48 protein-coding genes and 4 pseudogenes (2 of these 52 running past the window's edge) are annotated in these 57314 nt (G+C 72.6%); 32 read left to right on the top strand and 20 right to left on the bottom strand.

From position 1 onward, the window contains the following. A protein-coding gene (locus tag ACFZCP_RS20350; RefSeq protein ID WP_391428489.1) for a GNAT family N-acetyltransferase crosses the window boundary here: on the bottom strand, positions 1-839 show its 5' portion. The gene continues 286 nt to the left of window position 1, outside the view; only the first 839 of its 1125 coding nucleotides appear in the window; its start codon is at positions 837-839; the stop codon falls past the left edge of the window. A 476-nt stretch (positions 840-1315) separates the two neighbouring features. After that, positions 1316-2185, bottom strand: coding sequence for a helix-turn-helix domain-containing protein (locus tag ACFZCP_RS20345; protein ID WP_391428487.1), 870 nt, complete (start codon positions 2183-2185; stop codon positions 1316-1318). A 188-nt stretch (positions 2186-2373) separates the two neighbouring features. Between ACFZCP_RS20345 and ACFZCP_RS20340 the strand changes: the two genes are divergently transcribed. The 8 genes from ACFZCP_RS20340 to ACFZCP_RS20305 all read left to right on the top strand — a co-directional run bounded on the left by ACFZCP_RS20340 (position 2374) and on the right by ACFZCP_RS20305 (position 10706). Then, a complete protein-coding gene (locus tag ACFZCP_RS20340) occupies positions 2374-3129 on the top strand; it encodes an SDR family oxidoreductase (protein ID WP_391428954.1) in 756 nt (251 codons plus the stop codon). 56 nt (positions 3130-3185) lie between these two features. Next, complete coding sequence (locus ACFZCP_RS20335) at positions 3186-3401, top strand: tautomerase family protein (RefSeq protein ID WP_362700159.1); 216 nt, start codon at positions 3186-3188, stop codon at positions 3399-3401. A 76-nt stretch (positions 3402-3477) separates the two neighbouring features. Further along, entirely contained in the window at positions 3478-3906 is a 429-nt protein-coding gene (locus tag ACFZCP_RS20330; RefSeq protein ID WP_391428484.1) for a hotdog fold thioesterase, read from the top strand. A gap of 210 nt (positions 3907-4116) precedes the next feature. Beyond that, the gene (locus tag ACFZCP_RS20325; RefSeq protein WP_391428481.1) at positions 4117-6759 is read left to right on the top strand and encodes a TIM-barrel domain-containing protein; all 2643 of its coding nucleotides are present in this window, start codon (positions 4117-4119) and stop codon (positions 6757-6759) included. A 117-nt stretch (positions 6760-6876) separates the two neighbouring features. Continuing rightward, complete coding sequence (locus tag ACFZCP_RS20320; protein ID WP_391428479.1) at positions 6877-8085, top strand: carbohydrate-binding protein; 1209 nt, start codon at positions 6877-6879, stop codon at positions 8083-8085. Between the two features lie 118 nt (positions 8086-8203). Further along, positions 8204-8980: a polysaccharide lyase family 7 protein gene (locus tag ACFZCP_RS20315; RefSeq protein WP_391428477.1), complete on the top strand. Its 777-nt coding sequence runs from the start codon at positions 8204-8206 to the stop codon at positions 8978-8980. Between the two features lie 93 nt (positions 8981-9073). Continuing rightward, on the top strand, positions 9074-9529 hold the full coding sequence (locus ACFZCP_RS20310) for a hypothetical protein (protein ID WP_391428475.1): 456 nt from the start codon (positions 9074-9076) through the stop codon (positions 9527-9529). A 175-nt stretch (positions 9530-9704) separates the two neighbouring features. Further along, positions 9705-10706, top strand: coding sequence for a hypothetical protein (locus tag ACFZCP_RS20305; RefSeq protein ID WP_391428473.1), 1002 nt, complete (start codon positions 9705-9707; stop codon positions 10704-10706). Between the two features lie 61 nt (positions 10707-10767). Here ACFZCP_RS20305 and ACFZCP_RS20300 read toward each other — a convergent pair whose 3' ends face one another. Further along, positions 10768-14142 (bottom strand): pyruvate carboxylase, encoded by a 3375-nt coding sequence (locus ACFZCP_RS20300; RefSeq protein ID WP_391428471.1) that lies wholly within the window; start codon positions 14140-14142, stop codon positions 10768-10770. A gap of 76 nt (positions 14143-14218) precedes the next feature. After that, positions 14219-15175, bottom strand: coding sequence for a hypothetical protein (locus ACFZCP_RS20295; RefSeq protein ID WP_391428468.1), 957 nt, complete (start codon positions 15173-15175; stop codon positions 14219-14221). A 780-nt stretch (positions 15176-15955) separates the two neighbouring features. Here ACFZCP_RS20295 and ACFZCP_RS20290 point away from each other — a divergent pair. From ACFZCP_RS20290 to ACFZCP_RS20265, 6 genes and pseudogenes are all read left to right on the top strand, one after another. Then, the gene (locus ACFZCP_RS20290) at positions 15956-16300 is read left to right on the top strand and encodes a hypothetical protein (protein ID WP_391428981.1); all 345 of its coding nucleotides are present in this window, start codon (positions 15956-15958) and stop codon (positions 16298-16300) included. Continuing rightward, positions 16288-16464 (top strand): annotated as a pseudogene (locus ACFZCP_RS20285) (roadblock/LC7 domain-containing protein); the annotation flags it as partial. The gene ACFZCP_RS20290 and the pseudogene ACFZCP_RS20285, both read left to right, overlap by 13 nt. Continuing rightward, positions 16461-16808 carry a DUF742 domain-containing protein gene (locus ACFZCP_RS20280; protein WP_391428466.1) on the top strand — a complete coding sequence of 116 codons (348 nt, stop codon included), beginning with the start codon at positions 16461-16463 and terminating at the stop codon, positions 16806-16808. The pseudogene ACFZCP_RS20285 and the gene ACFZCP_RS20280, both read left to right, overlap by 4 nt. Beyond that, positions 16789-17024, top strand: a pseudogene (locus ACFZCP_RS20275) (ATP/GTP-binding protein); the annotation flags it as partial. The gene ACFZCP_RS20280 and the pseudogene ACFZCP_RS20275, both read left to right, overlap by 20 nt. Before the next feature lie 29 nt (positions 17025-17053). Then, positions 17054-18260, top strand: a pseudogene (locus tag ACFZCP_RS20270) (cytochrome P450). 389 nt (positions 18261-18649) lie between these two features. After that, positions 18650-19639 carry an aldo/keto reductase gene (locus tag ACFZCP_RS20265; protein WP_391428464.1) on the top strand — a complete coding sequence of 330 codons (990 nt, stop codon included), beginning with the start codon at positions 18650-18652 and terminating at the stop codon, positions 19637-19639. A gap of 98 nt (positions 19640-19737) precedes the next feature. Here the strand turns inward: ACFZCP_RS20265 and ACFZCP_RS20260 are convergent, their stop codons facing one another. Next, positions 19738-20778 carry an MFS transporter gene (locus ACFZCP_RS20260; protein ID WP_391428461.1) on the bottom strand — a complete coding sequence of 347 codons (1041 nt, stop codon included), beginning with the start codon at positions 20776-20778 and terminating at the stop codon, positions 19738-19740. Between the two features lie 143 nt (positions 20779-20921). Here ACFZCP_RS20260 and ACFZCP_RS20255 point away from each other — a divergent pair, with 143 nt between their 5' ends. The 3 genes from ACFZCP_RS20255 (at position 20922) to ACFZCP_RS20245 (ending at position 23692) form a co-directional block, all read left to right on the top strand. Beyond that, positions 20922-21215, top strand: a complete 294-nt coding sequence (locus tag ACFZCP_RS20255; RefSeq protein ID WP_391428459.1) for a hypothetical protein — start codon at positions 20922-20924, stop codon at positions 21213-21215. A 2-nt stretch (positions 21216-21217) separates the two neighbouring features. Then, positions 21218-22399 carry a SpoIIE family protein phosphatase gene (locus ACFZCP_RS20250; protein WP_391428456.1) on the top strand — a complete coding sequence of 394 codons (1182 nt, stop codon included), beginning with the start codon at positions 21218-21220 and terminating at the stop codon, positions 22397-22399. Positions 22400-22621: 222 nt separating this feature from the next. Further along, complete coding sequence (locus tag ACFZCP_RS20245) at positions 22622-23692, top strand: glycerophosphodiester phosphodiesterase family protein (protein ID WP_391428454.1); 1071 nt, start codon at positions 22622-22624, stop codon at positions 23690-23692. A gap of 67 nt (positions 23693-23759) precedes the next feature. On the opposite strand, the gene ACFZCP_RS20240 is transcribed toward ACFZCP_RS20245, so the two are convergent. The 5 genes from ACFZCP_RS20240 to ACFZCP_RS20220 all read right to left on the bottom strand — a co-directional run bounded on the left by ACFZCP_RS20240 (position 23760) and on the right by ACFZCP_RS20220 (position 27011). Next, positions 23760-24260 carry a hypothetical protein gene (locus ACFZCP_RS20240; RefSeq protein ID WP_391428452.1) on the bottom strand — a complete coding sequence of 167 codons (501 nt, stop codon included), beginning with the start codon at positions 24258-24260 and terminating at the stop codon, positions 23760-23762. Positions 24261-24447: 187 nt separating this feature from the next. Further along, on the bottom strand, positions 24448-24924 hold the full coding sequence (locus tag ACFZCP_RS20235; RefSeq protein ID WP_391428450.1) for an SRPBCC domain-containing protein: 477 nt from the start codon (positions 24922-24924) through the stop codon (positions 24448-24450). A gap of 100 nt (positions 24925-25024) precedes the next feature. After that, positions 25025-25840 carry an SAM-dependent methyltransferase gene (locus tag ACFZCP_RS20230; RefSeq protein WP_391428448.1) on the bottom strand — a complete coding sequence of 272 codons (816 nt, stop codon included), beginning with the start codon at positions 25838-25840 and terminating at the stop codon, positions 25025-25027. Between the two features lie 56 nt (positions 25841-25896). Continuing rightward, positions 25897-26133: a DUF397 domain-containing protein gene (locus tag ACFZCP_RS20225; protein WP_391428446.1), complete on the bottom strand. Its 237-nt coding sequence runs from the start codon at positions 26131-26133 to the stop codon at positions 25897-25899. A gap of 2 nt (positions 26134-26135) precedes the next feature. Then, on the bottom strand, positions 26136-27011 hold the full coding sequence (locus ACFZCP_RS20220) for a Scr1 family TA system antitoxin-like transcriptional regulator (protein ID WP_391428444.1): 876 nt from the start codon (positions 27009-27011) through the stop codon (positions 26136-26138). 322 nt (positions 27012-27333) lie between these two features. Here ACFZCP_RS20220 and ACFZCP_RS20215 point away from each other — a divergent pair, with 322 nt between their 5' ends. Both ACFZCP_RS20215 and ACFZCP_RS20210 read left to right on the top strand, forming a co-directional pair. After that, complete coding sequence (locus ACFZCP_RS20215) at positions 27334-28140, top strand: ATP-binding protein (RefSeq protein ID WP_391428442.1); 807 nt, start codon at positions 27334-27336, stop codon at positions 28138-28140. A gap of 416 nt (positions 28141-28556) precedes the next feature. Next, positions 28557-29213, top strand: coding sequence for a GNAT family N-acetyltransferase (locus tag ACFZCP_RS20210; protein ID WP_391428440.1), 657 nt, complete (start codon positions 28557-28559; stop codon positions 29211-29213). Between the two features lie 186 nt (positions 29214-29399). On the opposite strand, the gene ACFZCP_RS20205 is transcribed toward ACFZCP_RS20210, so the two are convergent. Genes ACFZCP_RS20205 through ACFZCP_RS20195 form a run of 3 tightly spaced genes read right to left on the bottom strand, consistent with a single transcriptional unit; the run spans position 29400 to position 32055 of the window. Then, the gene (locus ACFZCP_RS20205) at positions 29400-29747 is read right to left on the bottom strand and encodes an acylphosphatase (protein WP_391428437.1); all 348 of its coding nucleotides are present in this window, start codon (positions 29745-29747) and stop codon (positions 29400-29402) included. Continuing rightward, entirely contained in the window at positions 29744-30712 is a 969-nt protein-coding gene (locus ACFZCP_RS20200) for a fatty acid desaturase (protein ID WP_391428435.1), read from the bottom strand. The genes ACFZCP_RS20205 and ACFZCP_RS20200 overlap by 4 nt, the downstream gene beginning before the upstream one ends. After that, entirely contained in the window at positions 30682-32055 is a 1374-nt protein-coding gene (locus tag ACFZCP_RS20195; RefSeq protein ID WP_391428433.1) for a beta-ketoacyl-ACP synthase II, read from the bottom strand. Before ACFZCP_RS20195 ends, ACFZCP_RS20200 begins: the two co-directional genes overlap by 31 nt. 288 nt (positions 32056-32343) lie before the next feature. Between ACFZCP_RS20195 and ACFZCP_RS20190 the strand changes: the two genes are divergently transcribed. From ACFZCP_RS20190 to ACFZCP_RS20180, 3 genes are all read left to right on the top strand, one after another. Further along, entirely contained in the window at positions 32344-32883 is a 540-nt protein-coding gene (locus ACFZCP_RS20190; RefSeq protein ID WP_391428431.1) for a helix-turn-helix domain-containing protein, read from the top strand. A 17-nt stretch (positions 32884-32900) separates the two neighbouring features. Further along, complete coding sequence (locus tag ACFZCP_RS20185; RefSeq protein ID WP_391428952.1) at positions 32901-34199, top strand: MFS transporter; 1299 nt, start codon at positions 32901-32903, stop codon at positions 34197-34199. Positions 34200-34516: 317 nt separating this feature from the next. Further along, on the top strand, positions 34517-35641 hold the full coding sequence (locus tag ACFZCP_RS20180; RefSeq protein WP_391428429.1) for a protein kinase family protein: 1125 nt from the start codon (positions 34517-34519) through the stop codon (positions 35639-35641). Positions 35642-35680: 39 nt separating this feature from the next. Here the strand turns inward: ACFZCP_RS20180 and ACFZCP_RS20175 are convergent, their stop codons facing one another. The 3 genes from ACFZCP_RS20175 to ACFZCP_RS20165 form a co-directional block, all read right to left on the bottom strand. After that, a complete protein-coding gene (locus ACFZCP_RS20175; RefSeq protein ID WP_391428427.1) occupies positions 35681-35935 on the bottom strand; it encodes a hypothetical protein in 255 nt (84 codons plus the stop codon). A 34-nt stretch (positions 35936-35969) separates the two neighbouring features. Continuing rightward, a complete protein-coding gene (locus ACFZCP_RS20170) occupies positions 35970-38348 on the bottom strand; it encodes a hypothetical protein (protein WP_391428425.1) in 2379 nt (792 codons plus the stop codon). Between the two features lie 452 nt (positions 38349-38800). After that, positions 38801-39259, bottom strand: coding sequence for an NAD(P)H-dependent oxidoreductase (locus tag ACFZCP_RS20165; protein ID WP_391428423.1), 459 nt, complete (start codon positions 39257-39259; stop codon positions 38801-38803). Between the two features lie 128 nt (positions 39260-39387). On the opposite strand from ACFZCP_RS20165, the gene ACFZCP_RS20160 reads away from it, so the two are divergent. Further along, positions 39388-40029 (top strand): methyltransferase domain-containing protein, encoded by a 642-nt coding sequence (locus ACFZCP_RS20160; RefSeq protein WP_391428420.1) that lies wholly within the window; start codon positions 39388-39390, stop codon positions 40027-40029. 237 nt (positions 40030-40266) lie between these two features. Then, entirely contained in the window at positions 40267-40983 is a 717-nt protein-coding gene (locus ACFZCP_RS20155) for a lipoprotein (RefSeq protein WP_391428418.1), read from the top strand. Between the two features lie 167 nt (positions 40984-41150). Here ACFZCP_RS20155 and ACFZCP_RS20150 read toward each other — a convergent pair whose 3' ends face one another. Continuing rightward, positions 41151-43256 carry a DUF1996 domain-containing protein gene (locus ACFZCP_RS20150; protein WP_391428950.1) on the bottom strand — a complete coding sequence of 702 codons (2106 nt, stop codon included), beginning with the start codon at positions 43254-43256 and terminating at the stop codon, positions 41151-41153. Positions 43257-43672: 416 nt separating this feature from the next. Here ACFZCP_RS20150 and ACFZCP_RS20145 point away from each other — a divergent pair, with 416 nt between their 5' ends. From ACFZCP_RS20145 to ACFZCP_RS20135, 3 genes are all read left to right on the top strand, one after another. After that, a complete protein-coding gene (locus ACFZCP_RS20145; protein ID WP_391428416.1) occupies positions 43673-45757 on the top strand; it encodes an NlpC/P60 family protein in 2085 nt (694 codons plus the stop codon). Positions 45758-46210: 453 nt separating this feature from the next. Then, entirely contained in the window at positions 46211-47575 is a 1365-nt protein-coding gene (locus tag ACFZCP_RS20140) for an FAD-dependent oxidoreductase (protein ID WP_362690078.1), read from the top strand. Positions 47576-47682: 107 nt separating this feature from the next. Beyond that, positions 47683-48648 (top strand): DUF1152 domain-containing protein, encoded by a 966-nt coding sequence (locus tag ACFZCP_RS20135; protein WP_391428413.1) that lies wholly within the window; start codon positions 47683-47685, stop codon positions 48646-48648. A 323-nt stretch (positions 48649-48971) separates the two neighbouring features. On the opposite strand, the gene ACFZCP_RS20130 is transcribed toward ACFZCP_RS20135, so the two are convergent. The 3 genes from ACFZCP_RS20130 to ACFZCP_RS20120 all read right to left on the bottom strand — a co-directional run bounded on the left by ACFZCP_RS20130 (position 48972) and on the right by ACFZCP_RS20120 (position 51165). Then, positions 48972-49418 (bottom strand): cupin domain-containing protein, encoded by a 447-nt coding sequence (locus ACFZCP_RS20130; RefSeq protein WP_391428411.1) that lies wholly within the window; start codon positions 49416-49418, stop codon positions 48972-48974. Positions 49419-49774: 356 nt separating this feature from the next. Beyond that, the gene (locus tag ACFZCP_RS20125; protein WP_391428409.1) at positions 49775-50791 is read right to left on the bottom strand and encodes a hypothetical protein; all 1017 of its coding nucleotides are present in this window, start codon (positions 50789-50791) and stop codon (positions 49775-49777) included. Continuing rightward, on the bottom strand, positions 50788-51165 hold the full coding sequence (locus ACFZCP_RS20120) for a helix-turn-helix transcriptional regulator (RefSeq protein ID WP_391428948.1): 378 nt from the start codon (positions 51163-51165) through the stop codon (positions 50788-50790). Before ACFZCP_RS20120 ends, ACFZCP_RS20125 begins: the two co-directional genes overlap by 4 nt. 605 nt (positions 51166-51770) lie before the next feature. Between ACFZCP_RS20120 and ACFZCP_RS20115 the strand changes: the two genes are divergently transcribed. The 5 genes and pseudogenes from ACFZCP_RS20115 to ACFZCP_RS20095 all read left to right on the top strand — a co-directional run. Next, positions 51771-52997, top strand: a complete 1227-nt coding sequence (locus tag ACFZCP_RS20115; RefSeq protein ID WP_391428407.1) for a hypothetical protein — start codon at positions 51771-51773, stop codon at positions 52995-52997. A 178-nt stretch (positions 52998-53175) separates the two neighbouring features. Next, on the top strand, positions 53176-53466 hold the full coding sequence (locus ACFZCP_RS20110; protein ID WP_362690092.1) for a YkvA family protein: 291 nt from the start codon (positions 53176-53178) through the stop codon (positions 53464-53466). A gap of 6 nt (positions 53467-53472) precedes the next feature. Continuing rightward, positions 53473-53991: a 2-phosphosulfolactate phosphatase gene (locus tag ACFZCP_RS20105; protein WP_391428946.1), complete on the top strand. Its 519-nt coding sequence runs from the start codon at positions 53473-53475 to the stop codon at positions 53989-53991. Between the two features lie 701 nt (positions 53992-54692). Next, a pseudogene (locus ACFZCP_RS20100) lies at positions 54693-54758 on the top strand (hypothetical protein); the annotation flags it as partial. Between the two features lie 1366 nt (positions 54759-56124). After that, positions 56125-57314: the start of a SpoIIE family protein phosphatase gene (locus tag ACFZCP_RS20095; RefSeq protein WP_391428404.1), read on the top strand. 1327 nt of this gene lie beyond the right edge of the window; 1190 of the gene's 2517 nt are visible here — the first part of the coding sequence; it begins with the start codon at positions 56125-56127; the stop codon falls past the right edge of the window.

Below are 57314 nucleotides of genomic sequence, written 5' to 3'. Positions count from 1 at the left end.
CGGGCGGCAGCCTCGGCCGTCCTCAGATGCATCATCAACCCCGGTGAGTAGTACTGGAGGTCGGGGTCGTACGCGGTGAACCAGGCGGCCAGGACCGTGCTGGAGCGGGGGCCGAAGTGGGCCGCCACGGGACGGTCGCCGGCGTAGAGCACGGACAGCACGCCGGTGAAGTGCTCCTCGCGGACATGGAAGAGGTGGTCCACCAGGTCGACGATCCAGTCCCGCGAGAACCGGTCCATCCGTCCCGTCCTGCGGTACTGGGCGGACTTCCACCGCATGAGCGTGTGCAGGATCCCGGGATCGCGCTCGTCGAACTCGAAGCGCACCTCGCCGATGTCCCTGCCCAGGCGGCGCTCCTTCTTCAGCGTCGTCTTGGCCAGCCCCGGGTAGGCACCGCGCAGCCAGTCGGCATATCCGCCGTCGCCGGGCTTCACGTCGATCACCGGCGAGGCGAAGGTGCCGGTGACGTGGGGGGCGAACGGCCGCTGCTCCTCGACGAGATGGTCGAACTCGAAGATGCTGAGCCCGCAGGCGCGCAGCAGCTCTCCGGCGTCCCAGGTGACGCCGGGCCGGTGCACGAGCGCCTGGCAGTCGGAGAGCCCGAGTCCGACGGCCCGTCCCGTGCCGAGGGGGCTGCGCTCGTAGGGGAAGAAGCCGACGGGCTCTCCGCCCTCCCGCAGGATCGCGACCCGGACGCCGCCACGGTGACGGCCGACTCCGATGGTGAACTCCGGTGCCAGAAAGGGGTTGGCGTACTCGGGTGATTCGTCCATCGCCCGGTGCCAGGCTCCGCGCAGGGCGGAGGTCAGATCACCGGGTCTGTGGATGGTGATCTCCACCTCAGGCCGACCGCCCTTCCGCCGGCCGCGCGCAGGTTCTCTCGCGTGCGGCACCAGCCGGTGCGGCGTGTGGACCGTGGCTCATGGATCGCATGGGCGATCACTCCCCCCATGACGCGCCGTGCGCGTCCTGCCCTTGCTGCCGATGTCTGCCCATCCCCGCCGTGCGCCGGTACCCAAACGTCCCGAAACCGTACGCACATCGTCCAAGGGTGCCTCAGGCGACGGATGCTCCGCCATGGGTCTGCGGACATCGGTGATGAGTCAGGACGGATGGAGTAAAGTTCACGCCCCCCGCGCGCCGGTCGGCGCGCCGGACACGCCCCCTTCGGCCGGGAAGGGCGCGCAGACGCTGCTCCGCGGGGTCGGGGCACAGCAGACGCCCCTCGGGCGCGTCGGCGCACAGCAGATGCAGGTCAGTCGCGTCGGGGCACGGCGGACGTTGCGCGGCCCCGGGCGCGTGTCAAGGGCGTGGCTCAGCCCGGTCGGCGCCCCAGTTGCTCGGCCCCGGGCGCCATGTCCTGCGTGCCGATCACCGACAGCAGTTCCAGCTGGGCGGCGCCCTCGGTGCCGGGCGGGGCGCTGAACCACAGCAGCCGCTGGCGGCCGTCCTCGCTGAACAGGTTGTGGCAGTCCACCTCGATGACACCGAGCGCGGGATGGACGATCCGCTTGTGGTCGGTACGGCGCAGGGCCACGTCCCGCTGTTCCCAGAGCGCCTCGAACTCCTCGCTGCGGCGGCGTAGTGCGGCGACGAGCCGGCCGACCTCGGGGTCCCGGGCGCGCCGGGCGGCGACCGCCCTCAGGTCGGCGACGAAGACCCGGGAGTGGTGCGGGTGGTCCTCGACCGGGTGGATCGCGCGGGCGCCGGGATCGGTGAACCAGCGGTGGACGAAGCTCGCCTCGGGTCCGCGGACGGCCGGGGGCGGGCCGAGGAGCGCCCGGGCGAGGGGGTTCTGCACGAGGGTCTCGTGCAGGTCGTTGATGACCTGGGCGGGGGTGGTGGTGAGCCGGTCCAGCAGGCCGACCAGGGCGGGCTGGGCCTGTGCCGCGGTGCCGTGGGCGGTCGGCGCGGGGCGGTCCGCCAAGTGGAAGAGGTGATCGCGCTCGTCGCCGCTCAGCCGCAGCGCGCGGGCGAGCGCGGCCAGCACCTGTGCGGAGGGCTGGGCCCCGCGACCGCGCTCCAGCTCGGTGTAGTAGTCGGCGGAGAGCCCGGCCAGCTGGGCGACCTCCTCGCGTCTGAGTCCCGGCACCCGGCGACGGGGCCCGACGGGCAGGCCGACGTCTGGGGGGCGGATCCGGTCGCGGCGGGACTTCAGGAAGGCGGCGAGCTCCGATTGGTTCACCTCTCCATGGTCACTCCGGCGACGGCGCGGAACCAGGGGTTGCCGACCCCAGGGTGAGCACAGCCGTGGCTGGCGGCGGACCGGCCGCCCAGGCTGGAGACATCCACCGGGCGACACGCCCCGCTGCCACGGGAGATCTCATGTCCACCGACACGTCCGCAACCATGTCCACCGACACGTCCGCTGCCATGTCCACCGAAGCACCGACCCCCTCGGCACCCCGCGTCGCCGTCGTCACCGGCGGCTCCCGCGGCATCGGCCGGGCGACGGTCGAGCGGCTCACCGCCGAGGGATACGCCGTGGTGGTCGGGTACGCGGGCAACCGCGGCCTGGCCGAGGCCGCCCCCGAGGAGGCCGTCCGGGCCGGCGGCCGCGCGGTCGCCGTCCGCGCCGACGTCGCCGACGAGGCGCAGGTGGCCGCGTTGTTCGAGACCGCCGCCGACGAGTTCGGCGGAGTCGACGTCGTGGTGCACACGGCCGGGCGGATGTACCTCGCGCCGATCGCCGATCTGGATCTGGCGGAGCTGGACGCGATGCACCGCACCAACATCCGCGGCACCTTCGTGGTGGCCCGGCAGGCGGCCCGGACGCTGCGCCGCGGTGGCGCGTTCGTCACCTTCTCCACGTCCGTGGTGGGCCTGTCCTTCCCCGCCTACGGCGCCTACAGCGCCGGCAAGGGCGCGGTCGAGGCGCTGACCATGATCCTCGCCCGCGAGCTGCGCGGGCGGGACGTCACCGTGAACTGCGTCGCCCCCGGGCCGACGGCCACCGACATGTTCCTGGACGGCAAGGACGAGGAGACCGTCGCCAGGCTGGCCGCCCAGCCCCCTCTGGAGCGCCTCGGCACGCCCGCCGACATCGCCGAGGTGGTGGCCTTCCTCGCCTCCCCGGCCGGCCACTGGGTCAACGGCCAGATCGTCCGCGCCAACGGCGGCATCGTCTGACCGGCCCTCACCATCCGCCAATCCCTCTGACGCATCGTCAACCCAGGAGAATCATCATGCCGTTCGCGAACTTCAAGGTCCCTGCCGGAAGCCTGGACGAGAAGCTGAAGGAGCTGATCGTCACTCGTACCACCGATCTGTACGCCGAGATCTACGGCGAACGCGCCCGCGCCACCACGCTGGTCCTCGTCGAGGAGGTCGCCGACGGCGGCTGGGGCATCGGCGGCGGTGTGCTGACCCTGGCCATGATCCAGCAGCCGTCCGAGGAGTGACTGGCGCCGGCCGCCCCGCACCACCACAGTGGATCACCGTCCGGAGCACCACGGCATTCATGAAAGGTGGTACGTCATGTCCTCCTCCGAGCCCGTCGTCCCGATTCCCGCCGAACTGCTGGCCGCCATGCCCTTCGCGGCCGGGCTGGGCATCGAGTTGCACGAGGCCACGGCCGAGCGCACGGTGGGCAGCCTGGCGTGGTCCCCGGAGATCTGCACGGTGGGCGGTGCCGTGCACGGCGGGGCACTGATGGCGCTGGCGGACAGCGTCGGTGCGGTGTGCGCCTATCTCCATCTGCCCGAGGGAGCGGCCGGCACCTCGACGGTGGAGTCGAAGACCAACTTCCTGCGGGCGGTCACCGCGGGGCGCGTCCACGCCACGGCCCGCCCCCTGCATGTCGGCGGCACGCTCATGGTGGTGCAGACGGACCTGCGCGACGACCGGAACCGGCTGGTCGGCCAGACCACGCAGACCCAGATCGTACTGAGGAAGAAAACCGACTGAGCGACACCGAGCCGAAGGCCGGCCCCGCCACCGCAGGGGGCCGGCCTTCGTCGTGCCTGGGCGGGTTCCCTTCCGCCGTATTGACATGAACCTGCGTCAACCCCGAGGCTTCGTGCTTGAAGTTGCTCGATTGAAGCTCGTTTCGAGCGCTTCCGCGCAGAAAGCGCAAGAACAGTCAGTCCGCGAAGGTGCGATAGGAGCTGTTCCGCCGTGCGAAGACTCCGACACCGTGTGCCGTGGCCGTCCTGGGTTCCGCTGGGACTGGCGGCCGCCCTGGCCGGGACGGTGCTCACCGCCCCGGCACCCGCGGCGGCCGCCACGACAGCGGTCGGCGCCGTGCTCGACTCCACTCACAGCAACGTCGACTGGCAGAGCCCGGTCTACGCCAAGGGCACCGGCGGCGGCACCGAGAGCTGCCCCGATGCCGCCGCCGACCCCGACAGCAAGGTCTGCGACCGCTTCGACCTGACCGTCTCGGTGCCGGACGGCTACTGGGACGACAACCCCGAGGGCGGCGTACCGCTGTCGATCAAGTGGGAGAAGCCCTCCGACGACTTCGACCTGTACGTCTACGACGACCACGGCAAGCAGGTGGCGTCCAGCGCCGGCACCGCCGATCCCGAGGCGACGGTGATCCCGCGGGCCTCGGGGACGTACCACGTCCTGGTCGTGCCCTATGACGTGCACGACAACTCGTTCACGGGGACCGCGTACCTGCCCGCGACCACCGACGCCGGGAATCTCACGTCTTTCTCGGGCCGCGAGGGCAGCTACACGATCGGCGCGGGCACGCTCACGGCCCGCGCGGACTTCCTGACGGGAGGTCAGTTGCGGCTCCAGGCCGATCCGTCGGGCTCACTGAGCGACCCGGCGGGCACGGCCATCGTGCGCAGCGAGCCCGCGCTCCAGCGGCACACCTCGTCCTTCGACGCGGGCGACTACTACGGCATCCGCTCCCCCGAGGCCGTGCTGCGGGTGTACAAGATGCCCCTGCGGTTCGGCCTGTACAAGCCCGACAACCGCACCCGGATCTGGCAGGAGGACAAGCCGCTGCGCTGGTCCACCGGCGGGATGCGGCAGAGCCTCCAGCGGGGCGCCGACGAGCAGTTCTTCGGCGGCGGCGAGCAGAACGGCAGTTTCTCGCACCGCGGGCAGACCATGTACGTGGCCAACAGCTTCGACTGGAACGAGGGCGGCTACAACAACTCCCAGCCGTTCTACCTCTCCAGCGCGGGCTACGGCGTCCTGCGCAACACCTTCGCACCGGGCGTGTACACCTTCGGCTCACCGGTGACGACGGGCCAGCAGGAACGGCGCCTGGACGCCTACTACTTCCTCGGCGGCCCCAAGCAGGTCATCGGCAAGTACACGGCGCTGGTGGGCAAGCCCTTCATGCCTCCCGTCTACGGCCTGGAACCCGGCGACTCCGACTGCTACCTGCACAACGCCAACCGGGGCGAGCGGCACACCCTGGACGCCCTGAAGATCGCCGACGGCTACACCCAGCACCAGATGCCCCTGGGCTGGATGCTGGTCAACGACGGGTACGGCTGCGGGTACGAGAACCTGGAGCAGACCGCGAAGGGCCTCGACGACCACCACGCCCAGCTCGGCCTGTGGACCCAGGACGGCATCGACAAGCTCGCCGACCAGGTCAAGGCCGGCCAGCGAGTGGCCAAGCTGGACGTGGCCTGGGTGGGCAACGGCTACAAGTTCGCGCTGGACGCGTGCGACGCGGCGAAGAAGGGGATCGAGGACAACAGCGACGCGCGCGGGTTCGTGTGGCTGCCCGTCTCCTGGGCGGGCGCCCAGCGCTGCGGAGTCCTGTGGAGCGGCGACCAGAAGCTGTCCTGGGACTACATCCGCTGGCAGATCCCGACCTATGCCGGGGCGACCATGTCGGGCATCGCCTACAACACCGGCGACGTGGGCAGCATCTACCGCCACGACGCCAAGATGTACGCCCGTGACCTCCAGTGGAAGGCGTTCCTGCCGGCTGTCATGACCATGGACGGCTGGGCCAGCGACATCACCACGGGCAAGCCGGCCGACCAGCAGCCCTGGCTCGACGGCGAGCCGTACACCTCCGTCAACCGCAAGTACCTGCAGCTGAAGGAACGGCTGCTGCCGTACATGTACACCCTGTCCGCCGAGGCGGCGAAGACGGGGGTGGGCGCGGTGCGCCCGCTGTGGCTGGAGTACCCGGACGATCCGGACACGCTGGGCGCGCAGGCGAAGTACGAGTTCCTGTCCGGCCGCGACTTCCTCGTCGCCCCGGTCTACCAGGACTCCGACACTCGTGACGGGATCTACCTCCCCAAGGGCACCTGGACCGACTACTGGACCGGCCGCACCTACCGGGGTCCCCTCACGCTGAACGGCTATCACGCGCCGCTCGACACGCTTCCGCTGTTCGTGCGCGAGGGTGCGATCGTCCCCATGTGGCCCCAGGGGACGACCAGTTGGCAGACCCGTGACCGGCACGAGCTGGACTGGGACGTGTATCCGTCGGCGCACGGCACCAGTCGCTACACGCTCTACGAGGACGACGGCGTGACCCGCGACTTCGCGAAGGGCTCCGCCGCGACCCAGCGGGTGTCGGTGCATGCGGACGACGGGGGGACCACCGTGTCCGTCGGTGCGAGCCGGGGCGCCTACACGGGCAAGGTGGACGCGCGGACGTACCGGTTCACCGTGCACGGCACCGGCGCACCCGCACGGGTCGTGGTGAACGGACGTCAACTGGCGCGCACCGCCTGGTCGTACGACGCCGGCACGCACACCACCACGATCAGCACGCCGAGCCTGCCGCTCGACCGGGGCTTCGGTCTGCGACTGGTCGACGGGAGGTAAAGCGATCGTATGGTCTAGTCCAAAGAGCAAGTTGGTCTAGTCCAACTCATTGACGTGACCCCAACACCTCCCAGAGCCTGGGGCAACTCCCCACCCCACCCCTCTGGGAGGCACGCAATGAGACCTCTTCGGGCATGCCTGGGTGCGGCGGCCGCCGTGACACTGGCGGCCGCCGGCACCACCGCACTCGTCGCGGGCAACGCCTCGGGCGCAACCACCGCGCTGGACAACCGGTGGTACGCCGCAGCCCCCTACCTGATGCCGCTGGACAACGACCCGCCGGACCCGTCGGCCATCATGGACGCCAGCGGCCTGAAGGCGTTCCAGCTGGCCTTCGTCCTCGCCCCCAACGGCGGCGGCTGTTCGCCCACCTGGGGCGGAACCGCGCCCGTCTCCTCGGACACCGCCGTCCAGTCGATGATCAGCACGATCCGGAGCAAGGGCGGTGACGTCTCGGTCTCCATCGGCGGGTACGGCGGCACCAAGCTCGGCCAGACCTGCTCGGACGCGGCCTCCACGGCCGCGGCGTACCAGCAGGTCATCACCAAGTACGGGCTGCACGCCATCGACTTCGACCTGGAGGAGCCGGAGTACGAGAACAGCGCGGCGATCGCGAACGAGATCGGCGCCGCGAAGATCCTGCAGCAGAACAACCCGGGCCTGTACGTCTCCGTGACCACGGCCGGCACGGCGGACGGCACCGGCTGGTTCGGCAAGCAGATGCTGCTGGAGGCCAAGTCGCAGGGGTTCACCCCGAACAACTTCTCCATCATGCCCTTCGACGGCGGCTTCAACGGGGCGGCGAGCCAGACCAGCGCCCTGACGAACTTCAACTCGATCCTGCAGTCCACCTTCGGCTGGGACCAGGCGACCGCCTACGCCCACGAGGGCTTCTCCGGCATGAACGGCCGCAGCGACAGCGGCGAGTACTTCACCCAGGCCGACTTCCAGACCGTCCTGGACTACGCCACCAGCCACCACATGGACCGGTTCACGTTCTGGTCGCTGAACCGCGACCGCCAGTGCACGCCGCCCGACAACGGCGGCCGCACGTCGGGGACCTGCTCCAGCGTGGCCCAGAACTCCTGGGACTTCGCGAAGTACTCGGTGCAGTTCGCGGGCGCCACCCCGCCCAGCACCACGCCCACACCCACCCCGACGCCGACGCCCACCTCCTGCAAGGGCGCCTGGAGTTCGACCGCGGTGTACACGGCAGGGAACGAGGTCTCGTACAACAAGCACAACTGGAAGGCCAAGTGGTGGACCCAGAACGAGACGCCCGGCGCCTCGGAGTGGGGCCCCTGGCAGGACGAGGGCGCCTGCTGAACCTCTTGACGCGTCTGGTTCAGACCTCTAGCTTCACGGGTCACCGATGAACAAGGATGCGTCCAGTGTTCACAAACCTGAACATCGGGCGCATCCTTCCGACGGAAGGACCCCCCACGTGTCCCGTTCCCGGCTCCTGGCGGCCCTGGCCGCCGCAGGCCTCGCCCTCGGCCTCACCGCGCTCACCGGCGGCAACGCGGACGCGGCCGACCCGCATGTCGCGCCCGGCGGCAACTTCGACCTGTCCGTCTGGCAGCTCCAGGAGCCCGTCGGCTCGCCCGGCTCCCCGACCACGATCCCCTCGTCGCGGCTGCAGGGCGCGAACGGCTACCAGGACGCGTACTTCTACACCGACACCCGTGACGGGGCGATGACCTTCTGGGCTCCCGAGAAGGGCGTCACCACTCCGAACTCCCACTACGCCCGCTCCGAGCTGAGGGAGATGAATCGCAGCGGCAGCCCCGCGGACTGGGCGCTCAAGGGTTCCCACCGGCTGAACGCGACCCTGCGGGTGGTCTCGGTGACCAAGAACGTCTGCGTGGGCCAGATCCACCTGGGCTCCGGCGGCTCGTCCACCAAGCCGCTCCTGGAGCTGTACTACCACGCGAACGGCGACATCGTGCTCGGCACCGAGAACTCGCCGTCAGGCGGCCAGACCCCGCACCCCGTGGGACATGTGCCCGTCGGGAAGACGTGGAGCTACACCATCGCCGTCTCCGGCGGAAACACCATCGACCTCACCGTCAACGGCACCACCACCCATTACGGCATACCGTCGTCGTTCTCGCCGTACAAGCAGTATTTCAAGGCGGGTTCCTACAACCAGTCCTCCTCGGACAGCACCACGCAGGGAGCCCGCGTGGCCTTCTACGGACTGACCGTCTCTCACGGCTGACACGCCCCGCGACCTGCGCGACTGGTGCAACCGGGCGGACGGTCGTAGCGTCGAGATGCAGGTAGCGGTACACGCACGACGGGCGGAGCGGCCATGCGCGGATCACTGGTGGCAACGGCGGTCACCCTGGCAGCGGGAGTCCTGCTCACCGCTTCCATGACAACAGCCACGGCCAGCCCTCCGGCGGCCGCGGACCCGAAGACCGAAACCCGGCAGCCCGTACTGGTCGACTGCTTCTCGAAGCGCAACGTCCGCCCGACCGACTTCATTCTGGCCTGCGGTGACGGCAACAGCCGCCTGGTGGACCTGCACTGGACGCAATGGAGCCCGTACGGCGCCACCGCCGTGGGCATGAACGCGGTCAACGACTGCAAGCCGTACTGCGCGGCGGGCACCTTCCGGTTCTACCCGGTGACCGTGCGCCTGGACCGTCCGCAGTCGTGGAAGAGGCATCCGGACGTCCAGCACTTCACCCGGATGAGCCTCACCTACGGGAACGCCCGGCCCGCCAGCTTCAAGCAGGTCATGACGTACCCGCTCTGGAACTGACCCCTTCCGCCGCGCGCGGCCCGGCCCGTCACCCGGGCGGGCCGCGCGCGGCGGCGTGTCCTGGGCCGCGCGGGCGACCCCCCGGCCCGGGCTCCGGCGGCCGGTGACCGGTGCACCGTCATCGTTGTGTGGCCCCGCACGCCGGCGTCCCGTGCGCCGTACGAAAAGAGGTCACATGCCCCGACTCTCCCGCCTGGCCACGGCCGCCACGGCCACACTCGTGCTCGGCGTGACGGCGGCGGCGCCCGCCAGCGCCCACGAGCCGCTCATCACGGACTCGCGCACCGTCGCCCACTTCGGGCTCGCCGCCGGGCAGACGCCCGAGAACATCGCCCTCGAACCCGACGGCTCCGCCGACCTCACCTTCGCCCTCGCCCGTCAGATCGCTCACGTCACCGCCGACGGAAAGACCCGCGACGGCCGGGTCCGGGTCCTGGCGACCCTGCCGGCCGTGGCGAAGGCGGAGACACCCGTCGTGCACCGCGCCGTCGTCACCGGCATCGTCCGCGCCGCGAACGGCACCCGGTACGTCTCCTACGCGACCGGCACGCGCGAGACGGGCATCTGGCGCGTCCCCGGCAACGGCGGCGCGCCCGTGCAGATCGCCGAGCTGCCGCGCGACGGGCTGCCCAACGGCCTGGCCCTGGACGAACACCGCAACATGCTCTACGCCGCCGACTCGGTGCTGGGCACCGTCTGGCGCGTGGCGGCGTCCGGCGGCAAGGCCACGGCCTGGGCCAAGGGCACACGGCTGCAGCCGCTGACGGCCAACCCCGGCTCCAGTTCCGGGTACGGGGCCAACGGCATCAAGGTGCACCGCGACGCGGTATGGGTGTCCAACTCCGTGCGCGGGACCCTGCTGCGCTTCCCGCTGCGCGCGGACGGCTCCGCGGGCCCGGCCGAGACGCGGGCCACGGGGCTGGCCGGCATCGACGACTTCGCCTTCCCGGGTCACGGGAGCAGCGTGCTGGCCGCGCTGAACGACACCAGCCAGGTCGTGCTGGTGCGCCGGGACGGCACCCGCACGGTCGTGCTGACCCCGCGGGACGGGTTGTCCAACCCGGCCTCGGTGGCCGTACGCGGCCGGACCCTGTACGTGCCCAGCGGAGCGTTCGTCACCCGGCAGGACCCGAACCTGCTCCTCGCCCGCCTGCGGTACCCGGCCGGCCGTCTCTGAGGCCTGTCCACGGCCCGCTGCTCGCCGCGACCGGTGCGCCCGGTCGCGGCGAGCAGCCGTCTCAGGCGAGCTCGACCAGCAGGTCGCCGCCCTCCACCTGCTGGATCCGGTTGATGGCCAGCCGGGCCACCCGGCCCGCCTTCGGCGCGGTGATCGTCGCCTCCATCTTCATCGCCTCGATGGTGGCCACGGTCGCGCCGGCCGCGACCTCGTCGCCCTCCGCGACCGCGAGCGTCACCACGCCGGCGAACGGCGCGGCCACCTGCCCGGGGTTGGTCCGGTCGGCCTTCTCCGTCACCGGCACGTCCGAGGCCGCCGCCCGGTCACGGACCTGGATCGGCCTGAGCTGGCCGTTGAGCGAGGACATCACGGTGCGCATGCCGCGCTCGTCGGCCTCGCCGACCGCCTGCAGCTCGATCAGAAGCCGGACGCCCGGCTCCAGGTCGACGGCGTACTCCTTGGCGGGCCGCAGACCGTAGAAGAACGCCTTGCTGTCCAGCACGCTGGTGTCCCCGAACGACTGGCGGTGCGTGTCGAACTCGCGTGTCGGGCCGGGGAACAGCAGACGGTTGAGCGTCGCCCGGGTGTCCTTCGCCAGCCCGTCGCGGTCCTCGGTGGACAGCTCGGGAGCCGGCTTGGGCTCGCCGCGGCCCTGGAGGGCCTTGGTGCGGAACGGCTCGGGCCAGCCGCCGGGCGGGGTGCCCAGTTCGCCGCGCAGGAAGCCGATGACCGAGTCGGGGATGTCGAACCGGTCGGGGGTGGCCTCGAAGTCCGCCGGGGAGACTCCGGCGCCGACCAGGTGCAGGGCGAGGTCGCCGACCACCTTGGAGGAGGGGGTGACCTTCACCAGGTGGCCCAGGATGCGGTCGGCGGCGGCGTACATGGCCTCGATGTCCTCGAAGCGGTCGCCGAGGCCGAGGGCGACGGCCTGGGTGCGCAGGTTGGAGAGCTGGCCGCCGGGGATCTCGTGGTGGTACACACGCCCGGTCGGGGAGGCGAGGCCCGCCTCGAACGGGGCGTAGACCTTCCGCACGCCCTCCCAGTACGGCTCCAGGTCGCCGACGGCCTGGAGGTCGAGTCCGGTGGGCCGCTCGGAGTGGTCGGTGGCGGCGACGAGCGCGGACAGCGAGGGCTGCGAGGTCGTCCCGGCCATGGAGGCCACCGCGCCGTCCACCGCGTCGGCACCCGCCTGGACCGCGGCGAGGTAGGTGGCGAGCTGGCCGCCCGCGGTGTCGTGGGTGTGCAGGTGCACCGGCAGGTCGAACTCGCGGCGCAGCGCGGACACCAGCTTGGCGGCGGCCGGGGCGCGCAGCAGGCCGGCCATGTCCTTGACGGCGAGGACGTGCGCGCCGGCCTCGACGATCTGCTCGGCCAGGCGCAGGTAGTAGTCGAGGGTGTAGAGCCGCTCGGCGGGGTCGTTGAGGTCGGCGGTGTAGCACAGGGCGACCTCGGCGACGGCCGTGCCGGTCTCGCGGACGGCGTCGATGGCGGGCCGCATCTGGCCGACGTCGTTGAGGGCGTCGAAGATGCGGAAGATGTCGATGCCGGTGGCCGCGGCCTCCTGCACGAAGACGTCCGTGACCTCGGTCGGGTACGGGGTGTAGCCGACGGTGTTGCGGCCGCGCAGCAGCATCTGGAGACAGATGTTCGGTACGGCCTCGCGCAGGGCGGCCAGGCGCTCCCACGGGTCCTCGGCGAGGAAGCGCAGGGCGACGTCGTACGTGGCGCCGCCCCAGCACTCCAGCGAGAGCAGCTCGGGCAGGGTGCGGGCGACGACCGGCGCGACGGCCAGGAGGTCCTTGGTACGGACCCGGGTGGCGAGCAGCGACTGGTGGGCGTCACGGAAGGTGGTGTCGGTGACGCCGAGGGTCGGCGACCGGCGCAGATGGCGGGCGAAGCCCTCGGGGCCGAGGTCGATCAGCCGCTGCCGGGATCCGGCCGGCGGCTCACCGGCCGGCAGCAGGGGCAGCTTGGTGACCGGGTCGAGCAGGTCCGGGCGCTCGCCGTGCGGCTTGTTGACCGTGACGTCGGCGAGGAAGGTGAGCAGCTTGGTGCCGCGGTCGGCGGAGTGCCGGGACGTGAGCAGGTGCGGGCGCTGCTCGATGAACGAGGTGGTGACCCGCCCGGCCTGGAAGTCGGGGTCGTCCAGGACGGCCTGCAGGAAGGGGATGTTGGTGGCCACGCCGCGGATGCGGAACTCGGCCACCGCACGCCGGGCCCGCAGGACGGCGGTCCTGAAGTCCCTTCCCCGGCAGGTGAGTTTGACCAGCATCGAGTCGAAGTGCGCGCTGATCTCCGTACCCGCGTGGGTGGTGCCGCCGTCGAGGCGGATACCGGAGCCGCCCGGCGAGCGGTAGGCGCTGATCCGGCCGGTGTCCGGGCGGAACCCGTTGGCCGGGTCCTCGGTGGTGATGCGGCACTGGAGGGCGGCCCCGCGCAGGGTGACCGTCTCCTGGGACAGGCCGAGGTCGGCGAGGGTCTCGCCGGAGGCGATGCGCATCTGGGCCTGGACCAGGTCGACGTCGGTGACCTCCTCGGTGACCGTGTGCTCGACCTGGATGCGCGGGTTCATCTCGATGAAGACGTGGTTGCCGTCGGGGTCGAGGAGGAACTCCACGGTGCCGGCGTTGCGGTAGCCGATCTCGCGGGCGAAGCGCACGGCGTCGTCGCAGATCCGGTCCCTGAGCTGCGGGTCGAGGTTGGGCGCGGGCGCGAGTTCGATGACCTTCTGGTGGCGGCGCTGGAGCGAGCAGTCGCGCTCGAAGAGGTGGATGACGTTGCCCTCGCCGTCGGCGAGGATCTGCACCTCGATGTGGCGCGGGTCGACGACGGCCTTCTCCAGGAAGACGGTCGGATCCCCGAACGCGGACGCGGCCTCGCGGGAGGCCGCCTCGATGGACTCGCGCAGCTGCTCGGGGGCCTCCACCCGGCGCATGCCGCGACCGCCGCCGCCCGCGACGGCCTTCACGAAGACCGGGAAGCCGATCTCCTCGGCGGCGCGCACGAGTTCGTCCACGTCGGTGGAGGGCGCGGAGGAACCCAGGACCGGGACGCCGGCCGCGCGGGCCGCGGCCACCGCGCGGGCCTTGTTGCCGGTCAGCTCCAGCGTCTGCGCGCTCGGTCCGACGAACGTGATGCCCGCCTCCTCGCAGGCGCGGGCGAGTTCGGGATTCTCGGACAGGAACCCGTAACCCGGATAGACGGCGTCGGCGCCCGCGCGGCGGGCGGCACGCACGATCTCCTGCACGGAGAGATAGGCGCGCACCGGGTGGCCCGGCTCTCCGATCTCATAGGCCTCGTCGGCCTTGAGCCGGTGCAGCGAGTTGCGGTCCTCGTGCGGGAACACGGCGACCGTGCGCGCACCGAGTTCGTAGCCCGCCCGGAACGCGCGAATCGCGATCTCTCCACGGTTGGCGACCAGCACCTTGCGGAACATCCTGGATTCCCTTCAGCTGCCTGCCGGCGACGAACACCATGGTGTCAGCCACGCCCTGCCGTATCTGGCGGCAACATTAGGGGGTGCCCGCACGTGTCGAAGTGCGAAAACCATCACATTGACGTGCTGCGGACATGCCAGGAGCCGGATCGCCGGGGAGAGGGCCGACGGGGCCGGGGTCCTGGATGCGCGCGGGTGCGCCCGTCGGTGCGGGTGCGCCCGTCGGTGCGGGTGCACGCGTCGCTGCGGGTACGGACGGCGCGGGCGGCAGGGCGGGCGCGGGGCGGCGGGGCGTGCGCAGGGACAGGGCGAAGGACCTCAGCCGTTCCCTGCGGCCGTGCAGGAGCCCCAGCACGACGGCCGCGCCCACCGCGATCAGATGCTCACGGCCGGCGAGGTTCGGGACCGCGATCGATTCCCACACCATCGAACCGCCCGTCAGGGTGAACACCACGGGCGCGCGGCGGACCACCGCGAGATAGGTGAACAGGCCGACGACGGCCGCGGAGGGTCCGGTGTCGAGCACCTTTCCGCACTCGGGCGGCAGTCCGAGCCCCCACCAGCCGGGGCCGATCGCGATCATCACGCGTGCGGTGAGGGTGCCGGCCAGGGTGGTGATGTAGGAGACCGCCAGCGTGCGGCTCCGGCCGAGGGTCAGTTCGGCGAGCGCGAAGGCGAGGAAGAGCTGGGTGATGCCCGCCCACACCGGCAGGTCGAGCGCCGGGACGTACAGCGAGACCGGGGTGCGCAGCAGGGACAGCCACAGCGGCAGGTCGGCGTAGACGCCGCCGAGCCGCTTCACCCACAGTGCTCCGACCGGGTGCTGGGCGAGGTCGTGGAAGCCGACGACGCCTAACGAGGCGACGAACGCCAACAGCAGCCCGGACAGTCCGCGTCGCGCGACCCGGTGCACCGGGTCGACGACGATGGCGTGCCACTCCGCCCGCAGTGTGCGCCCGGTGAACCGGGCGAGGCGTGCGAGCACGGAGCGGGTCCAGGCCGTGCGCTCGTCCCTTCTCCGGTCGGCCCTCATGAGGCACGGCAGCCCAACGCCTCCGGGTCCCCCGCCACCTGCATCGCCCCCTCGACCCCGCGTCCGGCGTCCCGGCCGTGCGGGGAGTCATCTGGTCTTCCACCCGTTTTCGGTGGCCACCGTATGGATGTACGTTTTCACCCTTCCCGTCCTCCCCTTCCGGACGGGCCGGCCGCACCCTCGCCCGGGTCGGGCACCGGCTGGTCACACCGGTGCCTCCGCCGACGACGGCGCTCACAGTTCAGCGAGCCGGAGGCCCGTCGTCAAGATCCTCAGGGCTCGTGACACCGTGACAAGAATCCGGCGTACGGGAGGCAACCCGGACGGCTCGGGCGCCGTCCCCCAACGGGGGTGTGTGTCCGTACACACCCGAGGCGCCCGGTTCACGGCCAACGCGCGGGTATGACCGGCCACTTCGTGGAATAGCGCTGGGAGCCCTCGGGTTCGATCACCAACTCTCGTATAGTGAGCGCCGGTTCACCCTCCAGAGTCATGCCGCGCACCCGCCCCGCTCGCCCTCTGCGTCGCGAGGACCAGACCGGACCGATGACCGCCCCCACGCATCCCGGCGACCTAACCCCCTCCGTACGTCCGTTTGTGCCCTCGCCGTGACCGGCATGCTGTCGGCGGTCGTGGTCCTCGCCGCCGTCTCGGCCGCGCCGCACTCCGTGCGTACCGCGCCCGCCTGGGGCGCGGGCACGGCCGCCGTCGTGCTCTGTGCCGCCGTGGCCACGGCGGCACACGCCCTGCGCGACGCCCGCGGCACCCGGCGCAGACGGCGTGCTGATGCTCATCCCGCAGGACGTCCTCGCCGGCGCCGCGGCATCCGGGCAGACGGCCGCGGGGGCACACCTCGACGCCGGCGGGGCGGCGGCGGGCGGTCCCACTCCCGTGCACGAGTCCCCCGCGTCCCCTGCGGACGAGGGCCCGGCCGGGCTGCCCCAGCGGCGCCGGGGCCGTACGTTCGCCGAGGCCGAACAGTCCCGTTCGCAGCTCCGGCCCGCCGAACCGCGGCACCCGCGGGACGGCGACGACGCCGGGACCCGCGCCGCCCGCTTCGGCAGCTTCCGCCGCGCCGTCCGTCCGACCGCCCCGGGCCGCCCCGGTACCGCCGCTCGGCGATGACCGAGTTCCACGGTGGCGTGCTGTTCATCGTCGAGGCGGGCCGGGGCGCCCACCTGGCCGTCGTGACGGCCGAGGACGCGGACCCGGGGATGGTGGGGCACCGCATGAGCGAACTCGTCGAGCAGCTCGGCGAGCATCTGACCGCGCTGCCCCGCACCTCATGAGGCGTCCCGGCAGGGAGGACGCTCCCGACCGTCTGTACACCCTCACCCGGGGCCGCAGCCGGACCGGCCCGGACAGCCCCTTCGACCTGGTCACGCTGGTCGTTGCCGAGTCGGAGCCGGTGGCGGGCATGCAGTCGGAGCACGTGGCGATCCTGCGGATGGCGCGGTTCCCCGCCTCCGTGGCCGAGATCGCGGCCGAGCTGGGCCTGCCCGTGGGCATCACCAGGGTGCTGCTGTGCGACCTGTTGGCGGCGGGCCGCGTCAGCGCCCGGCATCCGCACCGGCCGGCCATCACCGACCCCGACCTCCTGGAGCAGGTGCTCGTTGGACTCCGCAACCTCTGATGTGCGCGCCCCGCTCGGTGCGTCGGCCGACAACGGTCCGAAGATCGTCGTCGTGGGCGGCTTCGGCGTCGGCAGGACCACCTTCGTCCGCTCGGTCAGCGAGATCCGGCCCCTCATCACCGAGGAGACGATGACCGAGGCCGGCCGGTGGACGGCGTCCGGCAGGCGCGCGGCAGGTCCGCCACCACCGTCGCCTTCGACTTCGGCCGGATCACACCCTGGACGCTGCCCCGACAGGAGTTCGTGTGACGCCCGACGCCGTCCCGCTGAGCGGACCCCGGTTCCTTGCCGAACCCGCCTGCCTGTACCGGGAGATGCGGCGCGAGCACGGCGCCGTGGTCCCGGTTCTGCTCGTCGGGGACGTCCCGGCCTGGCTGGTGCCGGGCTATCGCGAGCTGCACCAGGTGACCGGCGATCCGGTGCTGTTCAGCCGCGACTGCGGGCTGTGGAACCGGTGGGAGAGCATCCCGGCCGACTGGCCGCTGCTGCCGGTGACCGGCCGCCGGCAGCCGTCGGTCCTCTCCACCGTCGGCGAACGGCACCGGCAGCGCGCCGCGGTGATCAGCAACGCGCTGGAGGCGGTGGACCCCTCCGCACTGCGCGGCCATGCCGAGCGGTTCGCGGACGAGCTGATCGACGCGGTCTGCCCCACGGGCGGGACCAACCTGATCGCGCACTACGCGATGCTGCTGCCGGTGCGGGTCCTCGCCCGGCTGTACGGCTTCCCGGACGAGGACGGCCCCGGTCTGGTCACGGCCCTGAACGACATGATCGACGGCCGCGGGCGCCCTTGCGGGACAGGCACATCTGGCCGCCTCCATGGGGCAGTTGGTCGCCGACCGCGCCAAGGAGCCCGCCGCGGACGTGGTCTCCCGGATGCTCGCCGACGACAGCGGCTTCACCCACGAGGAGATCGCCCAGGACCTGATGGTGATGATGACGGCAGGGCACCAGCCGACTGCCGACTGGATCGGCAACTCGCTCAGGCTGATGCTCACCGACGACCGGTTCGCCGCCTCCCTGTTCGGCGGGCAGGGCAGTGTCGCCGAGGCGATGAACGAAGTGCTGTGGGAGGACACGCCCACACAGAACGTGGCCGGCCGCTGGGCCTTGCGCGACACACACCTGGGCGGCCGCCGTGTCGCGGCCGGCGACCTGCTGCTGCTCGGACTGCAGGGCGCGAACTCCGATCCGCAGATCCGCACCGACGCCTGCGCGCTCACCGGCGGCAACCGAGCCCACTTCTCCTTCGGCCACGGCGAGCACCGCTGCCCGTTCCCCGCCCAGGAGATCGCCGAGGTGATCGCACGGACCGGCATCGAGGTGGTCCTGGACCGGCTGTCGGACATCGACCTGGCGGTGCCCGCCGAGTCCCTCACCCGCCGGCCCTCGCCCTGGCTGCGGGGGCTGACCGAACTGCCGGTGCGGTTCACGCCCGTACCCGCCCTCTGAGCCCGCGCCGCCCGGGCCGTCCCGCGGTGCCGCCGTGGCCCGGGGAGGGCCGGTCCCCGGACCCCTCGTCCCGTCTGGAGGCGGGCGTGGTGCTGCCCGCGCTCTGCGCCCGCTTCCCGGGCCTGGACCCGGCCGTGCCGGCAGGCGCCCTGCGCCACAGGCCGGCGGTGCCCCAGAACGATCTGTTCGAGCTGCCGGTACGCCTGATCGCCCGAGTTGACTTCGAGCGCGCTCCAAGTCATAGCGTCGCTGACACCCCGGTGCACGAGGACCGCCTCGCCCGGCCTCCCCCACGGGTTGCCCGGCGACAGAATCCGTCGCTGGATGGATGAGGGGCTTCGTGCCGTACGGAACGACGATCGAGTGTGCAGGAAAGGCTGGGACACCAGATGCGACAGCGCAGTCTGCGGGACCTTCGGGTATCGGCCATCGGCCTCGGGTGCATGGGCATGTCGGCCTTCTACGGCACCACGGACCAGGACGAGTGTGTCGCGACCATCCGGCGCGCCCTGGAGATCGGCATCACCTTCCTCGACACCGCGCAACTCTACGGCCCGCTCACCAACGAGTCGCTGGTCGGCGAGGCGATCAGGGGCCACCGCGACGAGTACGTGATCGCCACCAAGTTCAACTACCGGATGGACCACGCGGTGCCCGGCGACATGAGCACGATCGGCCGGCAGGACGGCTCGGCCGAGCATGTCCGCAGCTCCGTCCACGGCTCGCTGGAGCGCCTGGGCACCAACCACATCGACCTGTACTACCAGCACCGGGTCGACCCGGCGGTGCCCATCGAGGAGACGGTCGGCGCCCTCGGGGAACTGGTGGCCGAGGGCAAGGTGCGGCACATCGGGCTGAGCGAGGCGAGCGCGGAGACGATCCGGCGCGCCCACGCCGTCCACCCGGTCACCGCGGTGCAGAGCGAGTACTCGCTGTGGACGCGGGACGTGGAGGCCGAGGTGCTGCCCGCCTGCCGGGAGCTGGGCATCGGCTTCGTCCCGTACTCGCCGCTCGGCCGCGGCTTCCTCGCCGGCCGCTTCTCCTCCGCCGAGGACCTCGACGAGAACGACTACCGCCGCAACAGCCCCCGGTTCACCGACGCCAACATCGACGCGAACCAGCGGCTGGCGCAGAAGGTGAAGGAGATCGCCGCGGAGAAGCGCGTGACCCCGGCCCAGCTGGCGATCGCCTGGGTGCTGGCCCAGGGCGAGGACCTGGTACCGATCCCGGGCACCAAGCGCCGCACCTACCTGGAGCAGAACGCGGCCGCGGTCGACGTCGAGCTGACCAAGGAGGACCTGGCCCGCATCGATGCGGAACTGCCCGAGGCGTCGGGCGAGCGCTACGACGAGGCAGGGATGCGCGCCGTCAACCGCTGAGCACCGTGCGGGCGGGTGCCGTGGGCCGCCGTCGGCCGCCCACGGCACCTCCCCGGCCGCTCGCGCCCAGGCGGCGGTGGCCGCGTACCAGGCTGCGCTCATCGCCCCTTCTCCAGGGCGAGGCAGCCGGCCGTGATCCAGAACGGCGGGATCAGCAGTCTGCGGCGGCCGATGCGGTCCACGACCAGGCAGCCCACGGTGACACCGGCGACGGCGGTGACGGAGTAGACGAGCAGCGCGGCGACCGCGTCGTCACCCATGTGCAGGGCGTCGAAGACCTGCATCCAGAAGGTGCCGATGGCGAAGTACGGCAGCACGAGCGCGGCCCAGAAGACATTGGCGAAGACCGTGCTGCGCAGGTGCCGGCGGCTGAACAGGGCGCGGAACCCGGCGCGTTGGTCCTGGCCGGTCTCGTCCAGTTCGGTACTGACGTCGATCTCGATGCCGTACCGGGCGATGAGTTCCTCGGCCTCCTCCCGGCGGCCCCTGCTCAGCAGCCGGCGTGCCGACTCCGGGATGCCCCGCGCAGGGCCACGCACACCAGGGCGATGGCCGCGCTGCCGGCGAGGGTCCAGCGCCGGCCTTCGTGGACGTCGGCGAAGAGGGCCCCGACGACGGTGGCGAGCGCGTAGCCGGCGTACCGGCTGATCTCCAGGCTGGCGAGGAGGCGGCCGCGGCCGTGCCGGGGCGCGTACTCGGCCAGCAGCGGGGCGCCGATGGCCTACTCGCCGCCGACGGCGACGCCCATGACCAGACGGATCAGGAAGAGCTTGCTGGAGCCCGTCGGTGACGAAGAACTGAAGCACCGACCCGATCAGGAAGATCAGCATGTCGGCGAGGAACACCGGCCGCCTGCCGAACCGGTCGGCGAGGCGGCCGAAGAGCGGGCCGCCCACGAAGACGCCGATCAGCGGCGAGGCACCGACCAGGCCCTCCATCACCGTGGACAGATGCAGGTCGGTGGTGAGGGCGGCCATCGCCATGCCGACGCCGCCGATGATGTAGCCGTCGATGCCCTCGCCGAGCTGGGTGGCGAGCTTCAGCTTGGTGTGCAGCCGTCGGCGTTCGCGCAGCAGCTCGACGGACGGCGGAGTGCCAGGTTTCTCGAACCGGTGTTCAGTCACGGACGTCGTTGCCATGAGCGGTCCTTGTCCGGGGACGGGACGTGCGGAGCCGGGGGCGTACGGGTCCGGGGGAGGTGGGGGCCCGGGGACGTGCGGGGGACGGGACCGGGCGATGCGGGTGCCCCCCGCCCGCGAACGGCGACTGGGCGCGCGCGGCCGTGACGGCGGTAGGGGACCTGTCCGGCGCGGTGGGCATCAGGCGCCCGCTGCGCGCTCTGGGCGCCGACCGAGCCCTGCTCCCGGCGATCGCCGCCGGCGCGGTGGCGGACGCGGTGACGAAGAACGCGCCGCGGCTGCCGCGCGAGCCGGAGGTGCTGGAGATCCTCACCCTCGCCCACGACGGCGCCTGGGACCAGGAGCCCAGGCCCCGGGCGTCCGCCGCGGGACGGGGCCGCCGGCCGCGTTCCCGCTCCTCCAAGTGCCGTATGCAGCGTCCGGGAGCACGCTGGTAGGCATGAGGCTGCGGCAAAGGGTCGCGGGTGTGCAGCAACCGGGGCAGTCGGCGCACGCGCTGCTGCTGCTCCCGATCCTGCTCATCGTGGCGATCACCGTCGTGGACATCCGCTCCCCCGAGTCCATCCACCTGGGCCCGGCCCTGGTCATCGCCCCTGCGCTCACCCCGTCCTTCGCCGGGCCCCGGACCACGGCGTTCGTGGGGGCGCTGGCGATCGCCGCCCAGACGCTGATCGCCTTCATCCACGGCGGCATCGCCACTTCGAACCACATCGTGCAGCTCATCACCCTGACCGTGCTCTCGGTCATGGTGGTGATCTACAGCGTGGTCCGGGAGCGTCGCCAGGCCCAACTGGCGCAGGTGCGCACGGTCGCCGAGGCGGCACAGCACGTGCTGATGTGGCCGCTGCCCGAGCAGATCGGCCCGCTGTGGATCGCCTCGCTCTACATGGCCGCCGAGGACGAGGCACAGATCGGCGGCGACCTGTACGCGGTGACGCAGTACGAGGGCGGGGTGCGGGTCCTGATCGGCGACGTGCGCGGCAAGGGCCTGCCGGCCATCGGGGAGGCGGCCCTGCTGCTCGGTGCCTTCCGGGAGAGCGCCCACAGGCACATCCCGCTGGAGAACCTGGCCACGTCGCTGGACCAGAGCATCAGCCGCTACGCGACCGAGCTGGAGACACCGGAGGAGGCCGGCGAGCGCTTCGCCACCGCCCTGCTGGTGGAGATCCCGGACCAGGATCCGATCACCCGGATGACCAGTTGCGGCCATCCCCCGCCGCTGCTGCTGAGCCCGGGGAACGCGGTCTCGGTGCCGAGCCTGCACCCCTCGCCGCCCCTCGGGGTGCAACGGGAGTCCGAGCACACGATGGACGTGTTCTCCTTCGAGCCGGGCGACACCCTGCTGCTGTACACCGACGGTGTCATCGAGGCCCGGGACGCGCAGGGCCGGTTCTATCCGCTGTCCGAACGGGTGGCGCGCTGGACGGACGACAGTCCGGAGGCACTGATGCACCATGTGCGCCGCGACCTGCTCTCCCATGTGGGCGGCCGCCTGGACGACGACGCCGCGCTCATCGCGCTGCACCGCACCCCCGCGGAGCGCCGTCGCCACCACCACGGACGCGGGTCCGGCACCGAGGGGATGCGGCACGAATCGGGGACGCGGTCCCCCACCGTGTGAAGCCCCGGCTGCGCTCGGCCCCCGGATGGGGTGACGCTCCGGGCCCGGCGCGGTCCCGGCCCGGGTGGGCCCCCGGGCGGCGCACAGGTTGACCACAGGCCCCGCCGGGGTGTCGGTGCGTCGTACGTCCGACGGCCTTCGGGCCAACGTTGCGTCGTGGAGGTGGCCTGCCCGGGCCGGCCGTTGCGAGAATCTCGGGCGCCCCGAGAACAGGGAGGTGCGATGTCCGTACGACACCTGCTCGCCGGTCTGGCCCTGGTGCCGGCGCTCGTGTTACCCACCACCGCGCAGGCGGCCCAGGCGGCCCAGGACGGTTCGTCCCAGACCCGCTTCGACCTCCAGGCCCACCGCGGCGGTCTCGGCATGACGACCGAGGAGTCGCTGGAGGGGTTCGGCAAGGCGATGCGGCTGGGGGTGTCCACGCTGGAGCTGGACACCCAGATCACCAAGGACCTGAAGGTCGTCGTCAACCACGACCGGCAGATCAGCGGCGTGAAGTGCCGCGACACCGGGCCGGTCACGCCCGGCGACCCCGTGTACCCGTACGTCGGCAAGTACATCAAGGACCTCACCCTCGGCCAGATCAAGACCCTGGACTGCGGCTACCAGCAGCTGCCGGGCTTCCCCGACCAGGAGGTCGTCAAGGGCTTCCGGATGGTGGAGCTGAAGGATGTCCTGCAGCTCGTCAGGAGCTACCACGCCCACCAGGTCAGGCTGAACATCGAGACCAAGGTCGAGGCGGGCTCGCCCGAACAGACCGCGCCGCGCGAGGTGTTCGTACGCCGCGTGTACCAGGAGATCCACCGCTCGGGCATCGAGCGGCAGGTGACCATCGAGTCGTTCGACTGGGGCGCGCTGAAGGTGATGCACCGGCTGGCCCCCGCCTGGCCGCTGGTGGCACTGACGAACTACGACTTCCTGGAGGTGGGGCGGCCGGGCGCGTCCCCGTGGCTCGGCGGAATCGACGCCGACGACTACGGCGGTGACTTCGTCAGGGCGGCCGCGACCGTCCCCGGCGTCACGGCGCTCTCCCCCAACTACGGCTTCCCGCAGAGCGGCAAGGTGGGCGACCCCGGCTTCCGCTTCTACTCGGACGCGGCGATGGTCTCCGAGGCACACGCCCGCGGTCTGAAGGTGGTCCCCTGGACCTGTGACGACCCGGCGACGGTGGAGGCGCTGATGGACTTCGGCGTCGACGGCGTCATCACCGATTACCCCGACCACGTACGGCAGATCATGGCCGACCGGGGGATGCGGCTGCCGCGGCCGTACCATCCGCACGGCCGGGCCTGAGGGGCCCGGACAGCCGCGAGCCCCGCCCCGAGTGGGGGCGGGGCGGGGCTGCGCGCCCGTCAGCCGGTCAGGAGGCCGGCTTGAGGTCGGTGATCTTCAGGGTCTTCAGGTCGGACTGGACGTCGATCCTGGTGACCTGGGCGTCGGGACCGTCGCTCCAGGTGAGCGTGACCCGGCTGGTGGCGTGGCCCGCACCCGATCCGGTGTAGGCGACCTTCCACTTCACCGGCACGTTCTGCGCGAACAGAATGCCGTCGGCGTGGTTCTTCTTCTCGAAGGCGGCGACCTTCTTCTGGGCGGCGGCGGTCAGGTAGAAGGCCCGCAGCGCCTTGGCGCTCGCCCCTGCCGACGGGTCCTCGTTGGCCCAGACGGCGTCGATGTAGGCGCCGTAGAAGTCGGCCACGTGCTGGGTGACGTTGCGCGGGTCGCCCTGGGTGGAGACCGCGGCGGTGGCACGGGTGGTGTGGCTCGCGGCGGTGCCGGCGAGGGCGGGCGTGACGGCGGCGAGAGTGAGGCCGGCGGTGAGGGCGACGGCGGTCACCAAGGTCTTGCGGTTGCGGACGGACATTCTGCTCATTCCCCCGGTTTTTTCGCGACCGGGCTGATCCCGGCCTTCGCGGACTCTAAGACCGTCTTTCCCCCGACCCGGTTCCCTTTCTTCCCGCTTTCCCTTTCGGCAATTCCGGGCGCCTGGCACCGCGGAAAAGGTTGTGCCGAATTCCGGCCCAGTGCCCCGTCTTTTCGGCCAGATCCGTTCAGGCGGCCGGCGGATTCCGGGTCTCGACAAGCCGGGCGAGGTGGTCGAGGGCCATACGGGTGCCCCGTTCGTTGTCCTTGCGCGGGATGCCGTCGGGGATGCCCGCGTGCACGATCTCGACGTCGGTGGCTCCGTCGGGCGTGCCGGTGAGCGTCGTCGTCAGCGTCATGGTGCCGCGCACGGCGTCGTCGTCCGTCTCGAACGCGAAGACCTCCACGACCTGGACGCCGGGGACGAGTTTCGCGAAATGCCCCCGGTAGGTGTCCGTGCGTCCGCCGGACTTGCCCGCGCCTTCGGGGTCGCCGTGAGTGAGGGAGATACGGAAGGCTCCGCCCTCGCGGGGATCGAAGGAGTGGACGTGTGCGGTCATGTTCTCGGGGACCCGCCAGGCGGCGAGCGCGTCGGGATCGACCAGGGCCCGGTAGACGGCCTCGGCGGGCGCCTGCACGCGCCGGGTGACTCGCGTGGCGTACATGAGGCGACACGCTACCGGCCGGGGGGCCGCCCGGCCCGTCGTGCGCAACGAACGGGGCCGGGGTCCGGGAGGTGGTGGACGGACCCCGGCCCCGGGCCTGTCACGGCTTGCGGGCGACCGCGCCGTACATCGCGATGTCCTCGTCGCGGATGTCCTTCTCGCCGCTGCCGTCGGGGTGCCACTTGTGCACCTGGACGATGCCGGGTCCGACCAGTTCCAGGCCGTCGAAGAACTCGTGCGCCTCGCCGATGGTGCGCAGCCGCATCGGCATGTTGCGGGCCGCGTACTCGCGGGCGACCCGGCCCACCTCCTCGGGCGCGAACTCCGCGGTGCCGATGGACATCGCGAGGTGGCTGCCCGGCGGCAGGGGCTCCAGCAGCCGCCGGACGACGCCGACCGCGTCGTCCGCGTCCAGCATGAAGTGGACGATGGCGATGGCGGTGAGGGCGACCGGCTTGCCGAGGTCGAGTGTCTCGCGCAGTTCCGGGGCCCGGAGGATGGCGGCCGGGTCACGGAAGTCGGCCTCGATGTACGACGTCCTGCCCTCGGGCGCGCTGGCGAGCAGCCCCTGGGAGAGGGTGAGGACGATGGGGTCGTTGTCGACGTAGACGACCCGGGATGCGGGGGCCACCGTCTGGGCGATCTCGTGCAGGTTGGGCGAGGTCGGGATGCCGGTGCCGATGTCCAGGAACTGGCGCATGCCCGCCTCCTCGGCGAGCCAGCGCACGGCGCGGTTCATGAAGTCGCGGTTGGCGCGCATGTGGACGGGGAGGGCGGGCCACTCCCGGGCCATGGCGTCGCCCGCCTCCCGGTCGGCGGGGTAGTAGTCCTTGCCGCCGAGGATGTAGTCGTAGATGCGGGCGGAGTGGGCGTTCTCGGTGTCGATGCGGTCGGCCGGCCATCCGTTGTCGGGCAACGCCGTGTCTCCCATTCGGGTCGGGGGGGGGTGGGACCTGGGCGGTACAAGGACGCTCACAGCAGGAAGTCGGCGCCGCCCTCCTTCGCCCCGCTCAGGAAGCCGGACGACTCGCGGGACGTGGACACCGGCGCCGAACCACGGGAGTCGGTGGACCGGCGTACGGCAGTGCGCCCGCCGGCGGGCTCCTCCACTGCCGCGCAGGCGCCGCCGGCGTCGTCGCTCCACGGCCCGGTGCAGCCGCGGGCGTCCGGTCGCCGGGCCGGCATGCCGGTGCGTGTCGGAGGGTGCACGGTCACAGCTCCTTGCGCATCGCGTCGAGCAGGGTCTCGGTCTTCCGGGCCGGCGCCGCCTGGGCGCCGAGCCGGTCCAGGGCCTCGCGGTACACCACGACGTCGTCGCCCTTGTCGAGATAGACGGCGCCGACCAGTCCGCCCAGGTAGACGATGTCGGGCAGTTCGCGGGCCCGGAACCTGAAGAGGTGGTACGCGCCCGCCCGCATCGCCGGGTGCGGGCCGCCCGCGAACGGCATGAGCTGCAGGGTCACCTGGGGCAGCCGGTTGACCTCGATGAGATGGCCGATCTGCGCGCGCATCACCTCGGGGCCGCCGACCGGCCAGCGCAGCACGGTCTCGTCCATGACGACCCACAGCCGCGGCGGTGCGTCGCGGGCGAGCAGTTCCTGACGGCGCATGCGCAGCGCGACCCGCCGTTCGGTCGCCTCGGCCGGGGCGTGCGGATGGGCGGCGCTCAGCAGGGCGCGCGCATAGTCCTCGGTCTGCAGCAGGCCGTGGACGAACTGGTTCTCGTACGCGCGGATCTGCAGGGCCGCCTGCTCCAGGCTGAGGTAGGCGGCGAACCAGTCGGGCATGACGTCGCGGTAGGTGTGCCACCAGCCGCGTTTGTTGGCCTCGCGCACCGACTGCAGGAAGGTGTCGATCTCCTGCCGGTCGGTCACGCCGTAGACCTGGAGGAGCTTCTCGGCGTCCGGCAGGCGCAGCCGGGCGACCTTGGCGGCCTCCATGCGTCGGATCGTGGAATGGCTGACCCCGATGGCCGCGCCCGCCTGCTCGAAGGTCAGACCGGCCCGGGTGCGCAGCTCCTCCAACTGTCTGCCGAGGATCATGCGCAGCACGGAAGGGACCCCGCCCCAGTCGGTCTCCGTGGTCACGCCCACCCCCTCGCCCGGGCTTCGGGGCCACCGTCTCACGCGATCCCCTGTGCCGACACTCTCGATCACTTCCTGGCCGAAGCAGCATGCACTTGGCCACTTGCAAATTTCAACTTGCCTGTTGCGAGTGCTTGTTGGCTGATGACACAGTGGACTCACTGCTCCGACTGACCGAAGGAGTAGGTGTCGCAGGCCAGTTGGGGGAGACCGGCCTGCACCACGGCCTCGTGGGAGGCGGTGTGTCGTCTGCTCTCCGAAGCAGCCGGCCCCCTGTCAGACCGACACCCCCCACGGTGCGAGGCCGCACGAAAGGCGTACGGCGATGGCTCCGCCCTCCTCCCTCCCCCGACCGCTCCACCGGCTGTCCGACGACCGGATCCCCGGCAGGCCCGCGCTCGGCCCGTCCCCGCTGAGGCTGTCTCCCGCGGGCCCCGCGGTCCGCGCCCCGGAGGCCGGCGAGCCCGCGCCCCGGCCGGCAAAGGCGGCCGGCACCGCGAGACCACCCGGAGGCGAGCACCTGGGTCGACTCCCTGGGCCCCACGGCTCCGACCCGCTCGCCTCCGGGGCCGGCCCTGCCGGCCTCGCCGCCACCTTCGAACTGCCGCCGCTGCCGGCCGCGGTCGGCACGGCCCGCCGGGTGGTGCGCGACCTGCTGACCGCCTGGGGCGCCGGCGAGAGCGTCCGGGACGACGCGCTGCTCCTGACCTCGGAACTGGTGACCAACGCGCTGGTGCACGCGGCCGGAGAACGGATCGTGTGCCGGGTGCACCGCGCCGCCCACCGGGTGCGCATCGAGGTCGAGGACCAGAACCGGGGTCCTGCCCACCCCGTCCCCCGCCGCCCCGGGCCCGACGACCAGAACGGGCGCGGGCTGCTCCTCGTCGACGCGCTGAGCGCCGGCTGGGGCGTGACGGTCACGGACGACCGGCCCGCGCGCGTCGTCTGGGCGGAACTGCCCGCGGCACCCGGCGCCGAGGACCCGGCCGCCCGCGCACCGAGCACACCCCTCCCCCGGACCGTCCCCCACTCGTCCGAAGGATCCCCGGCCCATGCCCCTGACCGCACCCGGCCCCGCTCTGCCCGCCGACCCGCCCTGGACCCGCACCCGCCCGAAGCCGGGACCGGCTGATCCGGCAGCCGTCCGGACTCCACGGGCCACGTGACGAGGCATCCACGGCCGGGAGATCCCGGCTGGACGGCACCGGCGGCCGGGAGGTCCCGGCGCATGGGCACCCTCGGCGCGGAGGTCGCTGCGCGGGGGCACCCTCGGCGCGGAGGTCGCTGCGCGGGGGCACCCTCGGCGCGGAGGTCGCTGCGCGGGGGCACCGGCGGACGGCGGACGGCCGAACGGGAGCGCCGGCGAGAGATTCCCGGACGCACGCCCGGCCTGCCCCTGCCCGCCGACGCAGCCGGCCCGCCCGGGTTCCGCGGTTCCCCGGTAGATTCACCCCGGATGCGAACCGTTCGCGTCCGGCGGCGGTCCCGGCGCTCCCGGACAGGGGACCCGGACATCCGTCGCGTGGTGGTGGCACCCGGGGGGGTTGCATGGTCTGGTCGCTCGTCCGCAGAAGCCGGACCCGTACGGGACTTCCCGTGCCGGGACGGTGCGAGCCGGGCCGGCATGTCCTGGCCACCGAGCGGCTGTTGCTCTTCACGCCCCGGACCCTGCTCGACGTGGCGGCGGCGCTCGCGGCCGGCGCGGACGCCGAGGCCCAGAGGTGGCTGGGGAACGGCAGCGACCGGATCGCTCCCGGCTCCGCTGCCCGGCGTGCCCTGCTGGAGCGGCGGCCCGCAGGCGACGACGGCCGCCGTGTCCCGCGCCGGCTGGCCGAGCCTTTCGCCCCCGGCCCCGACGAACCGGTGTTCCTGGTGTGCGTGCGCAGGTCCGATCTGAGCTATGCCGGTGGACTGCAGGTGCAGCACCACGAGGGCGAGATGGGCGGCTGGCTGGCGCCGCGCTGCCGCGGACAGGGCCTGGGCCCCGAGCTGTTCCGGGCCGGGGCCGTACTCGCGCACACCCACCTGGGGATGAGCACCGTACGGGCGGGCGCCGAGACCGGGAACACCGCGAGCCGCCGGGCTCTGGCCGGGGCGGGATTCCTTCCTGCCGAGGGGCCGCGCCGGCACACCCTGCCCGACGGACGCGTCGTCGACTCGGTCTGGCTCCGGCACGAGGCGGCGTCCGGCTTCCACTGCACCTGACCTCCGCCGGGGGCGCCCCGGCAGTCCCTGCGGACGGGACGGCCCACAGCGTCCGTTCGGGAGATGCCCTGCAAGCCGTGCCCCGCACCGCGCCCTCCGCGGGACACGCCGTACCCCTGCGGCCGGACGTACGCTGCCGGAGCCGGTCGGTGACCGAGTGGGGGCGGAGGGCGCCCGCCCGTCGCGCTACCGGGCGCCGGGGTCGACCCCGGGCGGGTTGTCCTGGGACGGGGCGTCGGGCAGGGCATCCTGGGGCGGGGCGTCGGGCAGGACGCGGAAGCCGGACAGGCCCTCGGGCTCCTCCGCGACGCCCGTGCAGTGGTCCACCCGCGCCGCCGGAGGGCCCTCGGCCGCCCAGCGCGCCATCATGGCGACGTCGTCGGGGCTCCCCTCGAAGACGGCTTCCACGTCACCGTCGTACAGGTTGCGCACCCATCCCGCCACGCCCCGCTCCTCGGCGAGCCGGCGGCAGGTGTCGCGGTAGAACACGCCCTGGACCCGTCCAGTGACGCGCACGTGCTGCCGGACCGTCATTGCTGTGGCCTCCCGACCTCGTGCGGCTCGTCCGCGGAGGGTTCCCAGCGGCGTGCGGTGATCCGGTGCCGGTCCGGCCAGCGCACGTCGTAGGCCCAGCCGAGACGCTCGAACCAGCGGATCAGCCGGGCGCTGGCGTCGATCTGGCCGCTGAGCACGCCGTGCCGGGCGCTGGTCGGGTCGGCGTGGTGGAGGTTGTGCCAGGACTCGCCGAGCGACAGCGGGGCAAGCCACCACACGTTGCCCGATCGGTCGCGGCTGCGAAAGGGCTGCGAACCGGCCGCATGGCAGATCGAGTTGATGGACCAGGTGACGTGGTGGACGAGGCTGACCCGCACCAGCCCCGCCCAGAAGAACGCGCTCAGCGCGCCCTGCCAGGAGCGGGTCAGCGCCCCGCCGAGCAGCGCCGGCAGGGCGAAGGAGGCGAGGACCAGCAGGGCGAAGCGGCGGGAGATCAGCATCAGGGTGCGGTCGCGGACGAGGTCCGGCGCGTACCGGCGGGGTGAGGCGTGCTCGGTCTCGAAAAGCCAGCCGACGTGGGCGTGGACCATGCCCTTGGCCAGCGACCGGGGCGAGCGGCCGTACCGCCACGGCGAGTGCGGGTCCCCGTCGCGGTCGGAGAAGCGGTGGTGCTTACGGTGGTCGGCCACCCACAGGAGCAGCGGTCCCTGTACGGCGAGGCTGCCGGCCAGCGCGAGGGCGATCCTGAGGGGCCGGACGGCCTTGAAGGAGCCGTGGGTGAAGTGCCGGTGGAAGCCCACGGTGATGCCGAGGCCGCTGACGAGGTAGAAGACGACGGCGAGCGCGAGGTCCACGGGTGACAGGCCGTGCCGCCAGGCGAGCGGCACGGCCGCGAGGAGCGCCAGGAAGGGGACACCGACGAACACGCCGATCAGGAGCTGCTCGCCGTTGGGCAAGGGCCGGGCTCTGCCCGTCAGACGGGTGGATTCCGGGAACTCCGACACGAGGAAACCCTTTCGGAGGGGGGTGCTTCCGGGGACGGGTGCGGTGACGGGTACGGCTGTGGGTGCGGATGCGGGCACGGGTACGGGTACGGATCGACGGTGGTGAAGGCGAGCACGGCGTTCTGGCCGCCGAATCCGAAGGAATTGCTGAGGGCGGCTCGTATCGACTGCGGGCGGGGTGCCTTGGTCACGACGTCCAGGTCCATCGCCGGGTCGAGGGTGTCGAGGTTCGCGGTGGGCGGGATCAACTGGTGGGCGAGAGTGAGCACGGTGCAGGCCGCCTCGATGGCTCCGGCTCCGCCGATGGCGTGCCCGATCGCGCCCTTGACGGCGGTGACGGGCGGTGGCCTCCGGAAGACCTGCTGGAGCGCGTTGTGCTCGGCCGCATCGCCCTGCGGGGTGGAGGTGCCGTGCGTGTTGACGTGGTCGACGTCCTCGGGGGCGAGGCCGGCGTCCGCGAGTGCGCCCCGGATGGCGCGGGCGGCGCCGTCGCCGCCGGGGTGCGGGGCGGTGAAGTGGTGGGCGTCGCAGGAGGCGCCGAAGCCGGAGAGCAGGACCGTCGGCCGGACGGCGCGGGCCCGGGCGTCCTCCGTCCGTTCCAGGACGAGGACGGCGGCGCCCTCGCCGAGGACGAATCCGTCCCGGTCGCGGTCGAAGGGCCGGGAGGCCGCCTCGGGACTGTCGGCACGGCGGGACAGCGCGCGCATCTGGGCGAAGCAGGCGGCGGTCATCCGCAGGCGGGCCGACTCACTGCCTCCGGCGAGGACGAGGTCGCAGGCGCCGGACAGCAGCCAGTCCCGGGCGAGGCCGAGCGCGCTGGTGCCGGAGGCGCAGGCGGTGCTGACGACCATGTTGGGGCCCTGCGCGCCGAGGTCCAGGGCGATCTCGGCGGCGGCCATGTTGGGCACGCTGCGTGGGAGGGCGAGCGGCGAGACCCGTTCCGGGGTGTGGTCGGCGAGCCGGTCGAACTCGGCCTGCCAGCCCTGCATGGACCCGGTGCCGACCCCCATCACGACACCGACACGGGCACCGTCCCAGCCGCCGGGAGTGAGTCCGGCGTCGGCGACGGCCTCGCGTGCGGCGAGCAGTGCGAAGGTGGTGAAGCGGTCGAGACGGCGGCTGAGCCGGTGCCCCAGCAGCCCGGCCGCGTCCAGGTCGGGCACCCGGCAGGAGAAGGCCACGGGCAGCCCGTCGAGCCCCGGGTCGGCAGCCGCGGTGGACTGTCCGGCACACAGGCCCGCCCAGGCCGCGTCCCGGCCGATCCCGGCGGGGGTGACCAGGCCGAGTCCGGTGACGGCCACCGGGACGCGGCGCGCCGGGCCGCGTGCTTTCACCAGCTGCATGAGCGGTGATTATCCGGGCCGGGGCGGGCGGTCACGGGCCGCGACAACTCGTTCGGCCCAGGACGGTGGCCGCTACCACCCGGATGTGCGAACGCGGCTGATGCCTCATCAGCACCCACCGGCGGGGACGAGCCCGATGCCGCCCGGCATGCCCCAGGGTCCGATGGGGACGAACCCGGAACCGGTCGGCGACCGCGGCCCGGGACGCATGGCCTGCGGACGGCAGGTTCTGGACGTCCTCGGGAAATCCCCTTGCTCAATGGTCAAGAATCGTTGACCATTGCTGGCATGCCTACGGATGATCTTCCCGAGACGTTTCACGTCACCACTGACGAGCAGCTACGCGCCGTCTCCAACCTCACGCGTCACCGGATCATGGCCGTGCTCCGCTTCGAGCCGGCGACGATTACGCAGATCGCCGAACGGGTTGGCCTTGCGAAGGGGAGTTCCAGCTATCACGTGCGGCTGCTGGAGCGGGCCGGCCTGGTGAAGGTGGTGCGAACGCGGAAGGTGCGGGGGGTCACCGAGCGGTACTACGCGATGGCTGCGCGGGCGATCGTGCTGCCGGATCCGGGCGAGGGCGGGCCGGATGTGCTGATGCGGCATGCGGTGGCCGACCTGGAGGCAGCTCCGGCGGATGGCGAGCGGCATGTACAGATGGCGCATCTGCGGCTCACCGAGGAGCAGTTCGCAGAGCTGGGGGCGCGGCTGGAGGCGCTGGCGGACGAGTACCGGGAGCTGTCCGATCCCTCGCTGCCGGACGCCACTCTCGCCTTCGCGCTGTTCCGACCGGCGCCGCGCAAGCAGGCCGAGGGAGACTCCCAGTGACCAAGGACGGACAGAAGTTGCCGACCGGGTTCGGACGGCTGTGGAGCTCACAGACGATCTCCTCCCTCGGTGACGGGGTGACGCAGGCCGCGCTGCCTCTGCTCGCGTTGACGCTGACCCGGAAGCCGATGGCACTCGCCGTAGTCACGGCCGCCGGGACGCTGCCGTGGCTGCTCTTCGGGGTGCTCGGCGGTGCGCTGGTGGACCGCTGGGACCGCCGGCGCACGATGTGGGTCGCGGACACGGCACGTGCGGTGCTGCTCGGGATACCCGCGGCGGCGGCCGTGCTCGACGTCCTGAGCATTCCGCTGCTCGCGGCCGTCGCCTTCCTGCTGGGCCTCGGCGGACTCTTCTTCGACACGGCCGCCACGGCCTATCTGCCGGATCTGCTCCGCCGCGACCCCGCACTCCTGGAGCGCGCCAACTCCCGCTTGCGCGGCGCCCAGACCGCCATGTCCGGCTTCGCGGGGCCGCCTGCGGGCAGTGCACTGCTCGCGCTCGGGCGGGCGATGCCGCTGCTCGCCGACGCGGTGTCGTTCGCGCTCTCCGCACTCCTCGTACGCACGCTGCCCGCCATGCCCCGGCCCGTGCCGGAGGTCCGCGAGTCGCTGCTGCGGCAGGCGCGGGCCGGCGCCTCGTACGTCTTCCGGAACCGGGTGCTGCTCGGCCTCGCGCTCCGCCCGGCGGTCGGGAACATCGCCTTCCTCGCCGTGGAGACCGTACTCGCCCTCTTCGCGCACGACCGCCTCGGCATCAGCACCTTCGGCTTCGGCCTGCTCCTCACGGCGGAGGCCACCGGCGGTCTGCTCGGCGCGGGCATCGCCTCCTTCCTCGGCCGGCGACTCGGCACCGGCACCGCGCTGACCTGCACGGCCGCAGTCGAAGGGCTTGCCATCCTGGGGCTTGCCTCCGCACCGAATCCCTACGTGGCCGGCCTCGCGCTCGCCGTCTGCGGAGCGGGCATGGGCGCCACGATGGTGCTCGGGCCCTCCCTGAGGCAGGCGATCGTCCCGGCCCACCTCATGGGCCGGGTCGCCTCCACCTCCCGCATGCTGGCCATGTGCGCCGCCCCCGTCGGGGCCTTCCTCGGTGGCTGGCTGGCCACCACCTACGACATCCGCACCCCGCTCTACGCCGCCGCCGTCCTGCTCCTGGCGATGACGGCCGTCACGGCATCCATGACCAGCAACCGCCGGGTCGAAGCGGCGCTGCGTGCCGCCGCCCCGGTCGGCGGTCCGGCCGGCGCCCCGGCCGGCGGTCCAGATCACCCGGCATCGAAGGATCCCGCCGAGCAGAGTGCACCCGACTTGTCGTGACGCCCGCCGCGAAGGCGTCACAACGCGTCGGGTGCCAGGCCCCCGCGGGGCGCGACGAGTGGCCGGGGCGGTCGGGTGTGCCGGCGTCGATCCTCGTCGTCCTCGGCGGCGTCCAGGTAGCGGGTGTTCCAGAGCGCATCCGGGGCAAACGGGTGAACCGGTGCCGCTTGTGCAGGTAGAACGGTTGCGGTCGCGTCCGTAGGAGATCGGTCTCAGGGGTCTGGGAGCGGACGGTGTGGCCGGGGCCGGGGCGGATAGGCTCGACCGCGTTCGCGAGATCACCGGAGCCCTGGTTCCGGGCATCCGAGGAGTCGTCGATGCATCGTTCGGATCCGCCGTACGCCGCGCGGCTCGCCACGTACGGGGCCGTGGCCACGCGACTGTCCCTGCTGGGTGACCGTCGGCTCGGCGAGGTCGTGGCCGCCGCCGACCCACTCGGGTCGGGCATCGGCGGCGGGTCGGCGGAGCTGGACATCGACGGCACACGGGTGTTCGTCAAGCGCGTTCCCCTGACGGACACCGAGTTGCGGCCAGAGAACGCGCGGTCGACGGCGAACCTCTTCGGACTGCCGATGTTCTACCAGTACGGGGCGGGCTCGACCGGGTTCGGGGCCTGGCGAGAACTGGCCGTGCATGTCATGACCACCAACTGGGTCCTCGGGAACGAGTACGAGGGCTTTCCGCTGATGTACCACTGGCGCATCCTCCCCGACTCCCCTCCCGAGGGTTTCGCCGACGAGTTCGGGGGCATCGACGGGGCGGTCGCGCATTGGGAGGGCTCATCGGCCGTGCGCGAGCGGCTGGAGGCCATCGGCCGGTCCTCGTCCAGCCTGGTGCTCTTCCTGGAACACGTCCCGCAGACACTCGCCGACTGGCTGCACGACCACCGGACCGCCGCTCCGGAGAGCGGGGCGGGCTCGCCGTACCTGTGGGTGGAGGAGGCCCTGGCGCGCGGCACTGCCTTCATGAGCTCGCACGGACTCGTCCACTTCGACGCTCACTTCGCCAATGTCCTGACCGACGGCCAGCTGCTGTACTTCGCGGACTTCGGACTCGCCCTGAGCTCCGGCTTCGAACTGTCAGCGGCCGAGGCGGTGTTCCTCTCCGACCACCTCGCGTATGACCGCTGCCACACCGTGAGCCATCTGCTCCGCCGCCACCTGCCCGATGGCCTGCGCGGCGGTGTGGAACACGAGGCGTTCCTGCGCGAGTGGATCGCCGGCCGCCGGCCCGGTGACGTCCCGCGCGAGATCGCCGCGATCATCGACCGGCATGCCCGCACTGCCGTGGTCCTGGGCGAATTCCAACGCCGCTTTCTCACCGAGAGCAAGCGGACGCCGTTTCCGGCCGCCGAGATCACGACGCCGGAGGTTGCGGGACCAGGTCCGGGGATCCGGCACGACGCCCGTGAACCCGGGACGGCTTGCGGGCGACATCCGTGAGATCCGCCGCTTCTGCGGCCGGGTGTACCGCGTGCCGTCTCAGGCTCGCGCGTGTGCGAGCAACGCCTGTGCGGCGCTGCGCAGTTGCTCCGCCGCCGTACCGCACGCGGCAGCCTGACGTTCCAGGGCGGGCGCGCTCCACTCGGGTGCCGCGGCGCAGCCGGTCAGCGCCGCCGCGGTGGCCAGCAGTCGGCGGGCGTAGCCGTCCATCAGGTCCGCGTCGGCGCGCAGACTGCCCGCCTGGTCGAGGAGTGCGTCGACCGGCGGCATCGTCCGGGGGGACTCGGTCACCATGGCGGCTCCCTGTTGCCGGGGTGCGTGCGGAAGGTCAGCGCGGCAGCGTGGTGCCGGCGCTGCGGTGGAGCATGAACTGCGGGCAGGACAGCGCGAAGAGCGGACGGGCCGAGTCGATGCCGAACCGGCGCAGCTGCCCGGCCATGGGTTCTGCGGCGGCGGTCTCCAGGCGCAGGCGCAGGCCGCTTCCGGTGTGCAGCCGTAGCCTGCCGTGGGCGCGCACCAGGATGCGTACGGTGCTGTCGTCGCGCCGTCCGTACAGGATCCAGTCCGCCTCGGGGCCGCGGATGCCCGGGCCGAGCGTGCCTTCGACGGCGAGGCCCAGTTCCGGTGCGCTGACGCCGATGTCCCGGCCCATCAGATCGGCGTCGGCCGAGGTGCGCAGCACGGGCTGGCTCCAGATCTGCTGGGCGACCACGCGGGCTTCCTCGCTGGTGACGGCGAGGGAGAGGACGTACCGGCCGGTGCGGCGCAGGTCGGCGCGGCGCACCAGATCGACGGCGATGTCGTACGGGCGTGGCCGCCACAGGTCGTCGACCAGCACCGAGAGCGCTATCTCGGTGTAGGAGCCGATGGTGGAACAGCGGTGTTCGTACAGTGACAGCACCGCCAGCGCCCGGCGGCCGAGCCGGCTCGGCGTCATCCAGGTGGGGTGGGGCAGCAGGCTGCGCGCCGCGTCGGCGTCGACGGCGTAGCACAGGTGCACGGCGGAGGAGTCGTAGTAGCGCACGGGCACGTCGACGGGACCCGTCGTCGTGGGCACGGAGGCGGTGGGCACGGTGAGGAAGGGGTGGCCCTCGGGCGGACGGGCGCGGTCCTGGAGCCGGTAGGCCTGGGTGCGCACGACGGGGCCGCGGTAGGGGGTGAGCGCCTCGTCGATGTCCTTGCGGGCCTCGGGTATGACGGTCCGAAGGTGCTCGATGTACTCACGGATCATGTGGCACTGCGGGAACTCGCGGACGGGGCCTGCGTAGTCGACCTCGTACCGGTGGGTGTGCGGGTCGAAGGCGGAGCCCGGGCCCCGGCCGTCGAGGACGGGCACGATGTCGTGCTGGTTGGTGATGCCGACGACCCAGGTGCGCGGGTCGGCGGGTCTCCTGTTGCCCAGCGGGGAGCCGACGGCGATCACGTGCGTGATCCGGTAGGAGCGGCAGAACTCCTCGTCCTGCGCGAGGTTCATCAGCGCCGTCCCGCCCTCGCCGTGCCCGATCAGGGCGAGGTCGGCGCCGCGCGGGATGCCGTGGTCCGCGAGGGCGAGGAGGATCGAGCGGGTGCGGGGCGAGACGGTCGCGGAGGGGCTTCGCCCGGTGTCGGCGACGTCCCGCGGGGCGTCGTTGCGGGGACGGCCGGGTGCCGTACCGGGGGCCTGGACGACGTAGCGGACGACGCCGTCGGGGCCGCGCACGTTCTGCACGAGGATCCGCCCGCCGGTGGTCAGCGTCTCGATGTTGCGCAGGAAGCCGAGCAGGGAGCCCTCGGTGGCGATGGACCGCCTCTCCTGCTCGGCGAGGGCGACGGTCTCGGCGGCACCCTCGCCCCGGTGCGTGCCCACGAGGCGGGTGGTGCCGGTGTGCCCGACCGGGCCGGCGACCGGATCGCGGCCCGTGGCCGGTGGCGGGCCGGTGCCGTCGCGCATCGGGGCCTCGCCCAACAGGGCGCGGACGGCGGGGAGTTCGGCCATCAGGGGGGCGATCTCGGCCAGTGCGCGTTGGGCACTGCGGTTCCTGAACAGGGCGCGCAGGGCCCGTACGGCCTCCAGGTCGCGTTCCGCGGTGACGGCGTCGATCAGCCGACGCATGCCCGGGTCGCGTGCGAACTCGGGGTGGTCGTACAGCACGGCGGCCATGCGCAGGCGCAGCGAGGTGACGGCCACCGGTGTCGCCAGGCTCTCCCGGCCCAGCACGTCGCCGGCCGCCCCGAGCACATGTCCCATGGCCTTCGGGGCCGTGATCGCCGAGCCGCCGAGGCCCTGCTTGTTCGTCAGGGCCCGCAGCAACGCCCACTGCGCGGCGAGTCCGGTGCGCGGACGGCGCCGCACGGAGACGGTCAGCGACGGCGCGAACAGTGCAGCGCCGGTCCGCGCGGACACCTCACGGATCCCCTCGGCCACTTCCATCACGTCCCGGGCACAGCGGCGCAACAGGTCCTTGGTGTCCTGCTCGTCCGGAGCGGAGTGCTGCTCATCCGGAGTGGAGTGCTGCCCGATCCGAGCGGTGTCCTGCTGGTCCGGAGCTGTGTCCGGCCCGCCCTGAGCGGTGTCCTGCTGGTCCCGAGCGGTGTCCTGCCCGCCTTGACCGGTGTCCTGCTGATCCCGAGCGGTGTCCTGGCCTCCCTGACCGGTGTGCTGCTGGTCCTGATCGATGTCCTGCTCGTCCTCGGCGCGCCGTCCGGGTGCGTGGCCGTCCGCTCGCATCCGACGCTCCCTCGACTCGACGACGTCCGGCGATGCACGACCGCGCCCGGGGGACGTGGTCCTGCTCCATCGTCGGCCAGGGACGGCACGGCCGCACCTTCGTCCGCCCCGGTACGGGGATGTGGGCCGGCCCCGCCGCCGCCGTGCGCGCCCGGGCCCGGACCGCATATGCCCACCGCATGATCGCCGCACCCTGTCCTCACCACGTGCGCACAGGCCGTCGCGGGAACTGTGTCAGGACCGCATCCGCCGCTCACCCGAACGGACCAAAGACCCCGCTGCCCGGCACCGTCCCCGTCGGCCGTCCGCCGCGCACCAGCACCGCCGCACACCACCACCGCACACTCGTCCTGCCCCGTCGCCCATGGCGGTTCCGGCGCGGCGGGCGAGCCGCCCGGTGGCTTCACCGCGTTGTGCGGGGTCCGGCCGCCGCGCTGCGGCCGGGTCACTCCTCACGCGTCGGTCATGAGCCCGGCCGCGACCGTGGCGCCCAACTCCCAGCAGGCTTGCACATCGGCCTTGCCGGGCTCGCCGGTGAGGGTCACAGTGTCGGCCGCACGGCGCCAGCCCAGGCCGGTGGTGACGGCCTCGACAGCACGGACGGCTCCGGTGACGTCGTTGCCGCCGTGCACGTAGTAGCCGAAGGGCCTGCCCCGCGTCTCGTCCAGACAGGGGTAGTAGATCTGGTCGAAGAAGTGTTTGAGGGCGCCGGACATGTAGCCGAGGTTCGCCGGGGTGCCGAGGAGGTATCCGTCGGCTGCGAGGACGTCGGAGGCGGTGGCGGACAGGGCCGCCCGCCGCACGACGCGAACGCCCTCGATCTCCGGTGTGGTGGCCCCGGAGACGACGGCCTCGAACAGCGTCTGGCAGTGGGGAGAGGGGGTGTGATGCACGATCAGCAAGGTAGGCACGCATCGAACCCTGCCCTGCCGCCACCGCCGCCCGCAAACGGCTCCCGGCGTCCGGCGCGCGGCATGGTGGGCCCGGGCATCGGGTGCGACGATGCCGGGCACGTAAACAAAAGACGGAAGGAGCGGTCTTGGGCGAGGATGACAGGCGGGCACCGGCCGCCGTGGTGTTCGACGCGCTGGGGCTCGACTACGAGAAGGCGTTCGCCTCGTCCGCGGCCCACAGGGCCTCGCTCGAGTGGCTGCTGGACCGGCTGGAGCCGGGCAGCCGGGTGCTGGACGTGGGCAGCGGGACGGGGCGGCCGACGGCGCAGGCCCTCGCGGAGGCGGGGCACTCGGTGCTGGGCGTCGACGTCTCCCCGGTCATGGTGCGCCTCGCCGCCCGGCAGGTGCCTCGGGCCGAGTTCCGGCTCGCCGACGTCCGTGAACTCCCGCTCGCCGAGGCCTCGTTCGACGCCGTGTGCGCGTACTTCTCGATGCTGCAGATGTCCCGCGCCGAGCAGTCGGCCGTCGTGGTGAAGCTCGCGCGTGCGCTGCGGCCCGGAGGGCTCGCGGTGCTGGCCACCGTGCCCCTCGACGTGGAGGGGGTCGAGGGGCTGTTCATGGGGCAGCCGGTGCGGGTGACGAGCTTCGGCACCGACGGGTTCACGCAGCTGGTGACCGCGGCGGGCCTGACCGTCCTGGCCGAGGACAGGGCCACGTTCACCCCGGCCCACCCCGACGCCGTGCCCGAGCCGCATCTGTACCTGCACTGCCGGCGCGACGGGGACTGATCCCTTTTCCACGGCAGGGCCTGATTTCCCTTGCTATGAGCCAGCACTCCCCCCCTTCCCACGAGCAGGTGCTGATCCCCTTGCCATGGGCAGGTGCTGATCTCCCTTCCATGTCCGGGGCCGATACCCCTTGTACGAGGGGACGACCCCCTCCTTTTATTGCGTACGGCTTATTGCGTACGGCGTTGTCGTTGTCCTCGGTTACAGTGGCCGCCCTGAACAGGAGGGGAGACAACAGTGCAGGTCAGGGTGGGGTCCCTGCGGGGGCGGGTGATCCAGGCGGTGTTCCTTGCGGTCGCCCTGGGTGGGTGCGCCGGATCCGCGGACGGCGGCGCCACGGCGTCGGGGAACTCGTCGGTCGGCAGCACGGGAGCCAAGGGCGCGGCCACGGCAAGCGCGGCCACGGCGAGCGGGGGCACGATCGGCGCGTCCGGATCGGCCTGCGAGCTGCCGGTGAGCTTCGACATCGCCAAGGACTGGAAGGCCAAGGGGATCGACGCCGAGAGAGAGTTGTCGAAGGCGTCGAAGAGGGCGAAAGGGTCGGACGGCGACGTCACGGGTGCCTTCGCGGACGCCTTCCTCCGCCAGGGCCCGGTCACCACCGCCTGCGAGATCGATGCCAAGCCCGCCGGGAAGATCGGCTTCCTGAGGGTGTGGACCGGCAAGGCGGGCAACGCCGACACGCGTACGGTCCTGCGGCAGTTCGTCGCCGCCGAGGACAACACCAGCAAGGAGACGTACCGCTCCTTCAAGACCTCCGACGGCGTCTCGGGCGTGGAGGTCGACTACCTCTACACGAGCAAGCTCCTGGAGGAGAGGAAGAAGGAGAGGGCCCTGGCGGTCTCCACCCCCGACGGCCCGGTCGTACTGCACCTCGGGGGGCTGGACACCGAGGAGCACAAGGCGATGCTCCCCGCGTACGAACTCGCCAAGCAGACCCTGCGGATCCTCTGACGGACACCGCCCGGCCGCTGCTCGTACCGGAGTCGTGGCCCCGCCCCGGGGCGGCACAGCGCCGAGATACCGAAGGCCGAGATGTCTCGGGCATCGGTTACCGATGGCCGAACGGCGGCCCACCCGTGAAGGGGTGGGCCGCCGTTCGGCAGGCCGTGCGCAAGCGGTCAGTAGCGCAGCCGCTTGGCCCGCAGCAGCATGACGAGACCGGACAGGGCGAGCAGGGTACCGATGGCCGCGGGCCACAGGTGGGCACCGGTCTCCGCGAGTCCGCCCTGGACGGCCTGGGGCTCGGTCTGCGGGGCCGGGGCCTCCGACTCTCCGGCGGGCGGCTGGGTCTGGCCGCCGCCGGCAGCGGCCGAGGGCGGCGGGGACTGCGTGGGCCGGCCGACCTCGCCACCGCTGGAGTCCGCCGCCGCGTGGGACGCGCCGGTCGCCTTGCCGGACTTGGCGGGCTCGGTCGCCCCGTCCTGGTGGGCGGACTCGGTCGCCTTGCCCTGGTGGGCGGGCTTGCCGTGCTTGGTGCTGTTCGCCGGCGACGTCGTCGCGTCGGTCCTCGGCAGCTCCACCGGGTTGGAGACGGAGGGCGCCGGAGCGGCGGTGCCACCCGTGCCGGGATCCGCGGTGGCACTGCTGCCCGGCTCGGCCGTCGCACCGCCGTCACCGCCCGAGGCACCACCGTCGCCGCTCTGACCGCCCGCCGTACCGCCGTCGCCGCTCTGACCGCCCGTCGTACCACCATTGCCGCCCGGACCGTTCGTCGCGCCGGTACCGTCGCTCGGGTTCGGGTTCGGGGTCTCGGTGGCACCGGAGTCGCCGCCGCGGGCTCCGCAGGTCCGGCCGGAGTTGATGCAGTCGACCATGGTGCCCATCAGGTCCTCGTCGAAGACGTTGATGAAGTCGCCGTGGTCGGTGACCGGCTTGTGCAGCTGCTCGGGGAACGAGTCCACCGCGAAGAACGGAACCGTCCGCCCGCCGTCGTTCAGGCTCGGCGCGGCGACGCCGTACACGATGCGCTGCACCAGTTGCGGAATCGCCACGAAGCCCGTGGGGCACGAACCGTCGGGGGCGGCGAAGGCCACGTGGGTACGGTGGTTGGCGCTGTCGATGTTGCGGCCGTCCCAGCAGCTCTGGAAGCGGAAGGTGCGCACCACGTCGCTGCCGGCCGGGCACAGCGGGTACTTGTCCTTCAGCTGCCGGTCCTCGAAACCGGTGCAGCTCCAGGAGGCGTTGGCGTTGGCGGGGCCGTTGACGAAGGCCTTCGCGTCGCCGGTGATGATGCGCAGCAGGCGCGGCATCGCGGTGACCTTGCCGCGCGGGTTGCCCACGAACGTCAGCGTCACCTGCTTCGCCGTGACGATCTGGCCCGCGTTGCCCTCGGTGCCGCCGCCCGGAGCGCCGGCGTCCCGCTCCTGCTTGCCGTTCTGCAGACGCAGCACCGGCCAGTAGTAGGTGGACTTGTCGCCCTTGTCCACGCAGCTGGTGTCGGCGGCGGCCAGGTCCTCGTCGCTGGCGAAGGCGTTGTTGGACTGGTTGCCGATGTAGTCGTGGAAGTGGTGGGCGCCGTTGGAGACACCGGGGGCGACGATCACGTTGTCCGAGTTGAACAGGCCGTTGGCGTTGACGCCGCACTCGGAGGTGAAAGTGCCGCGCGAGGCGTCGGCCTGCTGCGCCGGATCCGGCACATTGGGCTGTACGGAGTTGATGTCCGCGTAGTCGGAAGCGACGGGACCGTTGCCGCCCTGGCCCGCGCCCGGTTGCCCGGCACCGTTCTGGCCCTGGCCGCCGCCCTGCTGGGCACCACCGCCCGCAGGGGCGCTGCTCTGGCCTCCATTGCCCGCGTCGCCGCCGGTGCCCTCCTCGCCGGGGCGCAGCGTGCAGGCGGCGAGGGACTCCAGCCCTTCCGGACGCTGCCCCACCCGGTCGATGGCGCCGGTGATCCGCTCGATCGTGGCCGTGCGCTGCTCCTTCAGCGGGTTCATGATCGAGCCGTCGGCGGAGTCGGGGTTCTCCCGGACGGCCTGGGCCGACTGCTGGAGCTGCCGGTAGGCGCCGGCGGTCTGCTGGTCCAGCCGGGCGAGTTCGCGGTCGACCTCCGCGCGGGCCCGGTCCGGCACGGACGTCAGCCTGCTGCCGACGTCGGGGCAGTCGATCGTGGCCATGCCCGCAGACGTGACGTGTCCGGTCGCCCCGGGGCCGGGCTGCCCGCCCCAGCCTCCCTCGCTGGCAGAGGCGTAGACGTTCGCAGCGATGAGCCCGCCGCCGCCCAGCATCAGGGCGACCGCTGCGAATGTCGCCCGTCGTGCGCCGGTCGGTCGTCTGCGCCGATTGCGTATCAAGGTCGTCCCCTTGTGTGGAGCGGTCGTTCGGGCATGGAGGTCCCCCGCCCCATACGCATCATGGTGCGCTTGCGTTCAACCGTTTCGAAGATTCTCAGAGAACCTACAGAAATCCGCGGTCACGACGGAAAGCCACCCGCCTTCCCCCTCGAACAACACCACGAACATCACAAATACGTATCGGACATTCCGCACTTCAACCTTCACACGAGGGACACAAGTTGGCTAGGTTGACCGCCAGGCCGCCCGGCCGCACCCAGCGCATCGCCGTGGCGTCCGGAGCCGCGGGGCTCGACCGACCCCGGGAACGGCCCAACTGCCCCGCGGGGCGAGGAAGGAGCGTGTCTTCCATGGCGCCGGAGAACCGCGACGAGGTTCGGCAGCGGATCGACTCCCTCTACGATCGGGCCGAGACCGACTCAGGGACCTACAACGCGACCCGGGCCATGTCCCTGGCGACCCGGTCCAGAGGCGTCCCTCTGGCCAAGAGAGGCCGCCGGCGCACGGATCCCGCGCTGGACGCGATGGCCCAGCAGTGGTTCGACGCGGCGCGCGCCCAGCTGGGGCCGAGTGTTCCCGCGGTCCTGCCCAAGGACCGGCAGCCCGCCCTTCCCCCGGCGTCGGAGCGCTTCCGGGACCGGTCGGACTTCGCCCTGCCCGGTGGTGATCGGGGGGCTCCGGACCCGGGTCTGCCCGAGCTGCCGCCCGGCCCCACCGGCCGGTCTGCCGATCGCGCGGTACGGGAGCTGACGAGCGGCTCCTCCGCGGACCTTGCCGGACTCCCGCACGCCGCCCTGGAGCCGGGAACGACCGGGCCGTCCGCTCTCGCCGCCCGACTCCCCGACGCACCGGCAGAGTTGACCGGTCCGCCCTCGCCCGGAACATACGGCGGGGGCATGACGGCGTTGCCCGCTGGGGGTGTTGCGGAGCTGCCCGGCCGCGGCCCGGCCGAGCTGCTCGCCGGGGGCGTTCCCGTGCCGAGCGGGCAGGACGTGACACCATCCCCAGACCTCGGCCCCGGACTCGGCCCCGACGTCGGACTCGACCTCGGCCCCGGCCTCGGACTCGGACTCGGACTCGGACTCGGACTCGGACTGTCGGACCGAACCGGCCCGGGCACGGCCGTACTCCCGGCCGCTGTCCTGCCCGCCGCACAGGGAGCCGTGGCCCAACAGCCCGGGCCCTCGTCCGCCTCCCCCGCCGCGCCCCGGCGCCCCTCCCTCGCGGAGTCCAAGACGAGGAACCGGCGCAAACTGGCCACGGCCCAGGAGCTGCTGTCCCGTCACGCCTCCTCGCTCGGCACACCGCTCGGGGCCACTGCGGAAGCCCTGTCGGCGCAGGGCGCCTGGGGTGCGGGGCCGGAGCAGGCCTCCCGGCCGGCCTGGACGCAAGCGGCCCAGCCGGTGGCGGACCAGGCCTTTCAGCCGGTGCCGGACCCGTCGGCCCAACCGGCCGTCGGGCAGGCGTTTCAGCCGGGCGATGAGCAGTGGGCACAATCCGGAACCGGGCAGTGGGCACAGCCGGGCGCCGGGCAGTGGGCACAAGTGGACGCCGAGCAGTGGGCACAGCCGGGCACCGGGCAGTGGAGCCGGCCGGGGATGCAACAGCCTGGACAGCTGCATGCCCAGCAGCCGGTCGCGCTGGACTTTCAGCAGCCGGGCCCGCTGGACCCTCAGCAGCCCGACCTGCTCGGCACCGGTCAGTGGCAACAGCCGCAGTGGACGGCACCCGCTCTGCCGCAGATTCCGAGCCAGGCCGGCCCTGCCACCGCGGCTGCTGCCGTCCCCGCGACCGCCCCCATCGCCGCAGCTGCTGCCGCCCCCGCAGCCGCCCCAGTCACCGCGGCCTTCCCTGCCACCGCAGCCGCCGCCGTCCCTTCGGCCGCCCCCATCTCCGCGACCCTCCCTGCCACCGCAGCCGCCCCCGTGACGGACACGGGCTCCTTCGTGTCCCCGTTCACCACCCCCCTCACCGACACCGGGGCCTTCCCCCCTGTCACGGCCGACCCGCTGACCGGCCCTCTGCCGGCCGTCGGCGCTCTCCCCGACACCGCCTCCACGCCCCAGTCCACCCACTCCGTGCGGGTCGCGAAGGCCATCGCGTTCGCTCAGGCGCAGATCGGCAAGCCGTGCGTGTGGGGTGCGACCGGGCCGGACTCCTACGACTGCTCAAGCCTCACCCAGGGGGCCTGGAGGGCGGCCGGGGTCACGCTGCCCCGGGCGGCGCACGAGCAGGCACTTGCCGGCACCCCGGTCACCCTCGCCGCCCTCGAACCCGGCGACCTGGTCCTCTTCTTCGGCGACGACCGTCACGTGGGCCTGCACATCGGCAACGGCATGATGATCCATGCGCCGGGCCCGGGGTCGTCCATCCGCGAGGAGTCGATCTACGGTGCCGGTGAGTCGGCGATCCACCGGGTGATCCGGCCCGCCTGACGGCCCGCGCCGGGACCGGGGCCCGCCGGCGCCCCCGTCCCGGCGGGGGCTCAGTCCCAGCGGGGGCTCAGTCCCAGCGGGGGCTCAGTCACAGCGGGGGCACAGTCCCGGCGGAGGCTCGGGAGCCGGGCCCCCGGCCGGCCGGGCTCAGCCGCGGTGGCGTCGCCGTGCGCGCCAGCTCGCGTAGTGGTCCAGCAGGGTCTCCTCCCCCGGGCGGTAGGTGAGGCCCTGTTCGCGGATGCTGCGGCTGTTGTCGACGTGGAAGCGGATGCCGGGGTGAGGGAGGGCCCGAGGATCAGACCGGGGTGGACGGCACGAGGCGCCAAAGAACCCCTTGGGCAAGTCATAAGATCGCCTTATGACGTCATAGACCGGACCCGCGTACTAACTTAGGGCTGCCTTAGTTTAGGCTTCCCGACGAGTCGCCTGTTTCACGCTCGAAGGGAACTGATCATGCCGCGCCCCCTGCGGGTAGCCATCGTCGGAGCCGGCCCCGCCGGGATCTACGCCGCCGACGCCCTGCTCAAGTCCGAGGTGGCCGCCGACCCCGGCGTGTCCATCGACCTCTTCGAGCGGATGCCCGCCCCGTTCGGCCTGATCCGGTACGGTGTCGCCCCCGACCACCCGCGCATCAAGGGCATCATCACCGCCCTGCACCAGGTGCTCGACAAGCCCCAGATCCGCCTGTTCGGCAACATCGACTACCCGAGCGACCTCAACCTGGACGACCTGCGCGCCTTCTACGACGCGGTCATCTTCTCCACCGGCGCCATGGCCGACCGGGAGCTGTCGATCCCGGGCCTCGACCTGGACGGCTCGTACGGCGCCGCCGACTTCGTCTCCTGGTACGACGGCCACCCGGACGTGCCGCGCACCTGGCCGCTGGAGGCCGAGAAGGTCGCCGTGCTCGGCGTCGGCAACGTGGCGCTCGACGTGGCCCGGATCCTCGCCAAGACCGCGGACGAACTGCTGCCGACGGAGATACCCCCGAACGTCCACGACGGCCTGAAGGCGAACAAGGCCGTGGAGATCCACGTCTTCGGCCGCCGCGGCCCCGCCCAGGCCAAGTTCAGCCCGATGGAACTGCGCGAGCTGGACCACTCCCCCACCATCGAGGTCATCGTCGACCCCGAGGACATCGACTACGACAAGGGCTCGATCGAGACCCGGCGCGGCAACAAGCAGGCCGACATGGTCGCCAAGACCCTGGAGAACTGGGCGATCCGGGACGTCGGCAACCGGCCGCACAAGCTGTTCCTGCACTTCTTCGAGTCGCCCACGGAGATCCTCGGCGAGGACGGCCGGGTCGTGGGCCTGCGCACCGAGCGCACCGCACTCGACGGCACCGGCAACGTGAAGGGCACCGGCGAGTTCAAGGACTGGGACATCACCGCGGTCTACCGTGCCGTGGGCTACCTCTCCGAGAAGCTGCCCAAGCTGCCATGGGACATCGACTCCGGCACCGTGCCGGACGAGGGCGGCCGGGTCGTCGAGGAGGGCGGCGGACATCTCCAGTCGACCTACGTCACCGGCTGGATCCGGCGCGGTCCGGTCGGCCTGATCGGCCACACCAAGGGCGACGCCAACGAAACCGTGGCCAACCTGCTGGACGACTACGCGAACGGCCGACTGCACACCCCGGCCTCTCCCGAGCCGGAGGCCGTGGACGCCTTCTTCGCCGAGCGGGGCGTCCGCCACACCACCTGGGAGGGCTGGTACAAGCTGGACGCGGCCGAGCGCGCACTGGGCGAGCCGCAGGGCCGTGAGCGCGTGAAGATCGTCGAGCGCGAGGACATGCTCCGCGAGAGCGGCGCGTAAGCCCTTGCGCTGCACCTGCTCGTGAGGGGCCGGCACCGTGGTGCCGGCCCCTTCGCGCGTCCCGTCCGCACACTCCCGACGAACAACCGTCCTGCTAGTGTCCTGCGGTGTTCTCCCTGAGCGAGCCTCCCTTCTTCACCCGTCTGCGCGGGGCGCGCCGGGTGCTCGTCGCCGGTGCGGGCGGCGGTTTCGACGTCTACGCCGGACTGCCTCTGGCGTTCGCGCTGCGGGCGGCCGGGGCAGAGGTCCATCTGGCCAACCTGTCCTTCTCCGACCTGTACGGACTGGACCTGGACTCATGGGTGGAGGCGGACGTCGCCGCAGTCCGCCCGGACACCCCGCTGCGCGGCGACTACTTCCCCGAGCGTGCGCTCGCCCAGTGGCTGGCGGCGCAGGGGCTGCCCGACACCGTGTACGCCTTTCCCCGTACGGGTGTCGGACCGCTGCGCGCCGCCTACCGCGCGCTCCTTGCGCACCTGGGCGGTGTGGACGCCGTGGTGCTGGTGGACGGCGGAACCGACATCCTCATGCGCGGGGACGAGCACGGACTCGGCACGCCGGAGGAGGACATGGCGAGCCTGGCCGCCGTCGCCGGGCTCGACGAGGTCGAACACCGGCTGGTGGCCTGCCTGGGCTTCGGAGTGGACGCCTATCACGGCGTCAACCACGCACTGTTCCTGGAGAATCTCGCCGCCCTGGACCGTGAGGGCGCCTACCTGGGCGCGTTCTCACTGCCCCGCGAGAGCCGCGAAGGCGCCCTCTACCTCGACGCGGTGGCCCACGCCCAGCAGTGCCACGCCGGCCACCCCAGCATCGTCCACGGGTCCGTCGCGGCGGCGGTGCGCGGCGACTTCGGCGACGTCCGCTTCACCGAACGCACCCGCAACAGCGAGCTGTTCGTCAATCCGCTCATGGCCCTGTACTTCTGTGTGGACCTGCCCGCCCTGGCCCGCGCCGGCCTCTACCTCGACCGGCTGGAGGGAACGGTCCTGATGCGGCAGATCACTTCGGCCATCTCCGACTTCCGGGAGGAGCTGCCCCGTCAGCGGCCGCCCCGCGTGTTCCCGCACTGAGCCGGGGCGGACGGGCCGTTCCCGGACGGAGCGTCCCGGACGGAGACGTCCTGGACGGACGGGCCGGGCATGCCAGCTCCCACAACGCGGTCGGACCCGGCCTCCCTGGGACGGGTGGCGGAACCGACCGTGTACGGCTGTCACCGGCCCGCTGCGGGTGTTCACGGGCCATACACGGGCAAATTTTGCGGGCAGCTCAGGCGGCGCCCGGCAGCTCGTGACCTCTTCGAGCCTGGTTCCAGGTGTATTGCGAAAGTAGCGTCGTCCGCCCGCGGGCCGGACGGGACCTGCCGGCGGAACCCGGGACCCTTGGGCGTCGCGGCTCAACCGTTGGAGGGACGTGGGGCCCGCAGGCGCGCCCGCTCCTTCAGCTCCTCCTCGTCGACCAACGTGAGCATCGGCTGACCCGGCGCACACACCATGGTCACGACGAACTTGGTCGGCGCGTCCGACAGTGCGTTGCCATCCTGGTAGTGGATCACGTCACCACCCGGCTCCCAGAACGTCCCACCGGCTTCGACCACACGCTCCGGCTCACCCTCGAGCTCGAACCGGACCGCACCCTCCATCACGAAACCGAACGACGGCCCCGAGTGGCGGTGCGGAGGGAGCCCGGGGTGACCGGGAGGCCACTCGACAAGGATGGTCATTCCCGAACCGCCTTCAGGGAAGAAGGGCGGAGTGACGTCTTGCAGCAACTGGACTTCGGGCGGCAACGAGATTTCGTGCCCCTCGTCGGCGGACCCGTGCACCGGCTTTCCTTCTGACATACACCACACCTCCGTATCCCTGCCTGCAATGAACGATCTTGCGTCGGGCCCCCGCTTTCTGGATCAGTGAAGCGATCCACTCGTTCGGCGGTGACCGAGATCGTCGGTTCCGGGCTCACACAACTTGCTCGATCATGAGGACCACAGCCCGCATCCGTGACACACCGCGCGCCTTCTGCTTCGCTCAGATAGTCCCAAGATCACTCTGCCTCCCGTCGGCGGCCGCCACAATCCGGGAGCCGGCGGCATCGGGAACGCATCGCACCATGTCATCGGCGGGCGAGGGCCGGCACCGCGGGTGAAGCAATCGGGTGGTGGCTGAGCCCGACCGGACAGGGGGACGAAGGGCAGAGCGATCAGGACAGGCCCGGCTCGGCGGCGATGAGATCCCGGCGGCCGACCACGGCCAGCGAAACGGTCAGCAGGGCGAGCATGGCCGTCTGCACGAGCGCACCGCCGAGGTAGGCGGCCGGCAGGGGCAGTTGCAGCCAGGGGTAGAGGGCCGCGACCCGCACCGCCAGGATCAGCAGCCCGAGGGCGGCCAGGGCGAGCCCGGCGCCCGGTGCGGCGGCGTCACCGCCCCGGACCTGCCACAGGAACCAGCCGAGCGCGCCCACGACGAAGCAGCTCGCGGGTGCCCAGGCCAGGTCGGCCATGGCGGGCAGCACCACGACGGACCCGCCGGTCACGACACAACCGGCCATGAAGACCAGCCCGGGTGGGCCCACGGGCAGCCGGGCCGGGGGTGCGTCCCGGTGGTGGGCGGCACAGAGCGCGAGGGCCGGCAGCCAGGCGAGGAGCCCGAACGCGGTGGCGAACACCGGCTCCGGGGCGACCAGCGCACCGGTCAGCGGACCGACCAACGGCCACAGGGCGGGCAGCGCGGCCGACAGCGCGGATGCCTGGGCGAGCCGACGGCGGTCGTGCAGGAGCGCGAAGTAGGCCACCGTCCACAGCAGCGGCAGGAACCACTGGGCGGCGGTGACCAGCGCCATGGAAAGTCCCTGGTCGGTGAACTGCGACAGGAACAGATGCCGCCCCGCGCCACCCCTGCTGACGGCCCAGGTCAGTTCGAGGGCCAGGTCGACGACGGCGGTGACCGCCTGGACGAGCACGGCGAACAGCGCGAAGAGGCGGACGGACGAGCCGAGGAGGACGTAGCGGCGCGGCGCTCCGGCCGCGCCCAGGCGGCTGCGCACGGCGAGGGCGGCGATGCTCGCCACCTCGCCGAGCGTCGGCCGGCTCTGGTCCTGGGTGTCACGGTCGAGGTCCCAGAGGTACGTCTCGACCATCTCCTCCTCCCGTTCGCGACGGTAGTAGGCGGGGAGCAGCCGCAGGACGCTGCGGTAACGGGCTTCCAGGAGCGTGGTCATGCAAAGCCTCCCGCGAGTCCGGGTGCCGTGGGGGGTTTCGGTGCGGTGTCGGCCGGAGCCTTTGCACGGCGGCCCTCGGCGATGCGTCGCTTGGCGGCCCCCGCGCCTGCGGCCATCCGCTCCGCCTCCGCGTCGAGCGCGGCCACGCCTTCGTCGGTGAGCCGGTAGTAGCGCCGCAGGCGGCCCTGCTGCACCTCCTCGCGGTCCAGCACGATCAGGCCGTCGTCGGTGAGCCGGTCCAGCACGCCGTAGAGCGTGCCGACCCTCAACTGCACCTCCCCGTCGGACAGTTCCTCGACCTCGCGCAGGATGCCGTAGCCGTGGCGCGGCTGGTCGGCGAGTGCGGTGAGGACGAAGAACGCCGCTCGGGTCATGTTCTTCGATGCCATGCGACCAGAATATATCGGCACCCGATATATATCGAGAGGAACACGCCATCCCGATGAATCGCACAGCGTCCAGGGCGCCGACCGTGGAGAGGAGGACAAAGGAGAGGACCGGAGCCGACAGGAGAAGGAGGACTGGCACGGAAGGTGAGGACGGTGACGCGCAGGTGGAGGAGCCGGCCGCGGAAGGCGATGAGGCCCGGACGCGGAAAGCGGTGAAGCCCGGACGCGGAAGGCGGGGAGGTCCGGACCGGGTGCCGACCAGGTTCGCGGGACGACTGCGAACGGGGCCCTCCCCTGAGCGGATGGGCGGGCGGGCCCCGTTCGCCGGACCATTGTGGGCGTCGCGCGAAAACCCGGGGACGTGTGAACGCCGGCCGTGTGACGCGTGCGGCGCGCACCCCGGGTGCCCGCCGCGCACCCCGCACGCGGGGCGCTCCGGGCCCCCCGTTCTCCGCGCGATGGCGCACCCCCGTAGCCGCGCGCCGGGGTGCGCATCCGCCACGGCGCGCCGTTCGGGGCCCCGGTCGGCCTACCCCGCCGTCCTGCGGGGATACTGGAAGGTACACCCGTCCCCATCAGCAGATTGGCCCATGTCGAACACCGCCACCGACCACGCTGCCATCCCGCAGACCCTCTGGGCGGCCCGCGGCCGTCACACCGGCCACGCGGCCGAGGACGTCGTCCGCCGCACGCTGGCCCGGCACAAGGAGAGCGGGGACATCGACGACTTCGCCGAAGCGCCGGGCTGCGAGGACGCGACGCACCGGGTCTTCGAGGCGCGCTGGCGGGCCGACGGCACGGTGACCGTGCGGGCCCGGCTCACCCTCGAAGCCGGGCAGGGCCGGCCACAGGACCAGCCCCGGCCGAGCACGCAGGACCAGCCACAGGCGAGGCAGTGGACGCTCGTCGCGGAGGCGGAGCGCCCGTGGGACGACTCCTGGCCCTCCCCCGCGACCCTGTTCTGGCCCGCGGCCGGAGCCCCGCAGGACGACGACGGCGCCTGGGACCACCACCCCACCGTCACGGGCCTGCGCTTCCGGCAGGTCAACGCGCTGCCCGAGGACGACAAGGAGATGCGCCGACGGCTGCGGGACGCCGCGCGCGACGCCTGGTGCGTCAACCTCGTCGTGCACGAGGCGATGACCCCGGACGAGAGCGGCCGGCTGCCGCTGGCCGGCCTGCTGCCGCCGGGACTGCGGCACCGCGTGGTCGAGCACCGGGCGGCGCCGCCACAGCTGCGCGCCGTCAACTACGCGCTCAAGGACCTGGGTGTCGAGGTGCCGCGCGGCGGCGCCGTGCTGCTGCCCCCCGACCCCGCCCCGGACGGCTACGACGGCCGGGAGCACAGCGTGCGCAGCGTCTTCCTGGACGGCTCCGAACCTGGCGCGATCATCACCGCCCTGCGGCACTTCGTCGCGCTGCCCCGGCCCCTGCCGCAGGGCGCCGCCGAGGCGCTCGCGGACCTGCGCGAGAACTGGGCGCTGCTGACCCTTCAGGAGGAGCTGGAGCAGCAGCGGCAGCTGGCCACCATGTACGCCGAGGCGCTGGAAGCCATGACGAAGTCCCGGGACCTGTACCGGGAGGCCGCCGAGCAGGCGCACCAGGCGCTGGCCGCCTACCGCGACACGCCCCCTCCCGCCCTGCCCCACCAGCAGCAGCAGTCCGTCACCCGCACGCCCACCGCGCTGCGGCAGCTGACGCGGACGTTCGAGCGGCTGAGGTTCGCTCCGAAGGGAACCCGCCCGGAACCCGGCCCGGACGGCTCGTCCGGCGACGGGGGCACGGACTCCAACGGCCCGCAGGACCGGCCGTCCTGACCCGCCCGGCGGGGGAACCCTGCCGCGCGGCGGCTCGGGCCGGGTGGAACGGGAAGTGGGACAGCAGTCCGGGTAGAACGGAAAGAAGGGGTGGAGGGAGAGGCCGGCAGGCAGCCCTGCCCGTTCCGTCCGCCGGGCAGGAAAGCGCCGCGTCCGCCGGGCAGGAAGAGGAGGCCGCATGGATTCCACCGCGACCGTGCTGGTGATCGCCGTCGTCGTTGTCGCGGCGGCGCTGCTCGCCGTCGCCGTCGGCCTGCTGGTCCGGCTGGTACGCGCCCGGCGGACCCTGCAACGGGCCGGGCTGCCGACGGGACCGCGCTGGGTGTTCTGGGGTGCCGTCCTGTATCTGGTGCTCCCCACCGACCTGCTGCCCGACCCGGTCTACCTGGACGACATCGGCGTCCTGCTCCTCGCCCTGCGCAGTCTGCGCGCCGCCCGCCCGCTGCCGCCCGAGATCCCCGAACCGTAACCCGCACTGGCTGCCTTCCAGGACGGTGCTCCGGTACCGGGCTTCGACCTGGCCAACTCGCCCGCCCGGCTGCGCTCGCTCGATGTCAGGGGGCGCACCGTCGTCCGGAGGACCACGGCCGGCACGGCCGGGGCGCCGGCCGTCGCGGATGCGCGGCTGCTGCTCTGCGCGAGTTTCGTGGTGGCCGGGGCGACCGCCGCGGCGCTGCGGCGCGCCCGGCCGGACACGGTGACCTTCGTGGTCACCGGCGACGGCGGGCGGGCCGAGGAGGATCTCGCCTGCGCCGAGTACATCGCGGCCCGTGTCGGCTCGGACGGCGTCGATCCCGCGCCGTATCTGGAGCGTGCACGGCGCTCGGAGGCCGCCGCGCAGCTCGCCGAGGGTGTGCGGCTGGGCTGGGCCGGTGTCCACCGCGAGGATGTGCCGATGTGCCTGGAGGCGGACACCTTCCCGTTCGCCATGGCGGCCGCCCGCTCGGACGGTCACCTGGTGCTGCGCCCCCTGGACGCGGCGACGGCGATCTGACTCAGCGCTCGTCGCGCCGGTAGGGGTTCACCATGGCGATGGCGACGAGCAGCACGGCCACGGCCGTCAGCGCGGCCGCCGCGGCCGCCGTACCGGCGAGCCAGGGCGGGGCCAGGGCGGCGACGCGCAGCCGGGCCGAGTCCGGCAGGGTGAACCGGCTGCCCAGCACCGGTCCGGCGGCGAGCGCCGCCGTCAGGCCGAGGGCCACGGTCGCCGCCGGCAGCCGCACGGGGTCGACCCGGACCAGGAGGGCCAGGGCCAGCAGGACGCAGAGCCCGGAGGCGACGAGGGTGGCTTGCAGGCCGGCCTGCGACAGGTCGGCCCAGTAGCGCGGCGCGTGGGCCACACCGCACAGGAACACCATCAGCGCGGCGGCGCGGGCGACCCGCACGGGAGCCTTCGCGGGCTCGTCCTCAAGGCCCCTCAGGACGTCCCTCCGGCTGTCCTGCGGGCTGTCGGGCCGGCTGTCCTGCCGGACCAGGTCGGCTGCCGGGGCGGTGGGTGCGGTGACCGGTCGTGAGCCGCCGGGCTCCGCGACGACGGCTGCGGGCGGCACGCCGACGGGACCGGCCGCGACGACCGGAGGGCGCAGCACGGGCTCGGACACCACCGGATGAGCCACGATCGCGTGAGGCACCACCGTATGTGGCCCGTCCGCACGTGGGACCTCCCTATGTGGGACCTCCGTATGTGGAGCATCCCTATGTGGGACCTCCGTATGGGGAACCTCCCTCTGTGGCAGCTCCCTATGTGGTGCCTCCCTGTGAGGAGGCACCGCACGGGCCGGCGCCGAGTCGGGCACCGCCGGGGCGGGCCGCACCGGCTCGGGCGACGCGGCCTTGGGCGGCACCGGCTCGGGCGCCACCGGCCTGAGCGGCACCGTGTCGGCCAACGCCGACTGCGGCTGCATCGTGTCGGGCGACGCTTGCCGCGGCCGCACCGTGTCGGGCAGCGCCTGCTGCGACTGCGCCGTCTCGGGCAGCGACCCCTTCGGCTGCACCGTCGTCTGTCCGGTCCGGCCGGTGGCCATGTGGGCGATCAGCTCGGCGAGTTCCTCCACCGGCCGGTGGACGGCGGCCGCCTCGACGACCGTACGCGCGCAGTGGCGCTCCGCAGGGGTGCGCCGCATCAGCTCCATGAGCCGGATGACGTCCTCCAGGGACCGGCCCTCGGCGGCGGCACGGATCACCGCGTCGGCGCCGGCGGCGTCCCGGGGCGGCTTGGTGAGGAGGGCGACCAGGTGGGTGACGTCCTCGACGGACCGGACCACGCCGACCGCCCGCAGCGCGTCGGACATGGTCCGGGCGTACTCGGGCGAGCCTTCGAGCAGGGTGAGGAGCCGGACCACGTCCTCCAGGGGACGGTCGGCGAAGGCCGTGTGGACAAGGTCGCGCAGCGGGTCGCCCGGGCCGGGTTCGCCCTCGTGCGGGGCTTCGGGGCTCCGCTCGGGGGCAGGCGCGGTCCGGCTCCGGAGGCCGGGAGGCGACAGGCCCACGCCCTGGTCGGACTGCGCGGGCGGGGGGCTGGCCCCCTGGCCGGACGGTGCGGGCGGCGGGCCGGCGCCGTGATCGGACGGCGCGAGCGGCGGGCGGGTTCCCTGGTCGGACGGCGCGGCCGGCGGAGCGGCGGCGCCGACTGTGGATGCGGCGAACGGGGCGGCGGCTCCCACGGCCGAGGATGCGGCGGGAGGGGCGGCGGCACCTTCGACGGACGGGGCGGAGGACAGGGCGGCCGGCGGAGCGGCGGCAGCGCCGGCTGTCGACGCGGCGGACGGAGCGACCGCACCGCCGGCCGAGAATGCTGCGCAAGGGGCGGCGGCAGCGCCGGCGGGCGGGTCGGGCGGTATGGCGGAGTCGCCGTAGGAACCAGGGAACGTGGAGGGGGTGGTCATCTGGGCTCCTGAGGAAGGGTGCGGCCGCACCAGCGCCCCCGCGTGCTGCGCGCGCCGATTCGCAGTCCATTACGCCATTACGCAGTCCATTACTAGGAGCGCCCGCAGGGCCCGGCAACCCGGGTGAGGCAGAGGTGTGAGCCGGGACCGGCCTCTTCTCGCGCCCAGGTGCAATCCGCCGCCAAGGTGGCGCATTCTTGCTGTGTCATCCACCCGGTGGTACGCGGGACGAGGTAGGGCCCATGGCTGGGAGCGGGGAGCAGGCGGTCCGTCCACGGACCCGGCTGGCCGCGCTGCTGGTCGATGCATCGGCCGGCGCACTCGGCGCGGGCCAGGGGCATGTGGCCGGCGTGTACCTGCGGTCCAGCACCCCCGGCCTGCTGCGCCTCGCGGTCCTGCTGGGACTGCCCGGCGCGCTGTTCCGGCCCTGGTGGCGCCTGCACGTGGCCCGGCCCTTCCCGGTGGCCGACGCCTACCGCCTCGGCATCCAGGTGGTGCTGCCGAACGCCACGGAGACGGTGCGCCGGTATCCCCAGTTCGCAGCGGGGCTGCCCTTCCCGTTCGGGTCGGTGCACGTGCCCGTGCCGGGCTCGGCCGAGCCCTTGGGCGTGCTCACGGTGCTGGGCCCGTCCACAGCGGACGCGATGGACGAGCCGGTGGACCGGGAGCTGCTCGCCCGGCTCGCCGAAGGGCTCGGGGCCGAACTGCTCGGCCTCGCCGACGGGGACGAGTCGGCGGTGGCCTGGGACGCGGAGCCGCTGTGTGTGCGGCCGCCCGCCATCCGGCCGGCCAAGGCCCGACTGGGCCGGTTCACCTGGGATCCGGTGACCTCGACGGTCCATGCGGACGACCGGCTGTATGCGCTGCTCGGCCTCGGGCCGGACGAATTCGCGGGGACCGGCCCGGCGCTCGCGGAGGCGGTCTCCCCGTCCGAGGCGGAGCCGATCCTGGCGGCCCTGCACGAGACCGCCGCCGGCAAGCCGCCGCCGGGTCCGCTGTGCCTGCGGTCGGGTGACGGCCTGCTGCGGCTGATCGACCTGAGCCCGGGGCCGGTTCCGGCGGCGGGCGGCGCGCCGCCGGTGGAGGGAATCGTCCTCGACCCGGGGCCGGCCGCGTCGGCGGACGGTGCGGCCGATCTGCTCCCGCAGGGCGTGTTCTGCATGGACCGGCTCGGCGTCGTCGTGTACGTCAACGCGGCCGCGGCCCGGCTGACGGGCCGGGAGCGGGCGTGGCTGCTCGGCCGCCCCGTGGGCGAGGCCATGCCGTGGCTGACGGGGCCGCCGTACGACGACCACCTGCGCGGCGCGCTGCTGTCGGGCGAGCCGGTGCACTTCCACGTCCGCCACCCGGTTCCCGGACCCGGCGGGGGCGACTGGCTCGCCCTGTCGGCCCATCCCGGTCCGGACATGCTCACCTGCACTCTCGTACCGGC

Origin of the sequence: Streptomyces sp. NPDC007971, assembly GCF_042958635.1 — a bacterium.
Lineage (GTDB): Bacteria > Actinomycetota > Actinomycetes > Streptomycetales > Streptomycetaceae > Streptomyces.
This window is presented reverse-complemented; position numbering and strand designations above follow the sequence as displayed.

Bases quoted from the DNA above. Each gene is read 5' to 3' on its own strand.
- ACFZCP_RS20300 (WP_391428471.1), bottom strand. From the start codon at position 14,142: ATGTTCCGCAAGGTGCTGGTCGCCAACCGTGGAGAGATCGCGATTCGC.
- ACFZCP_RS20215 (WP_391428442.1), top strand. From the start codon at position 27,334: ATGGCTCCGCCCTCCTCCCTCCCCCGACCGCTCCACCGGCTGTCCGAC.
- ACFZCP_RS20340 (WP_391428954.1), top strand. From the start codon at position 2,374: ATGTCCACCGAAGCACCGACCCCCTCGGCACCCCGCGTCGCCGTCGTC.
- ACFZCP_RS20335 (WP_362700159.1), top strand. From the start codon at position 3,186: ATGCCGTTCGCGAACTTCAAGGTCCCTGCCGGAAGCCTGGACGAGAAG.
- ACFZCP_RS20140 (WP_362690078.1), top strand. From the start codon at position 46,211: ATGCCGCGCCCCCTGCGGGTAGCCATCGTCGGAGCCGGCCCCGCCGGG.
- ACFZCP_RS20310 (WP_391428475.1), top strand. From the start codon at position 9,074: ATGCGCGGATCACTGGTGGCAACGGCGGTCACCCTGGCAGCGGGAGTC.
- ACFZCP_RS20260 (WP_391428461.1), bottom strand. From the start codon at position 20,778: ATGGCAACGACGTCCGTGACTGAACACCGGTTCGAGAAACCTGGCACT.
- ACFZCP_RS20145 (WP_391428416.1), top strand. From the start codon at position 43,673: ATGGCGCCGGAGAACCGCGACGAGGTTCGGCAGCGGATCGACTCCCTC.
- ACFZCP_RS20115 (WP_391428407.1), top strand. From the start codon at position 51,771: ATGTCGAACACCGCCACCGACCACGCTGCCATCCCGCAGACCCTCTGG.
- ACFZCP_RS20130 (WP_391428411.1), bottom strand. From the start codon at position 49,418: ATGTCAGAAGGAAAGCCGGTGCACGGGTCCGCCGACGAGGGGCACGAA.
- ACFZCP_RS20120 (WP_391428948.1), bottom strand. From the start codon at position 51,165: ATGACCCGAGCGGCGTTCTTCGTCCTCACCGCACTCGCCGACCAGCCG.
- ACFZCP_RS20305 (WP_391428473.1), top strand. From the start codon at position 9,705: ATGCCCCGACTCTCCCGCCTGGCCACGGCCGCCACGGCCACACTCGTG.
- ACFZCP_RS20125 (WP_391428409.1), bottom strand. From the start codon at position 50,791: ATGACCACGCTCCTGGAAGCCCGTTACCGCAGCGTCCTGCGGCTGCTC.
- ACFZCP_RS20170 (WP_391428425.1), bottom strand. From the start codon at position 38,348: ATGCGAGCGGACGGCCACGCACCCGGACGGCGCGCCGAGGACGAGCAG.
- ACFZCP_RS20295 (WP_391428468.1), bottom strand. From the start codon at position 15,175: ATGAGGGCCGACCGGAGAAGGGACGAGCGCACGGCCTGGACCCGCTCC.
- ACFZCP_RS20195 (WP_391428433.1), bottom strand. From the start codon at position 32,055: ATGCAGCTGGTGAAAGCACGCGGCCCGGCGCGCCGCGTCCCGGTGGCC.
- ACFZCP_RS20245 (WP_391428454.1), top strand. From the start codon at position 22,622: ATGTCCGTACGACACCTGCTCGCCGGTCTGGCCCTGGTGCCGGCGCTC.
- ACFZCP_RS20175 (WP_391428427.1), bottom strand. From the start codon at position 35,935: ATGGTGACCGAGTCCCCCCGGACGATGCCGCCGGTCGACGCACTCCTC.
- ACFZCP_RS20280 (WP_391428466.1), top strand. From the start codon at position 16,461: ATGAGGCGTCCCGGCAGGGAGGACGCTCCCGACCGTCTGTACACCCTC.
- ACFZCP_RS20205 (WP_391428437.1), bottom strand. From the start codon at position 29,747: ATGACGGTCCGGCAGCACGTGCGCGTCACTGGACGGGTCCAGGGCGTG.
- ACFZCP_RS20190 (WP_391428431.1), top strand. From the start codon at position 32,344: ATGCCTACGGATGATCTTCCCGAGACGTTTCACGTCACCACTGACGAG.
- ACFZCP_RS20110 (WP_362690092.1), top strand. From the start codon at position 53,176: ATGGATTCCACCGCGACCGTGCTGGTGATCGCCGTCGTCGTTGTCGCG.
- ACFZCP_RS20265 (WP_391428464.1), top strand. From the start codon at position 18,650: ATGCGACAGCGCAGTCTGCGGGACCTTCGGGTATCGGCCATCGGCCTC.
- ACFZCP_RS20150 (WP_391428950.1), bottom strand. From the start codon at position 43,256: ATGCTGGGCGGCGGCGGGCTCATCGCTGCGAACGTCTACGCCTCTGCC.
- ACFZCP_RS20210 (WP_391428440.1), top strand. From the start codon at position 28,557: ATGGTCTGGTCGCTCGTCCGCAGAAGCCGGACCCGTACGGGACTTCCC.
- ACFZCP_RS20235 (WP_391428450.1), bottom strand. From the start codon at position 24,924: ATGTACGCCACGCGAGTCACCCGGCGCGTGCAGGCGCCCGCCGAGGCC.
- ACFZCP_RS20180 (WP_391428429.1), top strand. From the start codon at position 34,517: ATGCATCGTTCGGATCCGCCGTACGCCGCGCGGCTCGCCACGTACGGG.
- ACFZCP_RS20250 (WP_391428456.1), top strand. From the start codon at position 21,218: ATGAGGCTGCGGCAAAGGGTCGCGGGTGTGCAGCAACCGGGGCAGTCG.
- ACFZCP_RS20320 (WP_391428479.1), top strand. From the start codon at position 6,877: ATGAGACCTCTTCGGGCATGCCTGGGTGCGGCGGCCGCCGTGACACTG.
- ACFZCP_RS20240 (WP_391428452.1), bottom strand. From the start codon at position 24,260: ATGTCCGTCCGCAACCGCAAGACCTTGGTGACCGCCGTCGCCCTCACC.
- ACFZCP_RS20330 (WP_391428484.1), top strand. From the start codon at position 3,478: ATGTCCTCCTCCGAGCCCGTCGTCCCGATTCCCGCCGAACTGCTGGCC.